This is a genomic window from Pedobacter chinensis (assembly GCF_003339865.1).
GTDB classification, from domain to species: Bacteria; Bacteroidota; Bacteroidia; order Sphingobacteriales; family Sphingobacteriaceae; genus Pedobacter; species Pedobacter chinensis.
The window spans coordinates 576,717-634,387 of the sequence record NZ_QPKV01000004.1 but is presented as its reverse complement, the minus strand read 5'-3'; the positions used below and the strand labels follow the sequence as shown (position 1 = coordinate 634,387).

The window sequence follows — 57,671 nt, the reverse complement described above, 5'->3', positions numbered from 1 at the left end:
GAAATCATTTGAATGGGTGTGGAACATGAATGGGCATCAAATTTTGAGAATATCCCAAATTTCTCCAATGTAACCGGTAATATATTTCCATGAGGATAAGTGACCAGATCATCTTATTTTAGTCACACTTCAAATTGCGCTATAATTGATAATAGGATTCTTTATCTGTAACTTTATTTTCCTTCGCAAACACCGAAGGATTGAGTCTATATCTTTTTTTAAATTCTTTGCTGAAATGTTTCCTGTTGTTAAATCCTATCATATAGGTTATCTCATTAATGTTAAAAGAGGTTTCTTTGAGTAACTGGGCTGCTCTTTTTAACCTTACTTCTTTTATCAAATCTGCCACTGCATAATTTGTAAGCTGCTGTACCTTTTTGTAAAGTACTGATCTGCTCATGCCAATTTCATCCACAAGATCTAGCACATCAAAAGAAGCATCGGCCATTCTTCTCTCTATAATCGCCATCAGCTTTGCTATAAACTTTTCTTCGGGAGTTACGGCGTTAATATCACTCGGGGAAATCAAAATATTTTTGCTGAACTTCGCCCTTACTACCTCTTGTGCCCTCAATAAATTCCTGATATTCAGCTGCAGCAACTGAAGGCTGAAAGGTTTTGAAAGATAGGCATCTGCTCCCATACCCAATCCTTCGAGTTGATGTTCAACAGAAGCTTTTGCAGTGAGTAAGATAAACGGAATATGATTTGTCGCTTCACTGGATTTTACCCTTTGGCACAATTCGATGCCATCGATGTTGGGCATCATGATATCGCTTACAATCAAATCTGGCATTTCTTTTTCAAGAAGATCTAAAGCAATCTGCCCATCTGAACAATCAATAGTATGATAACCCACCTTCAAGCTATCTATGATCAGCTCCCTTACCTCTACATTATCTTCAACAATCATTAGTGTGTACTTTTTGTTTCCAAAATAACCAGAAGTTGCGAACAATTGGTCTTCAGTGGATAGTGGAAGTGCAATGGACGGTGTACTTTGTGAAGTAATTGTTTGGGAAAGAATTTCAGATGGGGAAAAGTGATGATTTCCTTTTTGGAGCGACACTGTAAAACGTGTTTGATTTTTCTCCAACTGATGGCTCGTTGCTTTTATAGTTCCTTTATGCAATTCTACAATGTTCTTTGCCATGGCAAGACCAATACCCGTTCCAATATGCTGCGTGGCATTATCATCTGCCTGAGAAAAACTTTCAAACAACCTGTCTTTAAAATTTTCGGGGATACCCCTACCGTTATCAATTACCGTGATTTCAATCCAATGGTCATTTTCAGCAACCTGGTCAATAGCTAAAGAAATCTCGCCTCCATCATCTGTAAATTTAAATGCGTTCGACAACAGATTAAAGATTACTTTTTCAAGTTGGTTACTGTCAAAATAAATAAAGACAGGTTCGGGAGGCGCTGAAAAATTAAAAGCTATCTGCCTTGTAAGGGCTAAACTTTCGAAAGATTTGTAAATCTGGTGGCAGAAGGGTACAATGTTCTCGCACCTGCAATATATCTTCAGGTGTCCTTCTTCAGCTTTTCTAAAATCCAGCAATTCAGTAACCAGTTTCATCAAACGATCTGCATTACTCTTGATCAGCAATAATGTTTTTGAGAAATCTGCATTAGTGTGTTCATGAATCAGTTTTTCAAGCGGCCCAAGGATCAGGGTTAGCGGTGTTCTTATTTCATGTGATATATTGGTAAAGAAGTTCAATTTCATCGCATAGAGTTCATTGAGTTTCTCGTTATGGGCATGTTCAACATAAAGGTCGCGTTTTAATCTTTCCCTGTTTCTTATGAAAATGAAAATGGTGTACGCTGCAGCCGCCAATAATACAAGATAGATTAAGTAAGCCCACCAGGTAAGCCATAATGGTGGGCGAATATAAATGTTTAGCGATTTGATTTCATGGCTCCATACCCCATCATTGTTTGCAGCTTTTACGCTGAAAACATAACGGCCTGGCCTAAGATTGGTAAAATTAACTACTCTTTGATTGTCAATTACCAGCCAATTATCTGCCAAACCAGGGCCTTCGAGTTTGTAGGCATAACTGTTATTGTATGGATTGATATAATTTAATGCGGCAAACTTAATACCAAGGGTGGATTGATCGTAATCGAGTTCAAGATTCTGAATTTCTGCAGCAGGGCCCAACAAACACATACTATTGGTTCCTGCCTTTAAAGAGCTGTTGTTAACCAATAATTCGGTAATTACAATAGGTGGTGGAGTAGTATTCTTAGTAATTTTCTCTGGATGAAAAATAGTTAGGCCATTGATACCACCGAACACCATTTCTCCTCCTTTTAGCCTGATACCAGCTTGATTGGAGAATTGATTACTGATCAGGCCATCATTGGTGGTATAAGCCGTGATACTCAAATTTTCTTTTTTAAATGGCAGCTCGAACTTTTTGATCTTTATTTCGGATAAGCCAAGATCTGTACTGACCCATAGGTTGTTTTGTGCATCTTCAACAATAGCATGTATCACATTATCGTTTAAACCATGTTGTTTATCAATAACATAGAATTTTTGGTTTTGACTGTCGAAATAATTTAAGCCACCATCTTCTGTACCTATCCAAAATCTGTTTTTTGAATCCTTGAAGAGCGCCAAAACATTACTCTTACTGAGATGATATTTTTTATTACCTATTTTTTGATAGACTCCAAGAATTCTATTTGATTTGATGTGATAACGGTTTAATCCGTTTTGGGTGCCAATCCAGAGAATGTCTGCTCCATCCTTTAATAATGCTGTTATATAGTTATCCGATAAACCATTTTCATTATTTGATGTTAAGAAATGTTTGGTTTTATTTTGCTCTTTGTGATTGTCACTAACTACAGTCGTTCTTTCTTCAGAAGCCTTGGTAAGCAGTACAGGCGATTGTCCGTTGGGCAAAACATATCGTAAACCGCCGCCATTGGTTCCTATCCAAGCTCCCTCCCCATCAGACAGGATACAGGAAATGAGGTTTTCACTGAGCTTACTGTGTGACGAGTGGAGATCGATAAATTTAAGTTTCCTTAATTTTTTATTAAACAGACTTACACCGTTAAGTGTTCCGACCCAAAGGTTGCCCCTGCCATCATCACTTAAGGATTTTACACCATTAAATGGCTGTGTATTGTTTTTAATGTGAACGTTGTAACTAGCGCTGGTGTTGACATTGAGGTTGAAATGGTTCAGACCGCCTGCTGTTCCTATCCAAAGGGTATTATCATTATCTTGCACTACGGAGGTAACCAGCGCATGATTAAGCCCTATTGGTTTTCCTACCTTTTCTCCAATATTATGAAAATTTGAGTTCCCGTTATAATAAAAATTAAGACCTCCAGCAAACGTTCCAACCCAGATACAATTGTTCCTGTCCATAAGTAAGCTCCAGATCGAATTGTCGTTAAGGCTTTTTTCATCAAGTGGATCATGCCTGTAGTTTTTAAATTCCTGTGTTTCTTTATCCAGCACACTGAGTCCATTACGGGTTGCAAACCATACCTGATTATTTTTAAACAGAATATCCTTAACCCAATTTGATGCTATTGTGTTCTTTCTTTCCTGATAAAAATAATTTTTAAGCGTGCTGTTATTTTTGGAAAATCTAAATACGCCAGAAATTTCAGTACCAAAATAAAGATCTTGATTAAGGTCCTGCTTAATCACTAAAACCCTGTTGTCCAAAAACTTTTCGTACAGAGAAAAAGCATTCGGTAAAGGCATTGTTCGCTGGTTAATCGGATTGAACTTTACCAACCCTGCCTCTGTACCAGCCCATACGTTATTTTCATGATCAACAAAAAGGGAAAATACAGGGCTATTTATAAAGTTCAGGTTTTGATGATAAGCAGGTATATCTTCTAACTTATAAGTCTTTTTATTGAGTTTTTTTAACCCTCCAAATGTGCCTACCCATATATTTTTTTGATGGTCTTCTGTTATTGAGGAAATATAATTTCTACCGCCTTTAATATCCCAAACATCGATGCGCCTGAAAATCCCCATTGCAGCATTGTATAAATTAAGTCCGTTTGCGGTACCTATCCAAAGCTGGTCTTTGCTGTCCTGGAATATTGTATTTACTTTGTTATTGCTTAGTGTACAGCTATCATTTGCTATCGGATGGTAGGCATTGAATTCGTATCCATCGTATCTGATTAATCCTTTTTGGGTGGCCAGCCATATAAAGCCTGTCTTATCCTGAACGATACTGGAAATTGGACTCTGTACAAGACCATCCTTATTGGAAAAATGCTTGAAACCAGGTGTTTGTGCCTGTAAAAAATTACAAGCAAAAAACAGAAAAATGAAATAACAATACCTATTTATATACATGAGTGCTTAGTAATTTTCTAATCGAGAAATCTTGTATATTGTAGAATTAAAAGCGAATCTGCTATAAAATATGATCTTATGAAAATGATTTCCCTTTATAATGACCAATTTAATAATTTTTGAGTTTATAACCAGATTAATACAGAACCAAATGAATATTTTTAGCGCTTCTGCCTGGCTGTCACGTCATCTCAATCCGATAGCTGTCAGATTTATTTTATTAGCTGCCTTTGTATTTTTAAAGGTCTAACAGCTGCTTCGCGATCAGGATTTATATTGGCAGAAAATTTACTCCATAGCTTGACAAATGAAACTTAAAAGTCAATACTTCAAAATTATCGATGTGCCAGCCTTTGCCGAATTCGGGTAAGTGTTTGTCTTTCGATACCAAGATAGCTACATAAGTGAGACAGGGAAATCCTGTTAAACAGCCCTGGATGTTGTTTAATAAAATCAAGATATCGTTCTTCGGCACGTTGAAAGATGAAACTCTCTAAACGAAGCTGTTGCTTATCTAAAATCTCTTCTGCAATTAGACACCTGTAATTTTCTGAATTTGGCCAATGGCGATACTCCAGATTTAATTCATCAAAAGGGATACAGATAAACTTTGAAGGCTCTAAACATTGAATAATATAGCGGCTAGGCTGTTGTTTAATAAAAGTTGGGTAATCGGTTGCGTAGTCTCCCTCTGCAAAAAAACCAACAGTTATTTCATTTCCATCACTATCGATAAAGTAAGCCCGTGCCAATCCTTTGGCTACAAACCCTAAAACCTTTTGAACCTTACCCGCCAATAGAAAAAAATCCTTCTTCTTTAGTTCTATCACACTTGATGTGGAGGATGTTTGAGGAAGTTGATCATCAGACATATTTGGCACAAATGCACTTGCAAACCTCAAATATGCATCAGCTTCTGGTTGTATATCTTTCATAATCTTTCAATTTGTGTTGCTGTTAACAGCAACCTATTGTTTTCATTGATCTTAATTTACCCTCCCGTTTTTGCGCATTTAGGGTTTAAATCAGATCGAGTTGTTTAATTCTATTTCAGGCACATTTATTTTCTGTACATTGATAAGCTAGTTAGTACAATGTTTTAACAAAGTTCGTTCTGGCAGTTCGCCAACATTTTCTGATGGATAGCTCTGTGTTTTTCCTGTTAGGTAAATATCGTTACTTGATTATTTTTCAAGGGCTCGCTAATATCCTTTTTAGGGGGTTGTTTTGTCTCTTCGATGCTAAAGAATAACAATTCAGGATAAAGCATTCACAAAACGCACTACACAAAAAACTATAAATCAAATGTTTACATAAAAAATAATATCTGATGAATGATTACTGTCATGGAGTTTTTCATACTTTAAACTCAAACACCAGACGAGATATCTTCCCGCAATGCGGATAAACAAAAGCAGCCCTTTGGGAACTGCTTTATTAACGAGTTTTAGGTCTTAATCGTCATTACAGAGCACGGAGCTTCGATCTTTTTACGGACGCATAATTGCCATCCGATAAATAAAATAAAACTCTGTGGAAACCATCAAAAAATAAATTTATTAATCGGACGGTAAACGATTATATTCGTTAATGGTTTCGCAAATACACGAGGTAGCGGTTATTGTAGGACGACCACCGAGAAAAACGACTGACAAAAAAATAAAAAGTATGCTGACAAACATAAATCCAAAATTGCCAATGCGGAACAAGGCTGCAACAGACTTTTATGTAAACAAGTAGGTTTTCAAGATTTTGGAAGTGCTGACTTTGACGGCTATTTAATGGTTGAAAAGGACAACATTCAAATTCACTTTTTTGAGTTTAAGGAACTTGACCCAAAAGCAAACTATGGACAAGTTTATATCCGAACAAACGACATTGACAATTTGTATCAGTCATTATTGCATAGCAAAGTGAACATTTACCCAAACGGAACTTTGCAGACAAAACCTTAGGGACAAAAAGAATTTGCTTTGCTTGACCCCGACAATAACTTATTGACCTTTGGACAAAGTGAAAACTAAAAACGACAAGATATGAATTTTACAAAATTAGTACCCAGTGTATTTTATACCGACCTTTCAGACGGACTTAAATTATTTGTGGACTGTCTTCAATTCACAATCGTACACAAAGATTTGAATACTTCACAACCTTACTGTGTTTTAAAAAAAGATGAAATAGGCATTATGGTTTTTCAAGATGAACAATTAGCGAAAGAACATAATCCAGAACTAAGACTTGTAACGGATAATATTGAAGAAGTATATGCAAAGGTGTCGGCTTCTCATCCTCATCTACTGCACCCAAATCTTGACAAAGTTACAATCAGACCCTGGGGTGCAAAAGAATTTGCAATTGCGGACAATCAACTTGGTATTAGATTTCAACAATGGTAATAGAAAAACAACGAACCATTAACACGGGTTTACCTTCGGTGCTGCTTCGCGGTTGCGTCAGGCGGGCTGACGTGCAAACCTGGAGCTTAGTGCTGCTATTCAAGTTCAGTGTTGGCAGACAGTATAGTGCTCCGAAACCTGCCCGAATGCAAAGCCCCAAACCGTTGTGTGCAATGCCATGTGACAGTGTAAAACCAAGTTTTCTTGTATATAATAAGTTTAAACAATAAAATTATCGTTAATAATGAGCAATGATTTAAAAGACAACACAAACGTTAAGCAAGCTGTTCCGTTTTTTATGGTTGTAAATATGGATAAGTCACTTAATTTTTATATTAATGGATTAGGTTTTGAATTGAAAAACAAATGGGAACCAAGTGGCAAGATTGAATGGTGTTGGCTTCAACTTGACAATGCTTCAATTATGCTGCAAGAGTATAGACAAAGCCCTCCAAATGAAAAATTAGGTGAAGGTGTAAGTGTATGTTTTATGTGTGAGGATGCTTTAACAATCTATAACCAAATTACTTTACGTGGACTTTTGCCATCAGAACCGTTTGTGGGAAATAACTTATGGGTAGTTGGGCTAAAAGATCCTGACGGTTATAATATTTATTTTGAAAGCCCTACTGACGTACCAGAAGAAACATTGTATTCAGAATGGTTAAAGACAAATAAAATGAATTAACTTTTGACTTACTCTATGAATTTGAAAGCACTGCCACCAACAGCGGTTTGACTATATTTTTTGTTCGGGGGCGACAGTGCTTTATTCAACATTCGTGCAATAATGAACGAAAGTGCTTCTATTGAACTTTTGTGCTTTAAATCCCCTCACAAAAAACATCGCCAAGCCGCCGCCCGTTACCTGCTATTTTAGACCGAAACTCAAAACAATGACATTAACCTCATTTCAAAGTATGAAGAAAAAATTCTTGACACTCTTTCTTTTGTTCCTATCGTACTCAACATGCGCACAAATGAAAGCTATCCCAAATATTCCTACCATTAGTCCAGAGGATGCGGGTTTCAATAATGATTCCATTAATGCGCTTACCGATACAATTTCTAATTTCAAGCAAAGAGATTATCGAGGACTGATTGTAATTAAAGACAATAAAATTGTATTGGAAAATTACTACAACACATTTTGGCGTAATCACATACACGATATTCGGTCTGCTGGAAAGAGTATAACTGCGTTGCTTTTAGGCGTAGCCATCAAAGATGGTTTGGTAAAAAATTTAGAGCAAGACGTTTACTCTTTCTTTCCAAAGAAAAAATACCCTTCTATTCACGATGATTATAAAAAAGTCAAACTGATTCATCTACTGAATATGGTTTCTGGTTTAGATGCTGACTCGGACAACTCTAAAACTAAGGGTAGCGAAGGAAAATGGATAGCAAAGGACGAATGGTTAAGTTACTTGTTAAGTGTTTCTCTATCAAGCGAGCCAGGAAAAAAATGGGTCTATGCAGACATCAATGCTGTTTTGATTGGTGCTATTATTGAAGAAAAATCTGGTATGAGCCTAAAAGATTATGCTAAGCAAAAAATTTTTGACCCTTTGGAAATAAAAGAGTTTTATTGGTACACTAATACTGCAAACCAAACTGGTGCTGCTGGCAATCTTTATATATCCACGCTGGACTTTGCAAAATTGGGCTTATTAGTTGCCAACAAGGGAAAATGGGGGAATAAACAGTTAGCTGATAATGATTATATGAACAGGTTATTGAGTGAACATTCCTCTGCAATAGGCGACTATAATCCTTTGGCTGACGGATATGGTATGCTTTGGTACAGAACAAAAAGGAAGTTTGGTAACCGAGAAATAAACTATCTATGGGCATCAGGAAATGGTGGCAATCATTTGGTGGTTGTTCCCGAAGAAAATATGGTCATTGCTATGACCTCTGGTGCTTACGGAAATTGGTATCCCCATACAAGGGCATATTATATTCTTGGTAAAGTATTTCAAGCGTTGAAACAAAATGACTAAAAAAACAGCAGGCTCGTTGTCGGGATTTAGGAAGGACTCAACTTTTAAATTGACAAAGTTGGATGATTAACGTGATGCACACCCGATCGCCTAACAAGGGTTTTAAAAAATTGGCGGAAATTCATCCTCAACCTGTTATATTGCACAGAAATTTAACGTAACCACCAACTTGCGCCAAGCCCCGGAACGTTAGCGGTTATGGTAGGACCACCGTAAAATGAAAAGTTGAATATAAAACGACAAGACAATGACGAACGAAATTTTATTTACGGAAAGACAGAAATTCAAACAATGGTGGCTTTGGTTATTATTGTTAGGCATTAACGGGCTTTTTTTATTTGGCGTTTTCAAGCAAGTTATTGGTGGACAGCAATTTGGCAACAAACCAATGAGCAACGCAGGACTTTTAGCAACGACAGGTTTGATGATATTATTAACGCTGTTGTTTGTAAACTTTCGGCTTGACACAAACATAAAAAAGGACGGAGTTTATGTTCGTTTTTTTCCATTCCACTTAAAATTCAAACATTATTCTTGGGACACCTTGACAAAATCTTTTGTTAGACAATATTCTCCACTAATTGAATACGGTGGTTGGGGTTTAAGACTTGGATTATTTGGAAAAGGAACGGCTTTTAATGTTTCGGGCGACAAAGGTTTACAACTTGAATTTACAAATAAGAAGAAATTGCTCATCGGGACAAACAAACCAGACGAATTAACCGAAACGCTGAACAAAATTGGACAACTAAAACAATGACAAAAGAAAAACGCCCTATAACACGGGTTTTGCGTCAGGCGGGCTGACGTGCAAACTTGGAGCTTTGTGCTTCTATTCAAGTTCCGTACTGGTTGACAGTTTTGTGCTTCGAAACCCGCCCGAATGCCAAGCCGCGGCCCGTTAGCGGCAAGCAAACCAACGACACTGCCAAAACCAACAATGACACTTTTAAAGGACTTTAGACATATCATTTTATACGGACTGATTTTAGCGATTTTGGTTTTCGCCCTGAAATGGTTGCAATGGAAATTCTTAATCTTTGACAATTCCATTGACATTTACATCGGACTTGTTTCTGTGTTTTTTACTGTTTTGGGAATTTGGATTGCTACCCAAATTGTGAAACCCAAAGTAGAAACCGTAATTGTAGAAAAAGAAATTATAGTAACACAACCCGAAAAATTTATCATAAACGAGACCGAACTTAAAAAACTCAATTTAAACAGTCGGGAATATGAAATTTTGCAACTTTTGACAAAAGGACACAGCAATGCTGACATCGCACAAACCCTATTTCTTTCCTTGAGTACAATAAAAACACACGTTTCCAACCTTTATTTCAAATTGGACGTAAAAAGCAGGACACAAGCAATAGAAAAAGCCAAACGACTGAAAATCATTGAATAAACTTGCTCATACTTTAGTACCAAACGCATTGAAAATTAAATATCGGTACCAAAGTATGACGACAATTACAGCACCAGATTTTAGTTTTGTGGCGAATTTTAAATATCTAAACAAATGAAAAGAATAGTATTAGTTTTTGGCTTAATTATCGGTGCGGTGTTTTGTGCCAACATTGGTTTTATGATTTATTGGATGTACCACAATCCAAATTTAAAAAGCAATGACATTGTAGGTTATGCTGCAATGGTTCTTGTTTTTTCGCTCATATTCTTCGGAACAAGAAATTACAGGAACAAACATCTTGGCGGTTATATCACATTCGGAAAAGCATTTAAAACAGGAGCTTTAACTGCATTAGTCGGCTCAACAATATACGTTTTAGCTTGGCTGTTTTGTTATTATTTATTCGTTCCAGATTTTATGGACGTTTATTCCGATTATGTGTTGAAAAACTGTACGATTGATGACTTGCCAGCTAAAACAAAAGAAATGGCAAACTTCAAAGAAATGTACAAAAATCCACTTTTTGTAATTTTGATTACCTATTCCGAAGTGTTGCCAATCGGTTTAGTGGTTGCTCTTGTGAGTGCCTTGATTTTAAAAAGGAAAAATAAAAATTTATGACGACACATAATTCCGACATAAAACTTAGACCAACGGAAATAGCGGACTTGGACGCTTTATTTGAATTTCAACTTGACAAAGAAGGTGGATACTTAGCTGCTTTTATGCCAAAAGACCCGACAGACAAATCTGCTTATATAAACAAATACACAAAATTATTGAGCGACCCTACCGTAAACAATCAGACAATTATCGTTGACAACATTATCGTTGGAAGTGTTGCGAAGTTTGTAATGGAAGGCGATGCGGAAATTACTTATTGGTTGGATAGAAAATTTTGGGGACAGGGAATTACCACAAAAGCACTAAAAATATTTCTTGCCATTGAAACGACAAGACCAATTTTCGGAAGAGTTGCATTTGACAATTTTGGCTCACAGAAAGTTTTAGAAAAATGTGGTTTCGTTAAAGTCGGTACAGACAAAGGTTTTGCCAATGCAAGACAAACAGAAATCGAAGAATTTATTTACAAACTAAATTAGCAACAAAATGCACGATAAAAACAAAGAAAGAGTTTACAAAATGGCTTTTGCAGGAGTTTATCCGCATTACATTACAAAAGCCGAAAACAAAGGACGAACCAAAACCGAAGTGAACGAAATCATTTTTTGGCTGACAGGGTATGACGAGAAAACGTTACAAAAACATCTTGACAACAAGACCAATTTTGAAGATTTTTTCAATCAGGCAAACATCAACCCGAACGCATCAAAAATAACAGGTGTAATATGCGGTTATCGTGTAGAAGAAATAGAAGAAAAACTGACACGGGAAATCCGGTATTTAGACAAACTCATTGACGAATTAGCAAAAGGAAAAGCGATGGAAAAGATTTTACGAAAGTAACCCGACAAAACTGTAACAATTGACGAAACGACAACAAACAAATAAATCAGAATATGGACAAAACGAAAATTACCAGAGAAAATGTTGTTGAAGCGGAAAACAAACTTTTTTCGGCCCAACTTGTAAGCAATGTGGACATGCTTGACCAACTATTGCATGACGATTTAATTGCAGTTGCACCGACAGGACAAATTCTAACTAAAGAAATGGACTTGAACTCTCATAGAGCGAAAACAATGATTATTGAAGACGCTTCAACAGAAATTGACGACATTAAAATAATGGGCGACACAGCACTTTCAATCGTTACAATGACAGCGAAAGGAAAAATGGTGGGAACACCAATAGAAGGAAAATTTAGATATTTTAGAGTTTGGAAATGCTTTGACGACACATTGAAAGTTATTGGAGCAAGTTTTATGCAGCTACCTTGATTAAAAGTGAACAAAAAACACTGCCTGTAACAGCGGTTTTGCATCAGGCGGGCGGATGTGCAAACTTGGAGCTTTGGGCTTCTATTCAAGTTCAGTGCTGGCAGGCAGTTTTTGTGCTCCGAAACCCGCCCGAAAGCAAAGCTCAAGAACGTTAGCGGTTATTATAATGGACGACATTGAAAACAATGGACAACGAAAAGACATTTAAAACAAAGACAGGCTTTTGCCATATTTTGCCAGACAAAATTGTTCTGACACGTGAAGGAATTATCGGAAACGTTGCGACCGTGACAGTAGGAAATAACATTTCAAGAATTCTAATTATTTACGGTGGACTAGCAATCGGACTTTTTTATTTGGCATTTGACAGTTACACAGAAGGACAAATAGCACCATTGATATTATTCGGACTTTTCGGAATTTACTTAGTTTACGGAATAGTAAATAGTATCAATAACTCTGCAACACCAATCATAGACCGACAAAATATTAAAGAAGTTAAATTTAAAAAAGCTATTGTCGGTTTGACACGTTCACGATTTGAAGTGTTATTTGAAGACGAACAAGGCAAGCTTAAAAAACGGCTAATTTTGCTTCCCGGCTCATTGACAGACGGACAAAGTGAAACGGAGAAAGCTATTAAAATAATGACAGATGAAAAATTAATAACGAACCGCTAACATGGGCTTTTGCGTTAGCGGTAACCACTTACTGACTAACATAACGACAGATTGAGAAAAAACATGGAGAATTCAACATCAATAACAGATGCAATTTGGACACAATTTGGAGCAAGTCTCGATATGCTCGAAAATGCAATTAATATGTGTCCTGACGAACATTGGGAAACAGAATCAGACTTTTGGTATCTATCTTTCCATTGCATTTTTTGGACAGACTATTACTTATCGACAGAACCTCATAAATTTGAACCACCGAAACCTTTTACTTTTTCAGAATTTGACCCTGCAGGTAAGAAACCGGAAAGAACTTACACAAAGCCAGAAGTTCTTGACTACTTGGAACATTGCCGGCTAAAAGCAAATCGGCTTATTAGCGAACTAACACCAAACAGAATGAACGACCGCTGGATTAACGAATACAAAAACTATTCTTTACTTGAAATTCTGTTATATAATATGAGACATATTCAACATCATTCCGCACAGTTTAACTTGTTCCTTAGACAGACTATTGACAATGCACCAAATTGGGTAGGTCAAGCAAAGAAACTTGCCGATAAATAGACGGCCAAAAATTAAACTGACGAAATGTGGCTACAGCTAACAAAGGTTTTGCAATAGTGGGGCGAAACTGCAAAGTTCAACTGTTGTATTCTATTGAACTTTTGTGCAAAATTGAAGATTTGTGCTTCGATTCTCCCACCACCGCAAAGCCACAGAACGTTGGCAACAAAGCTAAACGACCACAGCCCGATACTTGTAAAGTCATCGGTAAGTTGTTCGAAGTCTAACTAAATCAGACCTTGTACAAAACATCAACGGCCATTCTTATCAACTTTTGGGATGGAACAGTCCTTCTGTGACTTTTAGAAAATTATCACGAACAGACAATCATTCAAACTTGTAGCCAACGGCTAAAAAGGTAACTTTTCAAGACTTTCAACCTTTTGCTGCTTGCTTAAAAAATTCAATTGACGCTTGTAATTCTTCTTCTGTTTCGGGCAATTGAGCTTTTAATCCTCGTGTAATTTGAGCTTGAATACTTTCAACAAAAGGTCTGTATGTTTCATTATATTTTGCAAAGGCCGCTTTGTAATCTCCTTTTGAAGAAAGAAGTGCATCTACCAATTTTTTTGCTCCAAGAATTGCCAACGTTGTTCCCATTCCTGTGAAAAAACTTGGTGCGTATGCAGCATCGCCAACTAACGCCACACGTCCTTTTGTCCAGGTAGGCATATGAATTTGGCACACTTCATCGAAAAACAAATTCTCCGAATGCAGCAATGCATCTAACATTTCAGGGATTTTCCAATTTGTATCATTGCCGAAAGCTTCTTTCAAAATTTGTTTATGCTGTTCTTGATTTCTGTAATCCCAATTCAGTTTGGGCGAAAGAAACATCAATAGGGCATTCACAGAATTTTGAAACTGATAAAGCACCGCTTGTTTGCCGACTTCCCGATAAATTATTCCAGTGTCTTTGGCTTTGCCTGTTTGTATGTGATTGGCTTCTGCAAACGCAAAATAAACATCAAAAAACTTCGAGAATTTTTTTTCATCGCCGAACACCAATTTCCGCACAACAGAGTGCGTGCCGTCTGCGCCAAACACGAAATCAAAATTTCTTTTCACACCATTTTCAAACATTACTTCAACGCTATCTTCGCGCTGTGTGAGCGTTTCAATGCTGTTTCCAAACAAGAATTCAACTTCGTTTTTTGGAACGATTTCATAAAGTATATCCACCAAATCGCCCCGATTGATCTCAATATCGCCACGATATTCGTCGAACTCATTGATTGAAAAGTTAACCAGCTTTTCGTTTTTTGCATTCACGATTTCGGTGTCGTGCACAAATTCCATCGCTTTGATTTTTTCATAGATCCCCATTTCTTTGACCACGTTCAAGGCCTCGCCACGCACATCAATGGGCGAACCGCCTCTGCGCAGTCCTTTGCCTACTTCAACAATGGTTATTTCTAATCTGTCCCCACCGAATCTTTTTAACCAATACGCCAAAGTCAAACCCGCAAAACTTGCACCCGATATTAAAACTTGCTTTTTCATAATCTTTACTTTTACAGCACAAAATTATATTTAACTTTACGAATAAAATACCCAAATAGCTAATAAAAATAGTCGCAAAAATTATGGAACATAAAATCGATAATGTTGCTCAATACGGAACACGTTTCGACCAGATCTTGGGAAGTGATATGCAAAACATTGAAATCAAGTTTTTGAAATCGTACGATTTCTTGCCCGAATTAATGCTGCATTTTGGTTCATTTATCGTGAAAAAAAGTTTTGTTCGGGAAACTGCAACCTGGAATGGAATTTGGGACGGAATTAGTTTTCATTTTTACAACACATTTGAATATAACAACCAAAATTCAAGCAAAAGGAAAATCAAAAAATCAGTTGAAAATCCCTATGTACGCGTGTTTCCGGTAGCGTTATCACAAAAAATTCCGATGACGAAAGACACTCAATCAACACATCTTTCGATTGCAATCAGTGCAGATTATTTGAAAACATTTTTGAGAGATGACGCGAAACATTTTGAGTTTTTATTTGATAGCAGTAACATTTTTTTGATTGAAGAAATTATGACTGATAACATTTTGAACACTGTGAATGACATTGCAAAACAAGATGAACAAAGTTCGTTGAAAAGTTATTATTACAAACTAAAAGCAATGGAATTGCTTTTTTATTTATTTGAGAGCTTGCGGAAGCGAGAAAAATCTGTTCATCAAAAACTCAACGACAGAGAAATAAAATCCATTTACAAAGTACGTGACAAAATCGTTTCGTCATTGAGCAAACCAAGTACCATAACAGACTTAACGAAGATTGCAGGAATGAACGAATTGAAAATGCGAAAAATCTTCACACAAGTTTTTGGTATGGGAATTTACGATTATTACCAGCACTTGCGAATGAAAGAAGCCGCAAGACTTTTACGTGATGAAAAACTATCGGTATCAGAAGCAGGTTATCAAATGGGCTTTGAAAATCTAAGCCATTTCACGAGAGTATTTGAAAAACATATCGGTAAAAAACCGAAAAAATACAGTAGTGAATTTATGTAAGAACCAAATAGAAAATTCAACTCTTTTTTACAGCTTCTCGATGTTTTTGCCCCCATTTAATCATTGGATCAATTACTTCTTTTAAGGTATCGGCACATTTACAGGGCAACAGCCCATATCGCATTATTGGAGGACATTAAAAACTTTGATGAGACAATCATTTATAGTTGCGGCACAGGATTACAATTATTGAAAACACACCCAGTAAAATTGACCTGAACGTCAGATAAAATCGGACATTTTGAGTATTGTAGAAAACGAGACTGAATGGTTCAAGAACAACCCTATATTTTTTGACTACAATAAATACCAATTCAGCTACCTTTCACAAGGCCACAATTAAGAACTTTGCAACAGAATTAAATCAGAAAGAATATGCAAAATCTTAGAGAAAAAATAGTGGCTGTTACAGGAGCAAGTGCAGGAATTGGTAAAGCAATAGCAATAAAATTGGCAGAAAATGGTGTAAAAGTTGTTTTAGGTGCAAGAAATACCGAACTATTAGAAAAGGTTGTTGAAGAAATTAAAAGCGCCGGTGGCGAAGCTGTATTTGCAAAAACCGATGTGAGCAATAAAGCTGATTTGGTTCAGTTGGTAAATGTGGCGATTACACATTACGGCAAACTGGATGTCATTGTAAATAACGCAGGCGTTGCCCGCCTTAGCCGCATTGACGAATTAGATACTGACGGTTGGGATGAAATGATTGACAGTAACCTAAAAGGTGTTTTGTATGGAATGGCGGCTGCAATTCCTGTTTTTAAGAAACAGGCATCAGGACATATTGTTAATATCATTTCTACTTCGGGCATAAAAATAGTACCGACTCAAGGCGTGTATGCAGGAACCAAAAACGCTGTTCGCACCATTGCAGAAGCGTTTCGGCAAGAGTCGGATGGAAGCATACGAATTACAGGAATTTCGCCAGGATATATAAAAACGGATTTTGCAGTTAAAAGCGTAAACAGAGAAGACATGAAAGCAGCAGCCTCAAAAGCTGTTGAAGAACTGGCCATAAGCCCCGAATCTATTGCCAATGCTGTAATTTATGCTATTAGTCAGCCCAAAGATGTTGAAGTAGGCGATATAGTTATTCGCCCGTCAAAGCAAAATTGATTACATTAGAACGATGAAAATGCGAAGTCAATCTAACATCAATCATATTGAAAGTATATCACAGCTGGTAAGGGAATTGGGACTTCCCGCACCATTGCACCCATTGATTACATTGGTTGATTACAATAATGTTTCAGCTGAAATGTTTCCGAAAGGGCAAAAAATCATTCTAGATTTTTACAAAATTTCCTTTAAGCATACCTTCAAAGGACAAACAAAATACGGACAAGGATATTACGATTTTGAAGAAGGCGGGTTGGCTTTTTTAAAACCCAAACAAGTTGTTTTTGCACCCGAAGAGGCAGACAGTTATGTAGGTTTTGCATTGTATTTTCATCAAGACCTTATCCGAAATTATCAGTTGGGAAATTCGATAACTCAATATGGATTTTTTTCTTACAATGTTAACGAAGCATTGTTTTTGTCGGCAAAAGAAAAAGAAATTATAACGAATTTGTTCAACTCAATAGCTAACGAATTGAATAACAACATTGACAGTTTCAGCCAAGATGTTTTGGTATCACAAATAGAATTACTGCTTAATTACAGTAATCGATTTTACAATCGCCAATTCGTCACAAGAAAAGCTGTTAATCACGACATAGTAACTTCTTTGGATAAACTGTTAAACAGCTATTTTGAAGAAGAGAACAGTCTGAAAAGTGGCTTGCCGTCTGTTAAATATATCAGTACACAATTAAAACTATCACAACGCTATTTAAGCGATATGCTGCGTTCATTGACAGGATTAAATACACAACAATATATTCAGAACACAATCATAGAAAAAGCCAAAGAAAAATTGTCCACGACAGATTTATCTGTTTCAGAAATTGCTTATGAATTAGGCTTTGAACATTCGCAATCGTTCAGCAAACTTTTCAAAGCCAAGACGCAATTTTCGCCATTGGAATATAGACAGTCGTTTAACTAAACACCAACGGACAAAGACGACCGAACGCCAGGACCACAACCGTTCGGAGTAAGGCTAACTGAAACGAGTTTATAACAGAACTTGATCCAAAGACTATCAAAAAAATATTTTACAACACAGACCTTGCTGAACAGACAAATGACCCGAAATTGTTCAAGAAACTACAAAATGACATTTGGGAACTTCGGACAAAATTCACTGGACTTCAAATCAGGTTGCTCGCATTTTGGGACAAGTCAGACAACCAAGAAACTTTGGTAGTTGCGACCCACGGTTTCATAAAAAAGGTTGACAAAGTGCCAGCAAATGAAATTGACTGTGCAGTAAGACTAAAAGATAAATATTTTAACAACAAATCTAAAAAGTAGAAATATGGCAACGAAAGAAATCAAGACCTATTCACTTACTGAAATGAAAGACAAGTATATCGGTAAAGTTGGGACAGCAGACCGTGACGAATATGAATACGAACTTCGCATGGACGTGTTAGGAAAAATGATTAAATCTGCAAGACAAGAACGCCACTTGACACAGGAAGAACTTGGCAAACTTGTAGGAGTGCAGAAAGCTCAAATTTCAAAACTCGAAAGCAGTGCTAACAGTGCGACCATTGATACTGTTTTAAAAGTTTTCAGAGCATTAAAAGCAGAAATAAATTTTAACGTAAAACTCGAAGACAACTTTATTAAACTCTCCTGACAGACAAAAGGCATAACCCATAACACGGGTTTTGCGTTATGCTGACGTGCTTAGTAGAAATATTTGTGCTAAATCCCGCCACATTGCCAAGCCTGAAAACGTTAGCTGTAATTTTTTTTGTGAACATATAATAGTCATCCGATGAACACTAACTTATTGTATATATTCATTCGGATGACTAAATCAATCCGAGCTTTGGCAAGATTCCAGCAAACTGTTTAGAATTTTGTCAAAGCTTGCGCCGATCAGAAATCCCATCCGCGTGCCAAAGGTGCTTTTGGGCTTCTTGCCCCGCTATAGGAGCGTAAATTCATTTACACAAATAGCTAAGCTAAGCGGGCCAGCTCTTCATTAATAAGGTTCAACTCTGCTTTGGTTAAGGTAACATCTACAGATTGGGCATTACTAATTGCCTGTTCTTTGTTTCTTGCACCTGCTAAAACAATTGTAATACCTGGTTGAAGCGTTGTCCATTTCAAAACCAATTGCGATAGGCTAATTCCTTTTTCTATTGCTATAGGTTCTATTTTCTCCAGGAATTGTTTTATGCCCGAAAGATCAAACTGTGCAAAATACCCATTTCGATGATCGCTGTATTTTAACGAGTCTCCTTTAAAGAATTTACCACTTAGCAAACCTCTTTCAAGTGGGCTATATGCAATGATCCCGATATTGTTTTCTAGCGCAGCAGGAATGATCGTTGCTTCTATCTGCCTCTGCAACATGCTGTAAGGCACTTGATTTGAAGCCAAATTGATACTTTTATTCGCTTCCAGCATTTGTAGTTCATTGTAATTGCTCACGCCTGCTGCCCGAATTTTCCCCTGATCGATCAATAGTTGCAGGGCTTCCATGGTTTCATCGATTGGCGTGGTAGAGTCAGCCCAGTGAAGTTGCAGGAGATCGATATAGTCGGTTTTCAAACGTTTTAAACTTTCTTCAGCTTCTTTAATTACATTGGCTTTTGAGGCGTATTTATAAACGGAGTAGTTTTTTCTCTGGTGTTCTACATCAAACATGTAATCGCCTTTACTGTTATTACTCCCATCCCATACCATCCCAAATTTAGTGAGTATTTGAATTTTAGAACGGTCCATTTGTTGGATGGCTCCCGCAATAAGTTCTTCACTTAATCCGAGCCCATAAAATGGGGCAGTATCTAGTGTTGTTACACCATAATCTATAGCTGCAATAATTGCCTCACGTGCTTCTTTTTTTTCAGTGCCGCCCCACATTGTTCCTCCGATGGCAAAGCTACCATATGTAATTGCCGATAACATTAAATCGGTATTCCCTAATTTCCTGTATTCCATGATTGCCTGATTTTATAATGACTATTTTTAATTCAGTTTCTGCGATTTTAAGACTATAGTAGAGAATCAATGGTGCCTCCAAGTTCTTCCTGAATCTTTGGACTCGACTGAATGATCAGTTTTATATTCCCTTCTTTATCAATAACCATACTGGTTGGCCATGAATTTATCGCATACTTCTTATCGGTGTCGCCAGAATCTGGCAACACTGTGTAACTGAAAGTACGTTTCTCCAGAAATGCTTTGACTTGTTCGGCGCTGTTAAAAGTCAGCGCCAGGAAAACGATGTCTTTGTTAGCGTATGCCTGAACTAACTTATTGAGCTCTGGCATTTCCTGGATACACGGGACGCAAGAGGTAAACCAAAAATTCAGGACGATTATTTTTCCCCGAAGCGCTTTTAATGACCAATGTTTTCCCTGCATATCTGGCAATTCAAAATCAGGGGCTGGTTTATTCAACATGGCAGCAAAAGAATCCTCTTTCTCCTTTTTTTGTTTGTCGATTTTTTGTTTCATCTCATCCGTTAAACGTACCAGATGTATAATTCCCTTTTTATCATCCTCTTCATTATGCATGAACATGATTCGTCCCTTTCCCCACGCTTGTTCGAGACTATCCCATTTTATAATGGGGAAAACCTTTCCGTCAGGAAGAAGATAAGTGGTAGGTTTTGATGATTGGGTTGTTTCTTTTGATGATTGCGCCATTACCTGCAAATAGGACAAGCATATTAATTGGCTGAAAAAATAAATTTTAATGAATTTTTTCAAGAATAGATATTCCATGATCATTTTTTATGTTAATGTATTTTATCAAGAACTAAATCAACTCCGTAGAAGGATCAGATCGTATTTTCCCAAGATTTAAGTTGAACGCCCTTTAACATGTCTTCAACCAACTGTGGCACTGCATTGCGGAACTTACCTGTGTCGGAAGGAATAATTTTGATCATGGCATCGATCATTTCAGCGGGATCAAGCTTACTATACGATGAACTAAAGAATGCATCGAAACCTGCTTTCAGATCAGCACGTTTGGTAATATTCTTTTTGTCGTCTAACCAGCGAAACGCAGTCTCTGCCATGGTTTCGTTAAAGCCAGTAAAATAGGCACCAGGATTGATGGTTTGTATCTTAATGTTATACGGTTTCAGTTCTTCGGCCAATGATTCGGCAATTGCTTCCAGAGCATGCTTGGATGATGCATAGGCGCCTAAACCTACCTGCGTAAACAACCCTACTACTGATGAGGTAAATATAACTTTACCTTGTTTTTTTGCCGTGATCCACCTGGCAACAAACTGCTGGGTTAGTTCCAGCGGAGCGAAAACATTTGTTTCGAAATTATCGCGAACAATATCAAGTGGCATCTCGAATACAGGGCCGCTTTCGCCAATACCAGCATTGTTAAATAAAATATCGATGTCATATTTCAGAGCGACTTTCACATCATATTTGTCAAGTATATTAAGCTTGATAACTTCAATATTATTTTCCAGACCCAGTTCAGCAACTTTTTTTCGCAATGCAGTTACCTGAGGCAATATTTGTACGCCTGCTATTACTTTATAATTTAACTGCGCCAAACCAATGGCGGTACCTTCTCCCAAACCTGAGCCTGCCCCAGTAATGAGTATTGTTTTTGAGTTGGACATGATTTTATGTTTTATCTTTACGCAAATTATTTTTTAACCAACCAGTTTTCTACGGCTCTTGAAAAATCGGCAACATCAATAGGATGTCTACTTGTAATCAGGTTTCCATCAATCACTACTGGTTGCTCCAATACGGTGCCACCAGCATTTTTCAGATCAACCTGAATGTTCCAGTAACCAGTTAATTTTCTTCCTTTCAAAATGTCTGCAGAAGCAAGCACTACAGGGGCATGACAAATGGCTGCGATCAATTTTCCAGATTGATTAAAATCCTGTACAAATTTGATCACATCTTTGTCATAGCGTAAATTATCTGGGTTCCACGCCCCACCAGGTATAAATACCGCATCATAATCGCTCACTTTGACCTGATCTGCTGTACGATCTACTTTGATCCAACCCACAGGTTGCAAGTATTGAATGGCCATAATATGTGTCTTGGCCATTTCAGGTTGGCTAAGTCCATATCTTGCTGGAGCTGGATTGTATTTGGGAGAAACAATATCTACCTGTGCGCCCAATTGTTTGAAGTACCATACTGGCCCAGTCAATTCTATTTCTTCAAAACCATCTGCTGCTATTACAGCGATTTTTTTGCCTTTCAATAGCGTTTTATCTTTTACAGGAGTGAAAAAGAATGCCCTAAGCGCTTCGTTTCCAGGTGCATTTAATAATTGTGATACAGGCATGTTTACAACTGCCGATGGCGAAGTAAGCTGATTTAGTACTTCCATTTCATTTGTTTTCATTTGAGCGTTTGCATTAAGTATAGCAAGTATACTGATGATACCTATCCATACAATTTGATTGAACTTTTTCATGTTTTTTAGTTTTAATAAGGGTTAAATTGTAATGCTTATTTTTTAGTTTGAGAAGGAAATGCCACAAGTCTGTGCAAGCCAGCTTGAAAGGGCTGCTTTTTAATACTTGTATTTAAGTATTCGAGCACGGGTAGTATTGGTGGAAATTTGAGATGGTACTGAAAAGCATTTTCATCCCTGAATTTTTCGTAAGTAACAAACTTTGTGCTGTCATCTTCAAATTCAGAAAGCTGATAGTTGATTACACCTGGTTCGCTGCGGAACTGGGGCATCACTGCATGATACACCTCTTTAAAATTATTTTCCGTTCCAGGTTTACTCTCTACAAACAACATAATTGTGATGGGCCGATCATTTGTATTGGCTTTTCTATGCCATTCTTCTTTAGATAGCGGTTCAAGGTCTTTTACATAGATTTTTTTTGCTGGCTGCTTCAGGTGTTTTTTCGCAAATAGTGTTAGCTTTTTAAATTCGTCTCCTTTTCCAATCTTATCAAACTCTGTTTTACTGGTCCATCTTTCAATGGTCCATAATACAGTTGGATTTTCTTCTTCAAAGTAAGCTTCTGCCATAATGTTACTTTTTTGGACATTTGCATACTTCACATAATTGCTCAACACATTTCGAAACAATTGCTGATTGTTCTTTTCCACATCATACCTTGTCAATACCGAAACAGTTTCCTGATATTTCAACTGTGTTGCAACGGCTTCTCCAACAGCTTTTGCCGATTGTGGATTCTGGCCAGTTACCAGCCGTTGATCAACAGCTACATGCGACTGCCACAATTCAGATTTTTCGAATTTGGCACCACGTTCTATCAACTTAGATTCCAAAAGGAATGGCACTACCTGATCCAGCTTTACAGCAATTTCTTCTTCATTGGTAAAGGCATTCACTTTTTTACCATCAACCAGGTACTTTCCATTAGAAAGTTTAATGTTGACTAATCCTGCAGGGCCGTGGCACACCGCACTTACCACACCTCCACTCTCATAAATTTTAGCAGCTATTGAAGATAGTGCGCTATTATCTGCAAAATCCCACATGGCACCGTGTCCACCAGCGTAATGGATGGCAATATAATTGCCTGTACTTACTTCCGCTGGCATTAAGGTGTTTTCTATTTTATGCCGATAGCTTCCATTTTCCCAGAATTTCTTGTTGATGGGATCATTAAGATCAAAACCATCTATTGGTGCTTTTCCACCTTTCGGACTTACAAAATCAATGTCATAACCAGCATCGACCAATATATCCCATGGATGGGCTACCTCGGACAAATAAAATCCAGTTTCCTGACCAGTATTCCCTTTTTGATTGTGGCTGGTTACCACGAATAAAATTTTCTTTTTCATGTGATCTCGTTTTTGTGCCTTAACGGATAGGTTACTTAACAAAATGCCCACGATTATAATAACCATTGATAATTGAGCTAGAAGTGCTTTTGGTTTCATTACTTTGTTATTTAGGTTTATCATTACATTTTTTTATAGGTTTTACGAATTCGTTTCCCAACAATTCTTTTCCTGTATGTTTGATCAAAATAGAATTGGCCATGGCGAATGAGATAAACAACTTATTGTAAGCCAAGTCAACTTTTTCGTAGAACTGTTGATACAAAGCTGAAAAGAATAAAAATGTTGTACCTGACGCAAATGTGTCAAAATGCATTTTTCATCATTTCTGCTACACCAGCCCACTTAAAATAAAATATTTTCCTGGGCCTGAATTACCTTTGGGATATGCTGTTCGCCAATCATTTCCAGTAGGTCTATTTCAATATTTCGACAGATTGATAACATGGGAACATCATTACTTAGTCCTTCAAATGGGTTTTCCGAGTAGTCGCCTATCAGTTCCATCATCACGTATACAAATCCTATGATAGAACCAACAGGAACACTCAACCAAACCATGGCACCACCTAGCTTCGCAAATTCGCCCACTATTCCAAACGGGAGCAGGAACACAAAAATGCCGACGAAAACAAAACTTAAACTTGCATATTGCCTGGGAAAGGGAGAATTTTTAATACGTTCGGCCCTACCCTGTTCTTCATAAAAACTATTGATCGCCGTTTGCAGGTCTATCTGCTGCAAAGCATTAATAGCGTGCTGGTTTAAAAGCAACTGCACGGCTTGTGTTTGTTTATCCAAAAGTTGAGTTGCTTTGTTGTGAACGCGGTCAAGAGCTTGTTTATCTTCGGGCGATAAATAAGCCATCCCTTCCAATTGATCAAGATCTTTTTTGAAGTTGCGAAATACTTTTTCGCGCCTGCGTTGGTTATAGCTCCCATATATCCATCTCAATTTAACATGCTCCCAGGGTACTGGCTTGAGTAATTGTTCACGAAGTTGATAGAGATAGGCAATATGTCTAAAGATTATTTCTTTGCGAACCTCATGATGAACCTGTACATCCACACTTTTAGTAGAGCTGTAATTTTTAACCATAGTACAGAACTTTCTGCTGTTATTAACTAAGGCACCCCATATCTTTCGTGCCTCCCAAAGCCTGTCGTAAGATTGATTATTTTTAAATCCTACATAAAAAGCTACTGCAGTACCAATTAAAGAAAGCGGTAGCCAGGGGATGCTGATGAAACGCCAGCCAGTAAAATAATATAGTGAAGTCACTAAAAGCATCCACGGAACAAGCCATGTTAAATGCTGACCAGCAAACTTTAAGATATCCCTAAGCGAAAGGTGTTTTTTAATAATCATGGCTAAGCATTTGATTTTCTTCCATTTTAAGAACCACTGATCAGGAACCTGATCGTTCTTATAACTTTATTGAAATAAGTGAACTATTCTCCAATCTTTAGCAATAGCGCCGAAAGTTCATTCGGTTTAGCCAAAAAAGGCGAATGGCTCGTGTTTATTTCATATACTGTTTTGATACCAGCATCATCAATCATCCTATCCTGAAGTTTCGGCGAAATTACAATGTCCTGAAGTGTTTTGATGTAGATCTTTTCTACCGCGCCAAAGTTTTCACTGGTAAGTGTAACCTTACTGGTAAAAGGAATTGCGGGTTCTGGTCGGTAATTAGTAAGCACTCGTTCTTTATCTGCTGGTGTACCATCAGCTATAAACAGATTGGTTAAATTTTCACGCACTACATCAAGCGTTAACTGATCAGGCGATGGTGCCAATAATGGCCCAAGTTTAGAATCTGGATCTGAAAAAGCCAAATCGGTAAGTGCCTGCCCTGTAGTTGGTAAAAAGGCACCGATATAAACCAACTTACTGATTTTAGCAGGTACTTTTTCGGCTACATGTGTAATGACCATTCCGCCCATGCTATGCCCTGCAAGAATTATTTTACCTTCAACCTTAGCAATTGCTTCAATTACCTTATCACGGTAAACATCTAAACTAAGCGTATGGGTAGGTGTGTTATCTGTACCATGCGCTGGAAGCTCGACAACGATTACTTTGTTGCCCTTTTTGGTCAGCGCCGAATTTACCGCATCCCATACATAAGGAGCCTGCCATGCACCATGAACCAAAACATAGGTTTGTGGTTTTAATGGCGTTTTTTCTCCTTCTTCTGCACTTAATGCCGTCTGGGAATTTGAAATAACTGCAGATAGCAGTATTAAAATTGATTTTTTCATTTCTATTTATTTATGTAAAACTTTTATTGAAGCGCACCGCTATCTTATATGTTGCTCATTTCCAAGCAATCATCTGCTATTCCCGTTGTTGTCTGGTGCTGGCATATCAAATCCATTTAAGATAACAGCAATCAAGCTGTAGCCACCAACCAGGAAGAAAAGTTCGGCAAGGCCCTCTTTTCCAAGTACTGCTAAAGCATAATGATATGTTGATGTTGGAATAATACGACCATTAACCAGGCAATGGGCAATGTGATGGGCAATGGCTTCCTGCTGTTTTAACCCATTTGGGCAGCCGCCAGCTGCAAGAACTGCGATGACATCAGCAGAGATACCAAAAGCAGCGGCCATAATTTCATGAACATAGAGTTCAAACTTTGCACCGTAAAAGCCACCTACGGTAAGTATTGCTACTTCACGAACTTTCTTATCAAGCGTAGCCTGGGTATCAAGCGTTCGCAAGAAAGTAAGTGCGGCGATGCCAAATTGCGGAAAATGCAACATCGGTGCAAAAGGGCCAAGCAATGCGCCTTGAGCATCAATCATGGTTGCAGGGCTTTGGCTACGGTTAATTAGGTTAGCAATCTCATCATGAACGTAACGCAGCTCTGCACTAAGGCCATCTGGAGGTAACGGAGTGATACGCATATTACTTTTATTTTAGGGTTAAAGAATTTCACTTGTAAATTCGCCATCAATTAAAATGAAGGCCATACGGCAGATTTTGTCTGATCGGTTTGCCCAGGCATGGTTTGTACCATTCTGAACAATCACATCTCCAGCATGAACAGTTACCTCTCCACGATCAAGTATCATCGTGATTTCGCCTTCAAGTACAATTCCATAATCTACAGTTTTTGTTCTGTGCATCAGCGGATGTGGTGCACCGTTTGCAGATGTAGAAGCGTGTGCATCGCCCATAGATTTAAATTTTTCTGCGGCATCCAATCCTGTCAATTTTCGAATTTCATCGCCTTCTGGAGGAAACTCAATCACACGTAATCGTGTTCCATTTTTCGGTGGCCCTAATAATAAATTACTTTCATCCATCTCATCTGGCTGCGCATGGATCAAAGCTGGGCTTTCTAGCGTATGCCATACTTCGAAAAATGTTGGGCCACCAGGGCCACCAACCAAGTGTATATTAACAGGCACTGCATCAGAGATGATGGTTGCCTTACCAGTGGTATCATGACCTGTCACAATACGTCTGAATGTTTTTTGTTGCTGATCCATAACTATTTTAATTGTTTTTAGATTTGTTGAAAACAAAAGCCCCTAAATAATGGAACAGTACGCCAATTGCCCACGCTGGAGTAGACCATAATGGCCATGGATAGGTTGTGTCAGTTAGATACCATACCAACCAGATAATGGGTGTAACCAGGATGAATATTAGAAAATGAATTCTAAATCCTTTTTTTGCATTTACTGTTGCAGTTGAGCCGTGTTTAGTGAAGTTTGTCATAACGTTTAATTTTTAATGTTTTTGATGATTTAATTTCTTGACTAACACTTACTGATCGATTTCTAAATCGTACCTATAATGCTTCGCCTTATTTGGTTATTTTCAATTTGTTAATACAAATCTGCTAAGGAAACGAGAGATTTACCTGACACAAATGCGTCAAAAACCAGCTGTTTTGAAACAGGATTTCTCATCAATGAGATGCCTGTTTTAACTGAAAAACAACATATAGCAAGGGTAACATGGCTATTGCCAACTGTTTACTAAAGAAACATTTTTTGGAAACTAATCGATATGATTTTGAGTGTTCCGTGCAGACTATCAGTCGTTTAGTTGCTAAATCATATACTATCGTCATTGCAAGGCACGAAGCAATCTTAAAGCGATAGTTGTAGGATTTTTCATCGTTAGTTTATATTGCCAAAGGTATTCAAGCTTGCTTCGCAGGCACTTCGTGTCTCGCATGACGGATTAAGCCGCAAAACTCACGTTAACTGAATTAGTGTAAACAGAAAAAGCCACTTCATCGAAGTAGCTTTTAAAAAAGAAATTTGCTTACTGGGTTTGAGGGAGAGTTAGTATCCGCAGCGATATAGTTTATAATCTCTATGCAGTGCTAGAAAGAGAAAATTTTTTCAAGCTCGATTATATGCGTTCCCGATTTAAGCACTTTAGTTGCTTTTACCATTTTTGATGCAAGGGTTGCCGTAGGCATTGCGCTGAACTTCTTGAATAAGCCCAATTTATTTAAAATCTTAATTGCGCCAATAGTAAGATGTTCGCCCATACGATCGCTGTTTTCTCTTAATAACACCCCAGGTTTGAAGATGATATAACGATCAAACATCAATGTGCCGATGGCTTCTTCCAGCTTTCCTTTCAGTTTAGAATAAAACAGGTTACTTGAAGGAGATGCCCCATAGGCAGATAACAAAACAGCACTTGGTACTCCATTTCTTTTTGCAATCTTGGCAAACTGCAATGGTATTTCATAATCGATGTGCCACTGCTTATCTTTAGAGCCAGCGGCTTTCAGGGTTGTTCCCAGGCACGAAAACCAAACATCCCCTTTGATATCCGTTGAAACCTCTTCCAACTGATCAAAATCAGTAAGAATTTCGGTTAACTTCGGATGTGATTTTCCACTGTTTCGTCGCACAAATGTAACTACTTCTGTGTAAGCTGAATCTGCTAATAGCAGATCTAAAAGGTTTGTTCCTGTTGCGCCAGAAGCGCCGATGATTAATGCTTTCATATTAAACTGTAGTGAATTTACAAAATTGATTAACGTTAAACAAAACAAAGAATGCTTCCAGTAGGTACATTCTTTGTTTTAATAAATCAGTTATTTATTGTACTGATTCTCCGACATCGGCCTTTTCCTTATTTGCCGATTTTTAGCAAAAGATCTGATACGGCAAGAGGTTGAGCTAAAAATGGAGAGTGACTGGTATTTACACTATAAACCGTTTTAATGCCTGCATCGGCAATCATTCGATCTTGGAAACCAGGTGTAATTACAACATCCTGCAAAGTTTTAATATACACTTTTTCTACTGATCCGAAATTACCACTGGTTAAGTTTACTTTAGTGGTAAACGGAATAGCTGGTTCTGGGCGATAATTGTCCAGCACAAGTTGCTTGCTAGCCGCAGATCCATCAGCAATAAAAAGATTGGTTAAATCTTCACGTTTCACATCTAATGTTAACTGATCTGCTGAAGGAACCAATGACGGACCTAGTTTTGAAGTTGGATCTAAAGGAGAAAGATCTACAAGTGCCTGGCCTGATTTAGGAACAAAAGCACCAATATAAACCAACTTACTGATTTTAGCGGGTACTTTTTCTGCTACATGGGTAATTACCATTCCGCCCATGCTGTGGCCTACCAGGATTACCTTACCCTCAACTTTTGATAATGCTTCGACTACTTTATCACGATAAACATCTAAGCTCAATTGGTATGCAGGTGTTTGATCGGCACCATGCCCTGGAAGTTCAACTACGATTACTTTATGTCCGTTGTTAACAAGCGTAGTACGTACAGCATCCCAAACATAAGGAGCCTGCCAGGCGCCATGCACCAAAACATAAGTTTGTGGTTTTGCTACGGGAGTTTCATCATTACCATTTTTGCTACAAGAAGCGAAAACGATGCCCGTAAAAACTGCTAATAGCAGTGAAAAAATTGTTCTTTTCATTTTATTTATATTTAAATTGTGTGTGCCTACTTTGTATACGGTGTTCGGCATGTCCGATTATTTTAAATTATTTTAGCTTTTTACCGAGATTTTCTACTTTATTAAGCCATTTGATACGCTGCGTTGGTGTAGATTTTCTGATGAAACCGAAAGTGGAAAATTTTATGGGATCAAAACCGACGTACCCAAATACAATGTCTTTCAGAATTTGGTATTGCGATGCACGATAAACCAGATAGAACCACCAGGTCGGTGTATCCATTGTTACCAGTAAACGGATACTTTTACCTTTTAATAACTTCTCTGGGAATAATTTGCCCGAATGATTTTTAAAAGCAAAACCTGGAAGAAATATCCTGTCGATAAAACCTTTGGTAACCGCAGGCATGAAGCCCCACCAATTTGGATAAACCATCACAATGTGATCGGCCCATTGAATCAAAGCCTGGGCATCAGTAAGATCTTGTTCAAGTTCCATTACCTCGCCAGTTTTATAACCATCGGCAAGATTTACATCAAAATCGAGTTTGCTAATGACAAGGATTTTGCAGACAGCACCAACACTTTCTGCACCAGCCTGATAGGCATCGAGAAGTGCTTTGCAAAACGACTGTTCAGAAGGGTGGCCCAATATCAGTAAGATGTTCTTTTTCATTGTAGTTTCTGATTGACTTGACACTACAAAGTTGAGAACTAAAGGAGAGCTGCGCCTGACACAAATGTGTCAAAAGCTATTTATGGGCTATTTTTTGGCGAATGCGTGTGAGGCTTTGCCTTTCGATACCGAGAAAGCTGCACAAGTGTGATAGGGAAATGCGGTTAAATAAAGCAGATTTCACTTTAATGAAATCGAGATAACGCTCTTCAGCTGTTTGAAAAATGAAACTTTCTATTCGAGCCTGCTGTCTCATTAAAATGTCTTCGGCAATTAAACGGCCGTATCGTTCAAAGACTGGGCTTCGCTGATAAATCCATTGCAGATCATCAAGCGTTAGGCAAACAAAAGTTGTAGGCTCCAGGCATTGGATAAAGTATTGGCTTGGCCGTTTGGTAATGAAAGCTGCATAGTGGGTAGCATAATCGTTTTCAGGGTAGAAACCAACGGTTTTCTCATCTCCATCGTCATCTACAAAATAGGACCGAACGAGGCCATTCACAATAAAACCCAAGTCTTTTTGAACCTTGCCTGCCTCTAAGAAAAAGTCTTTTTTCCTGTATTCTTTAACTTTAAGCCTGGCTGCCATTTGAGAAAGATCTTCTTCTCCAATATTACCACAAACTGATTTCAGGGACTCTAGATAGGTTTGTATTGCTGCTTCCATGTTGATGAATAGAAACTCCTTATTTTTGCGATAAATGAGGAGCCTGGCTTTATCAATTGTTCTGACTAATTATTACTCGATTAAAAGTAACTAAAAATTATGGGAAGTATTAATCAAATACATTGATCTAATTTATTCCATAATTTTCAATTTGGATATATGTTGAACTCACTATCCTATAGAATCTTTTTTGTATGTCCTTTGGCTTTGGTGTCCTCCGGCATTGGATGAATTGATTCTCTCTGTATCACTCAATTCATTCTTATCCCAAATAAACCAATAAAATCAATATATTTAATATTGGATAAATACGATATGCCATGATTTTAAAACGACTTTTTTGTTTAATAGGATTTTCATTGATGCTAAACGGTGTGATTGCCCAAACACAAACAGAAGTAAGATTGGAGAAAATAGCAAGAGAAGATGTAAAAAAGTTTAAATTAAGCAAGACTGATCTCAAACTGTACAGAAAAGGAAGCAGCGGCAGAACTTCAGATTACTTTAAGCCCAAAGCAGAGAATGTGAGCGATACCAGTTTACTCAGGGATTCTACTTACATTAAAATGTACAGGCATAAGGCTTACGAAAAAAATTCACTCAGAAAAAGTGCAGGTGAATATCTTATCCTATCAGGCATTGCACTTGTGGCGGCAGCAGTTATTGTAGTAACCGCACTCTAGTCCTTTACTTTAATGTAAATTCAGGGTTTTCAATCAGCCCGATAACATTCCCGAATGGATCAAAAATACTTCCTACCCAAATAGGGCCGCCAACGTTCTTAGGTGCTTCATGTATTTCAACTTCTAATTCCTCAAAATGGGCGAAAGTTTTTTGAATATCATTGATGCCCCAGTATGTGATGGAATGATTGCCATTACTATAACCATCATCATTAGGATTTAAGCCTAATTCATAACCACCAACGTTGTATCCAACATAATATGGCTCATCGAAATAAGGTTCGATATTGAAAACTTTTTTATACCATTCTTTGGCAGCTTCTAAATCGCCAACGTAGTAAACTATTGTTCTTAATCCTTGTATCATATTAGTTTAATTGTTTAAATTGATTAATCGGTTAATTGAACAGCGTAACGGTAAACTATTGTCCTTAATCCTTGTATCATCTCGTTTAGAGTTAATTTTAATTTCCTATATTTATAATAACGACCAAAACATATTCTTTAGATCATGGCTAAGATAACGATAATTAATATTCTCATTTGTCTTGTTATATCCAACAACTGTCTGGCTCAAAACCTGCAAGTAGACTCAATTAAAGCAATTGCCATTTCAGATGCGAAACTTTTTAGACTAGATCAGGCTACGCTTAAAAAATTTAAGAAAAACAAAAATTCAAATTCCGATTATTTTAAACCAAATATTTATACAACAAGAAACATAACGCTACTTTCTGATTCTACTTATGTTAAGCAGTTTAGGGAAATTGCTTATAACCAAAGTTTAAAAAGAAAAACAACCGGTCATTATGTTCTTATTGGTGGGGTTGCACTTGTTGGTTCGTTGTTAATCATCTCTCTTGTTGCATTAAACAACATCCATATTAAGTAATTTAAGCCTAACCTATTAATGCACTATTTTAAAAACCAGCTCTTTTAAAAGCTCGCCATCATCTACATTTCCAGTGCTATCCAAACCTTTACTTTTCAAATCATATTCGCGTAATAATCCAATTACCTGAAAAACTTTCCCGGTATTATAGTTCCTGGCAGCAATTTCATAATCTTTTACAAAAAATGGAGGAACACCCAATGCCGACGCTGCATCAGCTTTATTGGGGATATAATGATATTTGAGAAGCTTGGTAAAGTATCCGCCTAAATTTGCCAATACCATTACCGTCGGATTAGCTTTCGGATTGCTTGCAAAATAATTGATAATTTTATTGCACTTCAAAACATCGCGGATAGCTAAGGCTTTTTGTAATTCAAAAACATTGTATTCTTTACTTATTCCAATATTTTTCTGAACCAAATCTGCATTAATCGTAATATCTTTGGGTACATTAAGCATCAGCTTCTCGATTTCATTCGCAATTTTAGAAAGATCAGTGCCTAAATATTCTGCCATTAATGCCGATGCTTGCTGATCGATCTTATAACCTTTATCTCTAATAAATTCTTCAATCCATGGCACTAATTTATAATCACGAACGGGATCTGACTGAAAAATCAAGCCACTTTTACTAATTGCTTTATAGATTTTTTTTCGCTTATCGAAATTGGCATACTTGTAAGCCAAAACCAAAATAGTACTCGGTAAAGGTTTTTCGAAATAATTTAATACAAATTCGGCCTCTTTACTTCCGGCATCCTCTTTTCCCCATTTCAAATCTTGTGCCTCTTTAACAATTACTACCTGATAATCAGACATCATCGGATAGCGTTTGGCAGCACCTAAAACAGTTGCCATGTCAGTATCTTTACCATACAAAACGGTTTGATTGAAGCCCTTCTCCGCATCATTCAGCAATTTATCTTCAATGTAATCTGTTACTTGATCGATATAGTAAGATTCTTCTCCATGTAACAGATACACGGGTTTGAATTTTCGGGCTTTTATATCCTTAATAATTTCAGCAGCAGTCATTGCCGTAAAATTACAATTTAGCTTTTAGGATTTAGGCAAATGTTTATAAACAATATTAACTTTGATTTTTGCTAAATCATACCAGTTATCACTATAATGATTCAAGAGGTTAAAATTTCGAATATTCAAATGGTAGAAATACCTGCCGGAGCAATCATGATGAGAGATGACCGGATTAAAAGTAGCTGGACAGTACAGATTTTCCCATTTTTACTTTCAAAGCATTTAGTTACCCAGGAACTTTTTTATCGAATAACAAATACTAATCCGAGTACTTTTAAGGGCACCAATTTACCTGTTGAAACTGTTTCGTGGAGAGATGCTGTTTTGTTTTGCAATACGTTATCTACCAATTTAAAATTGAAACCTTGTTATTCTTTCGATTTGAAAACTGATGATTTAATATTTGATTACTCCGCTAACGGCTATAGATTACCAACTGAAGCTGAATGGGAATACGCTTGCCGTGCAGGTTCAACAGGGATAAGATATGGGAAAATTGAGGATATTGCCTGGTATAAAACAAACTCAAACAACACAACACAACCCATTGGTTTAAAAACACCAAATGCCTGGGGACTTTATGATATGCTAGGCAATGTTTGGGAGTGGTGTTCTGATATTTATGATGAGTCTGTTTATGGATCTTACAGGATTATTAGAGGAGGAGGCTGGTGCGATGAAGAAAGAAGCTGTATGGTAACCAATAGAAGGCGTAGTCATCCAAAATCTTTTAAAATTGATGATCTGGGATTTAGAATTGCCAGAAATTTATAATTTGATAACTTCCAACCAATAAAATGTTCAACCCTACTCCATTAAATCTTCCTCCATATCCTTTTAAAATCACTAAAAAAGATGATATGATTTTTATTTTCGATGAGTTGAGGAAAAAGCATTTGGTTTTAACACCTGAAGAGTGGGTTCGTCAGCATTTTATTCAAGACTTAATTACTAATAAGAAATTTCCTAAAACTTTAATCCAGATTGAGGGAGGTTTGGTTTTAAATCAATTACAAAAACGCAGTGATATTTTGGTTTACAACACTGCCGGAGAAAAACTGGTATTGATTGAATGTAAAGCACCAAAAGTTAAAATCACACCATCGGTTTTTGAGCAGGCTTCGAGGTATAATTCAATCCATCAGGCCAGGTGGATTGTTTTAACCAATGGTTTGCAACATGTTTATGCCAAAATGGATTTAGAAAAAGGCAGTTTTATTTTCGTAGAGGAAATGCCTGATTATCTGGAATTGTAATTTAAATATTTAACCTGAGTTTTGGATGTATTCAATGAATTTTAATCTAAAAATTATTATTCATTGCTTTAAAAAGAACTTTTTTTGTCTTGGCCAGAGGCGTTCTTGAACACCATTAAAAAACTATATACAATAGTGAAAAATACCGATGGAAAACAATAAACAACATTAATAAACACCGGCTGAAATTTTTCTTCGGAAGCCAGTAGCAAGGCCTGGTCTGTGGAATCCTAAAAATTTGTTAGGCCGGATTAGAGTAGAACGAAGATTTTGTACTTTGGCCTTGCTGGATGCAAATACAAATTGCAGACCAAAAAGACCCAAAATTCGTTATTTAAGTCGTACCACCACATTCGTGCCGTCAGTCTCCCGTGTCCACCATTGACTTTTTTTTTCAACACAGTTATAATCAATAATTTAACTTAATTTTTAAAGAAAGAATATCCCGCAGATTTAAGAAAATTACGCAGATAAAAATAAAATCTGCGTAATCAGCGGCATCTACGGAAATATCTTGAGAATCTCCATGTCATTTATATTGATGGTTATGAAATGAATTATCCCTCAGAAAAGCACAATAGTCTACAAACTATACTCTGGTTTCCAAACCTGCTTGTTGCCAGAATATATGGCTTCATTGCACATGGCCACACAAATTGATGCCTGGGTACCTGTGTTTATATTTGAAACCGGCATAACACTATTCATTATTGATTTATAAAACTCATCCAGCGCATAGTTCGTTCCATCTTTGGTTGGCTGATCTAAAATAGGTATTCCCCCATCCTGGTTCACAACAATTTTAGTTGCTCCGGTAACTCCATCAACAATACCCAAATCTTTTTTTGTGCTTTGCTCCGGATAAAATATTCCAGTGCTGGTTAACAATGAAACAGATCCTTTTGTACCTTTGATTTTGAATAAATACCCGTCATGCGCATTTCCACAAGTGGCTCCGAAATTTCCGATCATACCTTTTTCTTCGTAGCGTAGAATGGCTTGAATGTTATCATAAGTTTCGCGGCCATCTTTAAAAATATCAATCCCTCCTGATCCCATTATTTCATCGGGTTGTGTTTCAAAAGCCCAGTTAATGAAATCAATTTGATGCGATAAAAGTTCAGCCGCCAATCCGCCTGAATACGCTTTGTACATTCGCCAGTTAATTTGCTTTTCCAAACCTGCATTGGGAACCGTCCTTCGCCAATTGCCGTTACGATCCCAGCGACAATCAATTTGAGAAACCTTACCCAAATAACCGCTTTGAATCATCTCTTTAACCTTGAAATAGAGTGGCGAATACCGATATTGATAACCTACTTGAAAAATTTGCTTTGGATGTTGTTTAACAAGTTTGCGAAGTTCTAATGCCTGCGCAATGTTATAAGTCATTGTTTTTTCAACATACACATGTTTTCCGGCAAGAACAGCATCTTTAGCAATTTTGAAATGTTCGCTTAAGGGTGTGGCGATAAAAACGACTTCGATTGTTTTATCATCTAAAATTTTGCGATAATCCTTAATTGCTTTTGCATCAGCCGGAACATACTTTTCCGTTTCCTTAAGCCGAAAATCAAGCACATCGCAATAAGCAATCGTTTTGTATTTTGAAGGCATGGATTGAATAATCGATAAAATGCCTTTACCCCGATCTCCGCAGCCAATCATAGCGATATTGATTACCCGATCTGCATATAACGCCGCAAAAACCTGGTTGCCCACCAATAAACCTGAACCCAACAAAGCTGATTTTTTAACAAAAGAACGGCGATGCATTATAAAGTTTTGATTTTAATGGTTCTGAAATCCACTTTATTGCCATGATCCTGAATTAAAATATGGCCTTTAGGCGCTTCGCCAAAGTTTGTCCAATCTTTGTATTTACTGATGGCAACCAGCTTTCTAAATTCTTCCGAACCCCGAACGTATTCTAAAACCTTGACCCCATTTAAGTAATGTTCTACTTTGTTATTTGGATAAACCACTAAACGGGCATTGTTCCAGCTTCCGATTGGACGAAGGTAACGGGCTTCTTTTTTGGCTGTGATTAAATCATATAATGATGCCAGCGTTCTGTTGCCATCTCTACCCAATTTTGCATCGGGATGAAGTTCATCATCTAAAACCTGGTACTCCAAACCAATAGCAGAACCTGTGTTTTTCTCACTTAAAGTAACAAAGTATTTTACACCACTATTTGCGCCCGGAGTTAATTTAAACTCAAACGACAGATCAAAAGCAGTAAATTCTTCCTTGCTTACGATATCGCCACCGTTAGTAGATTCTGCACCTCCGGATGGTTCCACGCTTATCACTCCATCTGCTATTTTCCAACCCTTAGCAGGGAATTCAATTTTGTAAGCTCCAATCCATCCGTTATTTGTTTTACCATCAAAAAGCAATTTGTATCCTTCTGATTTTTCATAAGCAGACAGTGCATTTGGAGTTAAGTTAACCGTATAAATTCCCTTTGGAAAAGCTTTAGATTTTAAGGCATCAGTTTGAATATTGATGTTTTTGAAATAAACTTTTTTACCTTCATTTTCCACGTTTGAGCCAATTCCATGAACTTGTAAACCAATAAAACCGGTTTTATCCAGCGTATCTATTACATAAGAAACAGGCGTTCCGTTTACCCAGGTTTTAAGTTCATTGCCTATACACTCGATCCGGTAATGGTTAAATTCATTCTTTTTGTACAAAGATTTTGCTGATGGGTTTAATTCCAAAGGATAAAGCCAAAGTCTCCTGGCCTCGTCATATATACCACCCGTCCAGGCTCTTGCTGTAGGATCGATTTCAACTTGTCTTCCAAAAACCAAACCTCTGCCGTTGTTACCCTCTGGGTTGATGTGGCTGCGGGTTTGAATACCAGAATTAGTGGTTTCTCCTTCTAGTTTTACATCCACTTCGAGGATGAAATCACCATATTCTTTTTCAGTGATCAAAAAAGAATTTGGTGTGCCTTTTACCATTGTACCCACAATCATTCCATCTTCCACTTTGTAAGGTGCTGTGCCTGCTACGGCTTTCCAGCCAGTAAGCGTTTTACCATCGAAAAGCTGTTTTGATTTTTGTGCAAAGGCTGATAAACTGATTAAGGAAAGAGCCAGAATACTGTATTTTTTGATGTTTAACATGATTTGATTTTTCTTATCGTCATTGCGAGGCGAAACAATCTTAATAGATTGCTTCGTGTCTCACGATGCCGAGTGCTTTATAATATTTAAAAACTTTTTTTGTTCAATTTACCACCCGAGACATCCAAGCGTATCTTAGCATCAACTTTTTAACTTAGATGTCCTAAGGTGTCTTAGGTGGTGGTAGATTTTAAAAACTTGTCTGTTTAATTTTTAACACCTAAGACATCTAAGCGCTTCTTAGCATCAATATTTGAACTTAAGAGTCTTGGGCGGTAGCAGATTTTAAAAACTTGTCTGTTTAATCTTTACCACCTAAGACATCTAAGCGCTTCTTAACAACGATGCTGCTAAACCTAAGTCAACTAAAGTGCCTAAGTTGGTAAGAATAAATCAATATTTAAAAACTTTTCCGTTCGCTATTACTTCTTGCCTATTTTCATCAAAAACGGCCTTGGCTCCGGTACGAACCGCAGCATTTGTCATGATGTTGGCAATAGAATGAGAATAACCAGCTTCTACTGGTGCATTTGGCGTTTTACGACTACGAACGCATTCCATCCAGTTTCTCATGTGGCCAGATGTTAATTCATCGCCTCCGGTATTTGCACCCGTAGCTGTCTTAATTTCTTTTTTACTTAAATCAAATTCTGGCAGCAGATTAGCTTTCATGCCCATTGCTGATGCTTCTTGTTGTCTCAACCCTCCTTTTGGAGAAACTTTGTTGGTAATCAGATTTAATTCTCCTCCATTTGAATAATAAACCTCACCTACATCGCCAACGCTGTTTTGCATTCTCGAAGTAAAAGTAACCTGAAAACCATCTTGAGAATTTGCCTGACCATAATCAAAAACGGCTACCATTGAATCCCAGTTTCTGCGGCCATCTTTCCAGGTATAAATTCCTCCGTTTGCCACTACGCTTCGGGGATGTTTTAAATTCGTAAACCAATGTACAGTATCAATTTGGTGTGACATCCATTGTCCGGGCATTCCTGATGAATAAGGCCAGAATAACCTGTATTCCAAATATTTTCTCGGATCGAATGCTTCAGATGGGCGATTTAACAGAAATCTTTTCCAATCAATATCTTCTTCTTTAAGTTTTGCGACTAAATCTGGCCTGCGCCAACGCCCAGGTTGATTAACATTCCAAACCAAATCTACTGCAGTAATTGGCCCGAATTTTCCTTCCTGAATAAACTTAGCGGCATTGGCATAATTTTCTCCGCTTCTACGCTGTGAACCAATCTGAACAATCTTATCTGTAGCTTTAACCGCTTTTAAAGCCGCTTTTGCATCATCCATGGTTTCAGCAAAAGGTTTCTCTACATAAGCATCACAATTTGCTTTAACGGCTTCAATGGTATGCAAAGCATGTTGAAAATCTGCCGTACTGATGATTACTGCATCTAAATCTTTTGTAGCATAAAGTTCATCATTATTTCTGCACGCTTTAATGTCATGCCCGAACTTCTCTTTTAAATGCGCAATTCCTAAATCCCTGCGGTAGTTCCATAAATCGGAAAGACCGACAATATCAAAATTTAACTCTTTGTTATGATTTAAAAAGCAAGGCAAAAGTGTGTCTTTGAAGCGATCAGAAAATCCAACAACACCAACGCGTACCCTATCGTTTGCACCGATTATTCGACCATAGCTTTTAGCGCTCCAACCCATTGTGCCAGCATAAGTGGCCGCAGCAAATATGGCAGATTGTTTAATGAATTTCCTTCTGGAATTTTCCATAGAATAAACTGTTTAGATTTAGTTAGAATGGTTATTTGTAAGAATGACATTTCATTTTTACAGATTCCAAAATAGGTTTTTTAATTGAGAGATCAGGGTTTGTTTGGTAACATTTTAGAAACCATATTTTTAATGCACTCGTCATGCTGAATTTATTTCAGCATCTCTTTTCTTACATATTAAAACCTATTCTTTTGAAAGCAAGAAGTATTTTTCAATACAGTGACATCCTTCTCTTTGAAGAGAGGGAAACAAAAAATTGTGGTTTTACTGTGGTTAATTGGGTTTCAACAACTGACTATGACATCATATTGCAAACAGCCCCTGAAAAAATTCAGGGTAAAGACCGCATTATGTTTACGTCCAACAGGAACTGTAATTAAATCCTCTCTTCAAAAAGATATTTGCCTAACTACTAACGTTAACAGTTAGAAGTTAAACAAAAAGCCCTTTAGAAATTCAATTCCAAAGGGCTTCAAAAAATTTATTACTGAAGAATTAACCCAGCATCGCTAAGCTTTCCTCAATGATCTTGATTTTAGCTTCGGCATCTGCTTTTTTATTACGTTCATTCGCGATAATTTCAGGTTTTGCATTCTGGACGAAACGTTCATTACTAAGTTTAGCATCAACAGATCTCAAGAAACCTTGCAGGTAAACCAAATCAGCATTTAAACGGGTACGTTCTGCGTCTACATCAATATTTTCAGTTAGTGGAATAAAAAATTCATCTTTTCCCGCCATAAAAGCTGCAGCACCTGCTATTTTATCATTTACAATTTCAGCCTCAGAAACATTAGCTAATTTGAAAACAATGTTCAGCCATTTTTCATAATCGATGGCAGAATTCACTTTCAAACTTAAAGGCAGGGCTTCTTTCGGCGAAATTTGTTTCTGGTTACGCACATTTCTGATTTCAGCAATAACGGTTTTAATAACCTCAGCATCTTTTAATAACTGCTCATCAATTGCACCACCTTTCGGAAATTCGGCAACGATACAGCAATCCATTTCATCACGCGTGCCGAATAAATCATCATGCCATAATTCTTCTGTGATAAAAGGCATGTTCGGATGCAATAACTTGATGATATTTTCAAAAAAACCAATGGTAGCCTGATAACTTTCTGCATCAATAGGTTGTTGATAAGCAGGCTTTACCATTTCCAGGTACCATGCACAGAAATCATCCCAAACCAGTTTATAGGTGGTCATTAAAGCTTCAGATAAACGATATTGCTTAAAGTTATCTTCTATTTCTACTAAAGCTTCATTAAAACGGTTTTCAAACCAGGAAATCGCTTGTTTGTTCGGATTTTCAAGATTTTCATCAACTTCCCATCCTTTTACCAAACGGAAAGCATTCCATATTTTTGACGCGAAATTACGTCCTTGCTCGCAGTAGCTTTCATCGAACATTAAATCATTACCGGCAGGCGATGACATTAACATCCCCACACGAACCGCATCAGCACCATATTTTTCAATCAATCCGATTGGATCGGGCGAGTTACCTAAGGATTTCGACATTTTACGACCTAATTTATCGCGAACAATGCCTGTTAAGTAAACATTGGTAAATGGTTTTTTACCCATAAATTCATGTCCAGCCATGATCATACGAGCCACCCAGAAAAATAAAATCTCTGGTGCCGTAACCAGATCATTTGTTGGATAGTAATAATTAATGTCTTTATTATCAGGATTTTTAAATCCATCGAAAACCGAAATAGGCCATAACCATGAGGAGAACCAGGTATCCATCACATCTTCATCTTGCCTTAAAAAAGGCTCTAATTGATGCTTAAATCCAATTTTCTCTGTATCCGAACAGCTTTCATCCAAATGTTTTTTCTTCCAGAATTCTTCTAAAGCTTCATCTTTGGTTTTAGCCACCACCCAGTTTCCTCTATCATCGTACCAGGCCGGGATTCGTTGCCCCCACCAAAGCTGGCGGGAAATGTTCCAATCGCGAACATTTTCCATCCAGTGGCGATAAGTGTTTTCAAATTTATTCGGAATCAGGTTTACATCTCCGTTCAAAACATCATCCAAAGCCGGCTGCGCCATTTCTTTCATCTTTACAAACCATTGCATAGAAAGTTTTGGTTCAATAGCCGCATCGGTACGTTCAGAAAAACCAACCTGCGATTTATAATCTTCAACCTTATCCAAATGACCAGCCTCGTCCAACATTTTGGCAATCTTTTTACGGGCAACAAATCTATCTTCGCCCACTAAAATAACCGCCAGCTCATTTAAAGTTCCATCATCATTTAAGATATCGGTAACAGGTAAATTATATTTAACACCAAGCTCATAATCATTCAAATCATGTGCAGGTGTAACTTTTAAGCAACCAGTACCAAATTCAATATCTACATATTCATCTTCAATAACCGGAATTTCATGATTAACCAAAGGCACAAAAACTTTCTTGCCTTTTAAATGTGTAAAACGCTCATCATTTGGGTTGATACAGATTGCTGCATCGGCCATAATTGTTTCCGGCCTTGTTGTAGCAATTGTAAGATAGGTAGAAGGTGGAAGGTTAAAGGTTGAAGGCTGACCATCTTGCACCTTATGCCTTTCGCCTTTTATCTCATACCTTATGTAATACAATTTCTGGTTTACTTCCTTACGAATCACTTCTTCGTCAGAAACAGCCGTTTTACCAGCCGGGTCCCAGTTTACCATGCGAATGCCACGGTAAATCCAGCCCTTTTTGTATAAATGAATGAACGAATCGATCACCGCCTCAGAGAGATCTTCCTCCATCGTGAAACGCGTACGGTCCCAATCACAACTCGCACCTAATTTCTTTAATTGTTCTAAAATAATGCCACCATATTTCTCTTTCCATTCCCACGCATATTTCAAAAATTCTTCCCGTGAAAGATCTTTTTTATTAATGCCCTGTTCTTTTAACATCGCCACAACCTTTGCTTCAGTAGCAATAGAAGCGTGGTCAGTTCCGGGAACCCAGCAAGCATTTTTACCTTGCATACGGGCTTTACGAATCAAAACATCCTGAATCGTATTGTTTAGCATATGCCCCATATGCAGTACACCGGTTACGTTTGGCGGTGGAATGACGATGGTGTAAGGCTCACGTTCATCTGGTTCTGAATGAAAAAACTTTTTCGATAGCCAGTAGCTATACCATTTATCTTCTGTTTCTGCAGGATTGTACTTGGTGGATATGCTCATGAAAAATTATTCAATATCAATTTGAGTGGCAAAAATACGCTTTTAAGGGCAAAATTTAAAGTAGAAATCATTTGAAAAGCAAGGGCAGTATTTCATTTTAAAGTTCGTTCTGCTTTTTGTTCCAATCTTTTAAATTAAGTCTTTAACACTTGAGGTAAGAAGAATCTTTTTTATCGAGTTGATTGGTACAGATGCTTCGTATCTACCATTGATATATTTTTGTAATTTATTATTTAATCATGTTTAGCATATTTCAAAGAATATCCCGCAGATTTAAGAAGATTTACGCAAATTTTTATTTTATTCTGCGTAAATCAGCGGCATCTGTGGGAAATACCTGAAGCATCTTGGTTACAGAAACGAAAAGACCTTAAAAAAGCAGTTAAGGAGTTTAAGAGATGGTGCAGACACAAGCTTTTGGCTTTAGTCTTTCCCCTTTAAGCTTTCTAATCTAAATCTCCAAAAACGTCGTCCAAAACCAACTCAAACCCGGGCAAAACAGATGAAGTGACTTTTTCACTTAAAGTAAATAGTTTGGATGGTTGAAATTTCCCCAAATCATTTAAGGTATAAATTAAGATGCTTTGGTCGCTCTGGCTTACCACCCAATATTCTTTAACCCCAAATTCTTCATAAACCTGATATTTATGCAATAATTCCATTTTGGTATTCCCCGGAGACAGGATCTCAACAATCAGATCTGGCGCACCTATACAACCGCGATAATCGAGTTTACTTTTATCGCAAATGACACAAATATCAGGCTGTAAAACAGTGTAAACATCTTTGTCTATTTTGCTGTCCTTTGGAAAACGAACATCAAAAGGAGCATTATAAACCTCGCAAGGTTTACCTTTTAAAAAATTAACTAATGAATTTGCAATTCTAATCGAAATTTTTTGATGCAGCCTTGATGGCGCAGGACTCATTTTAAAGATTTTACCTTTAATCAGCTCTACCCTGTCATCGAAAAGCCAATTCAGATAATTTGCATAACTGTAAGTTAATGATGCATCTATATCGTTGAATTCCCGTACAGGTTCATCATGTAATTCCGGATATGGTTTTATTTTACTCATAACGGCATTAATCTAAATCCTCAAAAACATCATCCAAAACCAACTCGAATCCCAGTAAAACAGATGAAGTGACTTTTTCACTCAAAGTAAATAATTTGGATGGTTGAAATTTCCCTGAATCGTTTAGCGTATAAATCAAGATGCTCTGGTCACTTTGGCTTACCACCCAATATTCTTTAACCCCAAATTCTTCATAAACCTGATATTTATGCAATAATTCCATTTTGGTATTTCCAGGCGACAGGATTTCGACAACCAGATCTGGCGCTCCTATACAGCCGCGATAATCGAGTTTACTTTTATCGCAAATGACACAAATATCTGGTTGTAATACAGTGTAAACATCTTTATCTGCCTTGCTTTCTTTTGGAAAACGCACGTCAAAAGGGGCAGAATAAACTTTGCAAGTTTGCTTTTTAAGAAAATTAATCAGCGGATTAAAGATATTTCTGGAAATTTCCTGATGCACTCTTGATGGCGCAGGGCTCATTTTAAAGATTTTACCTTTAATCAGCTCTACCCTATCATCGAAAAGCCAGTTCAGATAATTTGCATAACTGTATGTTAACGATGCATCAATATCATTGAATTCCCTTACTGGCTCATCATGTAACTCTGGATATGGTTTTATTTTACTCATGACAGCATTATTCCAAATCTTCAAAAACATCATCCAAAACCAACTCGAAACCTGGCAAAACAGATGAAGTTACTTTTTCACTTAAAGTAAATAATTTGGATGGTTGAAATTTCCCTGAATCGTTTAGCGTATAAATCAAGATGCTCTGGTCACTTTGGCTTACCACCCAATATTCTTTAACCCCAAATTCTTCATAAACCTGATATTTATGCAATAACTCTATTTTGGTATTTCCTGGAGATAAGACCTCTACAACCAGATCAGGTGCCCCAATACAACCACGGGCATCAATTTTGTTTCTATCGCAAATCACACAGATATCTGGCTGTAGAACCGTAAAAATAGCCTTATCACTATTGCTTTCTTTTGGAAAACGAACATCGAAAGGGGATATATAAACTTTACAAGGCTGTTTTTTCAAAAAATTCGCCAATTTAACAAATATGTTGCCAGTTATTTCCTGATGAACACTTGATGGCGCAGGACTCATCTTAAAGATTTTACCTTTAATCAGCTCTACCCGCTCAGGGAAAAGCCAGTTTAAATAATTTGCATAGCTATATGTTAATGATACATCAATCTCATTGAATTGCCTTACAGGCTCATCATCGTTTAAAATTGGATATAGAACAGGTTTAGACATAAATTAAATATACTAAATTTTATAGCAATCTGTTCTTTTAATTTTCAACATATCTTACTTATCGTTAAGACTTTAAGGTTTCATGTAATTTCTGAATAGCAATAGCATTTTATCATTAAGATTTTAAGAAATTTAAGCTTTAGGCAATCTTTTAAGGCATTAGAACTTCATTTTCTGAATCCTGACAGCATTCAAAATCGCCAGTAGCGCAACCCCTACATCAGCAAAAACAGCTTCCCACATCGTAGCTAAACCTCCGGCTCCTAAAATTAGAACCAATGCTTTTACTGCGAAAGCCAAAACGATATTCTGAATCACAACATTCTTCGTAGCTTTGCCAATTTTAATCGCTGTTGCAATTTTTGAGGGTTGATCGGTTTGGATAACCACATCGGCAGTTTCTATGGCTGCATCGCTTCCCATCGCCCCCATGGCTATCCCAATATCACTAATGGCCAAAACGGGCGTGTCATTTATACCATCACCAACAAAAGCAACAACTTTGGTTTTATCCTTTTTAATATCTTCCAGTTTGCTTACTTTATCTTCGGGCAGCAAATCGCCAAAGTAAGAATCGATTCTTAATTTGCCGGCAACCTGTTTCACGATGGAAGTTTTATCGCCACTTAACATGACCACTTGCTTCACTCCATTTTCATGAAGCTGCTGAATTGCATCTCCAGCGTCTTCTTTAATTTCGTCGGCGATTAGAACATAACCCACATATTTTTGATCAACAGCTAAAACGACAATGCTTTCTTCAATATCCTTTATTTTTGAATCAAAACCGATGTTAAATTTCTCTAAAAGTTTAATATTTCCTGCCAGAACCTCTTTGCCATTGATTGTTGCTTTCAAACCCATTCCTGCAACTTCCAATATATTCTCCACCGGATAAACATCCATATGATCTACATAGCTTACGATGGCTTTAGCAATAGGATGTGTGGATTTGGCTTCAACAGAAGTCAATAATTTTAAGAAATCATTTTCATCGATATTACTTTTTACTTTCTGAACTTTGAAAACACCTTTTGTAAGTGTTCCTGTTTTGTCCATTACAACTGTATTCAGTTTGGTAATTAAATCTAAAAAGTTTGACCCTTTAAATAGAATTCCATTTGCAGATGCTGCACCAATTCCACCAAAATAACCTAAAGGGATAGAAATAACCAACGCACACGGACAAGAGATTACCAGAAAAACCAATGAACGATATAGCCAGGTTTGAAAATGATAATCCTTTCCCAAAACCAAAAATGGAATGATGACTAAAGCTAAAGCCAAAAAGAATACGATTGGTGTATAAATTTTGGCAAATTTACGAATGAACAATTCGGTTTTAGCCTTACGGGTTGTGGCATTTTGTACCATTTCCAAAATACGGGATAAAGCACTATCAGCAAAAATTTTAGTTACTTTTATCTCAATTACCCTGTCCAAATTCAACATCCCAGCTAAAACATTCTCTCCTTTATTGATGGTTTTTGGCTTGCTTTCGCCCGTTAAAGCTGCAGTGTTGAAACTGCTTTTTTCAGATAACATTTCTCCATCTAAAGGTATTTTTTCGCCTGCTTTAATCTGAATGTTTTCGCCAACGGCTACTTTTTCAGGATTGATGGTTTCAAACCTCCCATTACGGAAAACATGAGCTACATTGGCCCTGATATCAAGCAAAGCTGAAATGTTCCTTTTAGCTCTGTTTACCGCAGCCATTTGAAAAAGTTCTCCAATGGTATAAAAAAGCATCACTGTTACGCCTTCAGGATATTCTCCAATAGCAAAGGCACCAATAGTGGCAATAGACATTAAAGAAAATTCGGTAAAAAAATCTTTGGCTTTAAAGGTTTCCCAAACTTCCTGCAAAACGGGAATCCCAACTGGCAAATAAGCCAATATATACCAATACGGCCTGATTATTTTAAATGCCTCCACCTTAAAAACATTATCGAAAGCAATGCCTGTTAACAGCATAACCAATGTAACTAATGCAGGTAAATAAGTCTTAAGAGATGATGGGTCGCCACCGTGATCATGGTCATGTTCATCTCCATCTTCGTGGGTATGTTTATGCTCTTGGGTATGCTGTTGCGCTTTACTACTGCAACAGCTATCTTCGATGTTGTGGGAATTGCTCATTATTTATTATTCTATACAACGTTATTCTAAGGCTTTGCGTTTAAGTTCAGTATATAAAAAAAGCTAAACTTTTTAATTAAACCCGACAGGAGCGAAAATACTTTTTATTTGCAGCAACCTTGAATATTCTGTGGTTAAAAAAGATGCAGCGTATGGCAGGATTTCAAAATCGGATGAAATACCAAACATTCATTTTTCAAATTCTTAAAACAAACCTAAATCAAATTTATGGAAAAAATACAGCTTTATTCTGAATCATTCTTAATAGTAAAAATTTTTACAACCACACAATAAATAATGTTAAAAAATGTTAATAGTGTATAAAGATTTAAAAATTATGAAATCTATCAAAACCCTATTTTCACCTGCAGAATTTATCAGACGATTAGGCCTGGCAAAAATCTACTACTGGTTCAACAAGTAATATTTCTAATATATTGTTTCAATATTAATTAGTATTTCATAAATTTCGCTGTAAAAACTAACTTATATAAGCGAATGAAATACCAAAATTTGAAAAGATATTTTGCGGCACTGGGTATAGTCGCTGCTGGCTTTTCTGCAAATGCGCAAACCACAAAAAAATTCATCGATCCTGCTAACATGGATTTATCTGTTAAGCCAGGAGATGATTTTTACACCTACGCAAGTGGTACCTGGGTAAAAAACAATCCTGTTCCTGCAAAAGAAACACGTTGGGGTTCATTTAATGAACTACGCGATTTTAACATTAATGCGGTAAAATTCCTTGTTGAAGATGCTGCCGCTGATAAATCTGCACCTGCGGGCTCCGTAAAACGTAGAGTTGGCGATTTTTTTGCCGCTGCAATGGATACTGTGACTATCGAAAAATTAGGCTATACTCCTATTAAAGCAGACTTAGAAAAGATTAAACAAATCAAAAACATTCAAGGTGTTTTAGATCATGTTGCATATATGCGGGTAAATGGCTTAGGGAGCGGTATGTTTGGCGTGGGCGTAGGCCAGGATCGTAAAAACGTTAATAAGTACATGGTAAACATTGGCCAGGGTGGCACAACTTTACCAGATCGTGATTATTATTTAAAAGATGATACGCGTAGTGTGAAAATTCGTGAGGCTTATAACACCTACATGACCACACTTTTTTCTTTAACCGGAAGTAGTGCCGAAGAAGCAAAACAAAAGGCTGCAACAGTTTTCAAAATAGAAAAACAATTTGCCGAGGCGCAAATGAGCCGTTTGGAAATGCGTGATCCTTATGCAACTTATAACAAACTTACCGTTGCAGAACTCAATGGCAAAACACCAGGAATTGACTGGACAACCTACTTACCAAAGTTTAAAATTAATAATCAGGATACTGTTTTAGTTTCTTCGCCGAAATTTATGACGAGTTTAGATGGCATGCTAAAATCAATTCCTGTTGCAGATTGGAAAACTTATTTAGAATGGAATATTTTAAAAAATTCGGCATCTAGCTTGAGTTCGCCATTTGTTAAAGCAAGTTTCGCTTTTACACAAGCACAAACAGGTCAAAAAGTTCAAACTCCTCGCTGGCAACGCATGTCATCATTAACTGATGGTACAATTGGAGAATTATTGGGTCAATTATATGTGGCAAAATACTTCAAACCTGAAGCAAAAGCGCGTATGGATACAATGATCATGAACCTGCGTAAAGCATTTGAAATCAGAATTAAAGGTTTGGAATGGATGAGTGATGAAACCAAGAAAAAAGCATTGGAAAAACTGGCGGCCTTTAAACCAAAAGTGGGTTATACCACCAAATGGGAAACATATACTGGTTTAGATATTAACAGAAATACTTATTTCCAAAATCTGCGTAACGCCAGTGTTTGGGGATACAATGAAAATATCAATAGATTAGGAAAACCTGTGGATCGCAATCGTTTTGGCATGACACCGCCAACGGTTAATGCATCTTACAGCCCTACCATGAACGAAATCACTTTCCCTGCAGGAATTCTGCAATTCCCTTTCTTTGATCCAAATGCTGATGATGCTGTAAATTATGGCGGTATAGGTGCCGTTATTGGTCACGAAATGAGCCATGGTTTTGATGACAGCGGTAGTCAGTATGATGCATCTGGTAACTTAAAAAACTGGTGGACAGCTGAAGATCGCAAAAAATTTGAGGAAAAGACTAAAGCCTTAGGCGAACAATTTGATGCTTATACCGTGTTGGATACTATCCATGTAATAGGAAAGCTAACCATGGGCGAAAACATTGGCGACCTTGGTGGTTTAAATGCAGCTTATACAGCTTTCAAAATGACAAAACAAGGCCAAAGTAACGAGAAAATTGACGGTTTTACACCAGATCAACGTTTCTTCCTGGCCTGGGCACAGGTTTGGAGGGGTAACATTTTACCAGAAAGTGCTGCTCAGTTAATTAAAACAGATCCACATTCTCCTGGTCCGTACCGTACAATTGGTGCACCAGTAAACATGGATGCCTGGTACGATGCATTTGATGTAAAACCTGGTGATAAATTATACAAAAAACCTGAAGACAGGATTAGAATGTGGTAATTTTAAGATAGATGGTTTTAAAAATTGAAGAGGAAAGGCTTTTCACTTAAAACCACATTTTTTATCTCTGGAGGAGTACCATACCAATTATATAAGCGCCCCGATTTTTAGGGGCGCTTTATTTTTGAACAAGCAATCCGAGAGGTTATCAAAAATAAAATCGTTAATTTAAAAATTCTTAATTATCATTCTATCTTTGAAAAACATAAGCTTCTTTTTCATGAAACGCATAATCAGATTATTCCTAATTTTAAGTTTAACGCTAACATCCTTTGCCGGTGTTGCGCAAAACAAATTAATAAGCCTTGATACGTTAATTAATAAAACAGATCCTGCCTGGCCTTTAGTTAAAAAATGGATTGATTCTGCAAAAAACAAGGTTGAAATTTTACCTGTTGATTCTGCAAAAGCTAAAGAAACTTTATTTAATGCACAGGTTTCTACTTATGCAACACTTGGTTCAGTAATTTATAATACTGGCGGAATTATGGTTGATAACGGATGGATTAGAATTTTAGGCTCCGGAAGTGAAAAATTGAATAGAAATGTTGCTGGTTGGAACAAGGGCAAAACCATTGAAAATTATGGAGATAAAGTCCCCTATCTTTTAATTGCCGATGATGCTGTCGGAGGTTTTTTTGCTATAAATTATGGCGGTTTGGGAGAAGATATCAAAAATGTTTACTACCTGGAGCCAAATAGTTTAACATGGCAACCACTCGGAGCAGGTTACGGGGAATTTTTAATTTTTTGTTTTGATAGCGACCTTTCCAAATTTTACAAAGGCCTACGCTGGAGTACATGGAATCAGTTTATCGCTGGTTTAGATGGCACCAAAACTTATAGCTTCCGCCCCTATTTATGGGAGGAGGGAACCAATATCGAAAAATGTAGTAGAAAGCTTGTAGGAATTGAAGAAATGTACAAGTTCAATATCATGAAATCAAAAGAGTTAAGTGTTGCTGCCGAGGCAAAAAAGGAAAAGCCTAAACAATAGCAGTCGTCACTGGTTAAGAACCACTTTATTATAAATAATCTGATTTGCGGCAAACCTAAGCATACTTCGCCTGGATTTTCTTTGGTAATTTAGCTAAAACCATTGCCCTTGAATCTGCCACTCTGCTTTTTAATTCTTTATCATTTAAAACATCAAGGCTAGCAATCTGAATCCACTGGCGCTTTGCCATGTGATATGCTTGTGCAATCCCATCTCTTGCTGTTAGTGCGTCAAAATCATCGGGGTTACATTTTATTGAGAAACTGCTTCCTTCATCAATGGCGATGATTACATAGATTTTTTCTTCTATCATAAAACATAAGTGATCCCATTTCATGCCCTCCGTTGTTCCCGGCAGGCTTAAACAATATTCTCTGAATGATTCAATATCCATAATAATGAGCCGAAATGTTAAAGCTGAAGAACCAAAGGTAATAACTGAAAGACTAAAGAACAAGATAAAAGACTAACGTTACGGCCGTAAAGCCCTTAATTATTATATCTACAAAAGATGATCGCTTAAAATGATACTGAAATATGATCTCACAGATTCTGGTTTATGTTTGCTTTATCCTGGAAATCCAACAATCTTATTAATCCTATATCTATCTTCGCACCTTTATCGTGAAAATCCTTTAATCCTATAATCTTGGCTTATCTTTGCACCTTTATCGTGAAAATCCTTTAACCTTGGTTTATGAATATTATTACCCAAACTGCTGATGGCTCCAATACACTTTATAATGAAACCATTGGAGAACATTATCATAGCAAACACGGCGCATTACAGGAAAGTAAACATGTTTTTATTGATGCGGGATTAAAATTTGCAACAGCTGGGAAATCTGAAATATCAGTATTGGAAGTTGGTTTTGGAACAGGATTAAATTTTATTCTGAGTTTTGAATATTGTGTTGCGAACAATATCAAATTAAATTATACCAGTATTGAAGCTTTCCCATTAACTACAGACGTGATTAATCAAACAGGTTATTCAGCTTATGTTTCATCAGAAATTTGGAATGATTTCACAAAAAACTATGAAAATGCTTTAAAATCGAAACAAACTTTATCCCCTTTTTGCAAACTCGAAATTCCGCATACTACTTTAATTGATTTCGATACAGAAGAAAGATTCGATATTATTTATTATGATGCTTTTTCTGTTCAACATCAACCTGAAATGTGGAGCGATGAAATGATTGCGCATGCCTGCAATTTTTTAAGCCCTGAAGGAATTTTTGTTACCTACGCCATTACAGGAAAACTAAAACGTGCTTTAAAAGCAAATGGATTTGTTATCGAAAAGTTGCCAGGCGCGCCAGGAAAAAGAGAGATGTTGAGGGCAGTTAAAGCAAAGGGTTAAATGGTAAAAGCCAGTTTTTTACAAAGACTTCCAAATGATTTTAACTGCCACCTTTTACATTCATAGGCATGACTGCAAATTCACAAGAAAATTTTGACACAATTTAGACTGCCCGTAAAAACCTCAGCAGTACATTTTTGTTTGAATAACATTAACATTCATATCATGGAGAAAAGAATCTTAGGAAAAACAGACTTAAATATTGCGCCCATTGTATTTGGAGGAAATGTTTTTGGTTGGACAATTGATGAACAAAAATCATTTGAAATATTAAATCAGTTTGTAGAAAGTGGTTTCAATTTTATTGACACTGCTGATGTTTATTCGCGTTGGGTTCCCGGAAATAAAGGAGGCGAATCGGAAACGATCATTGGCAACTGGCTGAAAAAGAATAACAAGCGTCAGGAGGTTATTATTGCAACTAAAGTTGGTTCTGACATGGGGCAAGGAAAATCGCTGAGAAAAGATTATATCATTAACGAAGTTGAACATTCACTTTCCCGTTTACAAACTGATTATATCGATTTATATTTTTCTCATTACGATGACGAGAATACTCCGGTTGAAGAAACATTAAATGCCTATGAAACCTTAATTAAAGCGGGGAAAATACGCTGGATTGGTGCTTCAAATTTTTCTGCTGATAGACTAAAAGAATCATTGGTCTTCGCTAACGAACACAATTTGCCTCGTTATGAAGTGTATCAGCCTGGTTATAATCTTTATGACCGCGAACAATTCGAACAAGAGTATGAGAAAATTTGCCTGGATTATGGTTTGGGCGTAGTGACCTATTATTCGCTGGCCAGCGGGTTTTTAACAGGAAAATACCGTAGCGAAGATGATCTAAATAAAAGTCAACGTGGAGGCGGAGTTAAAAAATATTTAAATGAACGTGGTTTCAGGATTTTAGATGCACTTGATAGTGTTGCCGACAAGTATGGCGTTGAGCAGGCGTCAGTGGCATTGGCCTGGTTAATTTATCATCCATCAATTACGGCCCCAATCGCTAGTGTTACCGATTTAAGCCAGTTGAAATCATTTACCGATGCAGCTCATTTGAAATTAACACCAGAAGATATTTCACTTTTAGATAAAGCGAGCATCTATTAGAAAATAATCTGCTATATTTAAATGCCCGATTAATATAACAATTACTCGGGCATTTTCTATTAAACAGATTTAAATACCATGAAAGAAAAACTTACTTTCCTCCCTAAGCTGGCACTTGTACTTTTCTGTTTAATTAGCTTAACCTACATTGCCATTTTAGGGCAATCGCTATTGGCTCCTCTGCTCTTTTCTTTTTTAATGGGAATTTTATTATTGCCCGTTGCTAATTTTTTAGAGCGACGATTAAAATTTAAAAGAAGCTTATCTACCATTGTTTCAGTGATACTCATGATTTCGGTAATTGGTGGCATTATATATTTCTTCGGAAACCAGTTGAGTGCACTATGGGCAGACTGGCCCCTATTGAAAGAGAAAGCGGATGTGTCTTATCACGAATTACAGCACTGGATTTCGAAAACCTTTCACGTGAATACAGAAAAACAATTGGCTTACCTGAACGACAGTACAGAAAAAGCCTTAGCCACTAGTGCAGCCATTGTAGCTACCACCCTTGCAACCTTATCTTCTACCCTTTTATTTCTGGGTTTCACACTATTATTTACGTTCTTTATTTTAAATTATAGAAGAATCTTATTTACCTTTTTAACTTCAGTTTTTAAAGAAGAACATAAAGAAAAAGTAACTGAAATTGTTAGTCAGATTCAATACATTATTAAAAAATACATTATTGGCCTGTTTTTGCAGATGTTTATCGTTACCGTTTTAATGATCACGGTGCTCAGTTTACTTGGTGTTAAATATGCTGTTTTATTAGGCTTGGTAGCGGGTATATTTAATGTTGTTCCCTATTTAGGGATATTCTTTGCCCTATTAATCAGCTGTTTAATTACTTTCGCTACGGCTGGAGCGGGCAAAGTGCTTTTGGTATTGATAGCATTTGTTGCTGTACATGCTGTAGACGGAAATATTTTAATGCCTTTGGTGGTCGGTTCGAAAGTAAAAATCAATGCTTTATTCGCATTTATTGGTATAGTAGTTGGCGAAATGATTTGGGGCATATCGGGCATGTTTTTATGTATTCCTTATCTGGCTATGCTGAAAATCATTTTCGATCGGATTGATTATCTTAAGCCCTGGGGCATTTTAATGGGCGAAGAACATAAACCCCTGAAAAAGAAACGGGTTTACCACATTACAAAAAAGATTAAATTAGAGGAAAAAGATTAGCATATACTTCATCCAAATCATGAAACCCTTATTTGTGTTATTAATAACTTTTGTTTTGCTGGTTGCCTTTAACAAATACACCGATGCAGATAAAAGTCATATTTTTGCTGGAAACATAGCCATGAGCGTAATGCTGCTTTTTACAGCCATTGGCCACTTTAAATTTAAAACCTCTATGGCGGCGATGGTTCCGCTTTTTATTCCTAAAAAAGTTGAGATTATATTATTAACAGGGATATTAGAAATTCTCTTTGCGATTGGGTTGGGCGTTGAACATACCCGTTATTATACTGGTATAACTTTAATTGTTTTCTTTATTGCCATCTTGCCCGCAAATATTTATGCCGCAAAACATCGCATTAATTATGAAGATCTTCACAAACCAGGCCCAGGACTAAAATATTTGTGGTTCAGGGTTCCCTTTCAATTTTTTTTAATAGCGTGGGTTTGGTATTTTAGCATCCGATAAGCAGCTTCACTGCAAAAAAGAGAAAAACATAAAACGACCAACAGCAAAAAATCTAAATTAAGATCTTTGTGACTTATTTTTAAAATTGACCATCCATGCCAAACAATCCGATTCCAGTGAGTGCCAACAATCCTGCTGATGCTTTTACTCGTTTATTAACGGTTTTAGATACCTTACGCACACAATGTCCCTGGGATAAAAAACAAACCATGGAAACGTTGCGCCATTTAACTATTGAAGAAACTTATGAGTTAAGCGATGCCATTTTAGAAGGCGATTTAAAAGAAATTAAAAAAGAATTGGGCGATGTGATGATGCACCTTGTTTTCTATGCAAGAATTGCATCAGAAACAAATGATTTTGACATTGTTGATGTTTTAAACGGCGTTTGCGATAAACTGGTTAACCGCCATCCACATATTTACGGAGATACTGAAGTACAAAATGAGGAAGATGTAAAACGAAACTGGGAGCAGATAAAATTAAAAGAGGGAAATAAATCGGTTTTAGCTGGTGTTCCATCCTCCTTGCCTGCTTTGGTTAAAGCATCCAGAATACAGGAAAAAGCCAGAGGAGTGGGTTTTGATTGGGAAGATAAAAATCAGGTTTGGGAAAAGGTTGAGGAAGAGTTACAGGAATTTAAAACTGAGTTTAATGTGAGTGATAACACTACTATTGATATTGAGAAAGCCGAATCTGAGTTTGGGGATGTTCTTTTTTCACTGATTAATTATGCTCGTTTCATCAATATTAATCCTGAAAATGCGCTGGAAAAAACCAATAAAAAATTCATTAAACGTTTCCAGTATTTAGAGAATAAAGCTAAAGAAAATGGTAGGGCTTTGGCTGAAATGACACTGGCAGAAATGGATATTTACTGGAACGAGGCTAAGAAATTGTAGAACATGGATTCAGAAAACAATTACAATCAACAACCTAAAAACCTAATAAACATTATCACTTTCAATGTTAGGGCAGCGCAAGCAATTGATGCCGGCATTGTTCCATGGGTAAATATTGGCAAAGCAAACGAAGAAATTTTAAACCTCATTGATGCCGACGAAATCGTAATTTCTGAACATGAGATTACCGTTTCCATAGATTATCCGTTAACCAATGCAACATCTTTTCATCTGTTCTCATCCATCGGGTTTTCTAGAAAATTGCTGTTAATCGAAATCAGAGAGAAGTTTTTAGAAATCTCCAGAATAGAATCGGTCGATATATTATCATTAGATTTAGTTGCATTAGATGTTTACAAAACCAATTCTGGTAAAATAGAAATCACTTTAGATATAGATTTTTAGTAGAACTTCCCATCAACATAATACCATTTGCCATTTTCGAACCTGAAATTAGATTTTTCATGCAAAACCTCAACCTGGAATTTCTGATTCAGATAAAAAGCCTTAAACTCTACCACATCGTAACCAGCGGAAACAATTTCCAGTTTAACCCATTTGGTATTTTTAGCACTTTTCAAATAAGCATCTTTCGAATTGCCCTTTCGCTTGCTTAAATGAGTGGTTTCATAAAGGTAATCTGCATCAGCCACTACAAAAGCCGAAAATCTCGAACGCATCAGCGCTTCAGCAGTTGGCGCAGTTTTTATATTTAGATGGTATGGCTGACAACAATTTAAGTATAATAAACCGCTTCCGCAGGGGCAATTGATCGTATTCATTTCTTTATTTAAAAAGCAAAATTATGATTTAATATTCCTGATGTTAAAATTTCCGTAAAATTGTACTTGAAAAACATGAGATATTTCTTCCACATCGCCTACCAGGGGCAACATTATAACGGATGGCAAAAGCAACCCGGTGCAATAAGCGTACAAGAAGTAATTGAAAAAGCACTTTTACAAATTTTTAAATTGCAAATTCCCATTATTGGTTGTGGGCGAACTGATGCTTACGTACATGCCAGCCAGTTTTTCTTCCATGCAGATATTGAACAAGATTTTAATTTTGATCTTCTGTATAGATTAAACAAAGCCTTACCTCAAAATATAGCAGTTTTCGATATGATTAAAATGGAGGGATTACCGCATGCTCGTTTTGATGCGGTTCAACGTCAATATGATTATTTTATTCACACTTACAAAGATCCTTTTTTAGCCAACCAGAGTTCGTTTTATTTAGAACCTAATCTCAATCTGGTCAATATGAAAAAGGCTGTAAATCTATTGCCAAAATATAAAGACTATCGTGCTTTTTGTACTCAGCCCAATAAATATGAACATACAATTTGCAATGTGATGGAGGCTGATTTATTGGTTAACTCCAAAGGCGATAGAATTCGTTTTCACATTGCCAGTAATCGCTTTTTAAGCAAAATGATCAGGATTTTGATGGGGAAAATCATCAAGGTTGGTAAAGGTAATTTAAGTGTGAATGAATTTGAAAATCTCCTCATCAGTTTGGAAACCCCAAACACATTGAATCCTGCACACCCAACAGGATTGTATCTTTCTAAAGTTACCTATCCTTATTTAAATCTCGAACCCAGAACGGAATTCCTTACTGCAA

At 37.0% G+C, this 57,671-nt stretch carries 58 protein-coding genes (1 of these 58 only partly in view); 29 read left to right on the top strand and 29 right to left on the bottom strand.

Features of this window, described 5'->3' with window-relative positions:
* Positions 1-139 precede the first annotated feature (139 nt).
* Positions 140-4,354 (bottom strand): hybrid sensor histidine kinase/response regulator transcription factor, encoded by a 4,215-nt coding sequence (locus DU508_RS13190; protein WP_115403252.1) that lies wholly within the window; start codon positions 4,352-4,354, stop codon positions 140-142.
* 335 nt (positions 4,355-4,689) lie between these two features.
* Positions 4,690-5,289 carry a Crp/Fnr family transcriptional regulator gene (locus DU508_RS13185; protein WP_115403251.1) on the bottom strand — a complete coding sequence of 200 codons (600 nt, stop codon included), beginning with the start codon at positions 5,287-5,289 and terminating at the stop codon, positions 4,690-4,692.
* Between the two features lie 1,101 nt (positions 5,290-6,390).
* On the opposite strand from DU508_RS13185, the gene DU508_RS13175 reads away from it, so the two are divergent.
* The 11 genes from DU508_RS13175 (at position 6,391) to DU508_RS13120 (ending at position 13,315) form a co-directional block, all read left to right on the top strand.
* Positions 6,391-6,753, top strand: a complete 363-nt coding sequence (locus DU508_RS13175) for a VOC family protein (RefSeq protein WP_115403250.1) — start codon at positions 6,391-6,393, stop codon at positions 6,751-6,753.
* Positions 6,754-6,997: 244 nt separating this feature from the next.
* Positions 6,998-7,441, top strand: coding sequence for a VOC family protein (locus DU508_RS13165; protein ID WP_115403248.1), 444 nt, complete (start codon positions 6,998-7,000; stop codon positions 7,439-7,441).
* Positions 7,442-7,733: 292 nt separating this feature from the next.
* On the top strand, positions 7,734-8,756 hold the full coding sequence (locus DU508_RS13160) for a serine hydrolase domain-containing protein (protein WP_158542170.1): 1,023 nt from the start codon (positions 7,734-7,736) through the stop codon (positions 8,754-8,756).
* Between the two features lie 247 nt (positions 8,757-9,003).
* Complete coding sequence (locus DU508_RS13155) at positions 9,004-9,516, top strand: hypothetical protein (protein ID WP_115403246.1); 513 nt, start codon at positions 9,004-9,006, stop codon at positions 9,514-9,516.
* Positions 9,517-9,696: 180 nt separating this feature from the next.
* On the top strand, positions 9,697-10,164 hold the full coding sequence (locus DU508_RS13150; RefSeq protein WP_115403357.1) for a LuxR C-terminal-related transcriptional regulator: 468 nt from the start codon (positions 9,697-9,699) through the stop codon (positions 10,162-10,164).
* A 114-nt stretch (positions 10,165-10,278) separates the two neighbouring features.
* Positions 10,279-10,788 carry a DUF4199 domain-containing protein gene (locus DU508_RS13145; RefSeq protein WP_115403245.1) on the top strand — a complete coding sequence of 170 codons (510 nt, stop codon included), beginning with the start codon at positions 10,279-10,281 and terminating at the stop codon, positions 10,786-10,788.
* Positions 10,785-11,270 carry a GNAT family N-acetyltransferase gene (locus tag DU508_RS13140; RefSeq protein ID WP_115403244.1) on the top strand — a complete coding sequence of 162 codons (486 nt, stop codon included), beginning with the start codon at positions 10,785-10,787 and terminating at the stop codon, positions 11,268-11,270. The genes DU508_RS13145 and DU508_RS13140 overlap by 4 nt, the downstream gene beginning before the upstream one ends.
* A gap of 7 nt (positions 11,271-11,277) precedes the next feature.
* The gene (locus DU508_RS13135; RefSeq protein WP_115403243.1) at positions 11,278-11,634 is read left to right on the top strand and encodes a DUF2200 domain-containing protein; all 357 of its coding nucleotides are present in this window, start codon (positions 11,278-11,280) and stop codon (positions 11,632-11,634) included.
* Positions 11,635-11,687: 53 nt separating this feature from the next.
* Positions 11,688-12,068, top strand: a complete 381-nt coding sequence (locus DU508_RS13130; protein WP_115403242.1) for a nuclear transport factor 2 family protein — start codon at positions 11,688-11,690, stop codon at positions 12,066-12,068.
* A 185-nt stretch (positions 12,069-12,253) separates the two neighbouring features.
* Positions 12,254-12,748: a phosphoribosylaminoimidazolesuccinocarboxamide synthase gene (locus tag DU508_RS13125; RefSeq protein ID WP_115403241.1), complete on the top strand. Its 495-nt coding sequence runs from the start codon at positions 12,254-12,256 to the stop codon at positions 12,746-12,748.
* Between the two features lie 63 nt (positions 12,749-12,811).
* Positions 12,812-13,315 carry a DinB family protein gene (locus tag DU508_RS13120; RefSeq protein ID WP_115403240.1) on the top strand — a complete coding sequence of 168 codons (504 nt, stop codon included), beginning with the start codon at positions 12,812-12,814 and terminating at the stop codon, positions 13,313-13,315.
* Positions 13,316-13,690: 375 nt separating this feature from the next.
* On the opposite strand, the gene DU508_RS13115 is transcribed toward DU508_RS13120, so the two are convergent.
* The gene (locus DU508_RS13115; protein WP_115403239.1) at positions 13,691-14,818 is read right to left on the bottom strand and encodes an FAD-dependent monooxygenase; all 1,128 of its coding nucleotides are present in this window, start codon (positions 14,816-14,818) and stop codon (positions 13,691-13,693) included.
* A gap of 83 nt (positions 14,819-14,901) precedes the next feature.
* Here DU508_RS13115 and DU508_RS13110 point away from each other — a divergent pair, with 83 nt between their 5' ends.
* The 5 genes from DU508_RS13110 (at position 14,902) to DU508_RS13090 (ending at position 18,595) form a co-directional block, all read left to right on the top strand.
* Positions 14,902-15,846: a helix-turn-helix domain-containing protein gene (locus DU508_RS13110; RefSeq protein ID WP_115403238.1), complete on the top strand. Its 945-nt coding sequence runs from the start codon at positions 14,902-14,904 to the stop codon at positions 15,844-15,846.
* Positions 15,847-16,221: 375 nt separating this feature from the next.
* Positions 16,222-16,962 carry an SDR family oxidoreductase gene (locus tag DU508_RS13105; protein WP_115403237.1) on the top strand — a complete coding sequence of 247 codons (741 nt, stop codon included), beginning with the start codon at positions 16,222-16,224 and terminating at the stop codon, positions 16,960-16,962.
* 19 nt (positions 16,963-16,981) lie between these two features.
* Positions 16,982-17,896 carry a helix-turn-helix domain-containing protein gene (locus DU508_RS13100; RefSeq protein ID WP_115403356.1) on the top strand — a complete coding sequence of 305 codons (915 nt, stop codon included), beginning with the start codon at positions 16,982-16,984 and terminating at the stop codon, positions 17,894-17,896.
* Positions 17,897-17,967: 71 nt separating this feature from the next.
* On the top strand, positions 17,968-18,264 hold the full coding sequence (locus tag DU508_RS24325; protein ID WP_115403236.1) for a type II toxin-antitoxin system RelE/ParE family toxin: 297 nt from the start codon (positions 17,968-17,970) through the stop codon (positions 18,262-18,264).
* A 4-nt stretch (positions 18,265-18,268) separates the two neighbouring features.
* Positions 18,269-18,595 (top strand): helix-turn-helix domain-containing protein, encoded by a 327-nt coding sequence (locus tag DU508_RS13090; RefSeq protein WP_115403235.1) that lies wholly within the window; start codon positions 18,269-18,271, stop codon positions 18,593-18,595.
* 326 nt (positions 18,596-18,921) lie between these two features.
* On the opposite strand, the gene DU508_RS13085 is transcribed toward DU508_RS13090, so the two are convergent.
* From DU508_RS13085 to DU508_RS13015, 14 genes are all read right to left on the bottom strand, one after another.
* On the bottom strand, positions 18,922-19,908 hold the full coding sequence (locus DU508_RS13085) for an aldo/keto reductase (RefSeq protein WP_115403234.1): 987 nt from the start codon (positions 19,906-19,908) through the stop codon (positions 18,922-18,924).
* A 53-nt stretch (positions 19,909-19,961) separates the two neighbouring features.
* Positions 19,962-20,696 (bottom strand): peroxiredoxin family protein, encoded by a 735-nt coding sequence (locus tag DU508_RS13080; protein ID WP_158542169.1) that lies wholly within the window; start codon positions 20,694-20,696, stop codon positions 19,962-19,964.
* A gap of 56 nt (positions 20,697-20,752) precedes the next feature.
* A complete protein-coding gene (locus DU508_RS13075) occupies positions 20,753-21,565 on the bottom strand; it encodes an SDR family oxidoreductase (protein WP_115403232.1) in 813 nt (270 codons plus the stop codon).
* 26 nt (positions 21,566-21,591) lie between these two features.
* Complete coding sequence (locus tag DU508_RS13070) at positions 21,592-22,386, bottom strand: DJ-1/PfpI/YhbO family deglycase/protease (protein WP_115403231.1); 795 nt, start codon at positions 22,384-22,386, stop codon at positions 21,592-21,594.
* Positions 22,387-22,421: 35 nt separating this feature from the next.
* Positions 22,422-23,744 (bottom strand): antibiotic biosynthesis monooxygenase, encoded by a 1,323-nt coding sequence (locus DU508_RS13065; RefSeq protein WP_147273630.1) that lies wholly within the window; start codon positions 23,742-23,744, stop codon positions 22,422-22,424.
* 345 nt (positions 23,745-24,089) lie between these two features.
* A complete protein-coding gene (locus DU508_RS13055; protein ID WP_115403228.1) occupies positions 24,090-25,112 on the bottom strand; it encodes a bestrophin family protein in 1,023 nt (340 codons plus the stop codon).
* 83 nt (positions 25,113-25,195) lie between these two features.
* On the bottom strand, positions 25,196-26,008 hold the full coding sequence (locus tag DU508_RS13050) for an alpha/beta fold hydrolase (protein WP_115403227.1): 813 nt from the start codon (positions 26,006-26,008) through the stop codon (positions 25,196-25,198).
* 69 nt (positions 26,009-26,077) lie between these two features.
* On the bottom strand, positions 26,078-26,656 hold the full coding sequence (locus DU508_RS13045; protein ID WP_115403226.1) for a carboxymuconolactone decarboxylase family protein: 579 nt from the start codon (positions 26,654-26,656) through the stop codon (positions 26,078-26,080).
* Between the two features lie 18 nt (positions 26,657-26,674).
* Complete coding sequence (locus DU508_RS13040; protein ID WP_115403225.1) at positions 26,675-27,244, bottom strand: cupin domain-containing protein; 570 nt, start codon at positions 27,242-27,244, stop codon at positions 26,675-26,677.
* A gap of 7 nt (positions 27,245-27,251) precedes the next feature.
* Positions 27,252-27,476 (bottom strand): 2TM domain-containing protein, encoded by a 225-nt coding sequence (locus DU508_RS13035; protein WP_115403224.1) that lies wholly within the window; start codon positions 27,474-27,476, stop codon positions 27,252-27,254.
* Between the two features lie 616 nt (positions 27,477-28,092).
* Complete coding sequence (locus DU508_RS13030; protein ID WP_115403223.1) at positions 28,093-28,731, bottom strand: NAD(P)H-binding protein; 639 nt, start codon at positions 28,729-28,731, stop codon at positions 28,093-28,095.
* A 128-nt stretch (positions 28,732-28,859) separates the two neighbouring features.
* Entirely contained in the window at positions 28,860-29,678 is an 819-nt protein-coding gene (locus DU508_RS13025; protein WP_115403355.1) for an alpha/beta fold hydrolase, read from the bottom strand.
* Positions 29,679-29,745: 67 nt separating this feature from the next.
* Positions 29,746-30,333 carry an NAD(P)H-dependent oxidoreductase gene (locus DU508_RS13020; protein WP_115403222.1) on the bottom strand — a complete coding sequence of 196 codons (588 nt, stop codon included), beginning with the start codon at positions 30,331-30,333 and terminating at the stop codon, positions 29,746-29,748.
* Between the two features lie 76 nt (positions 30,334-30,409).
* A complete protein-coding gene (locus DU508_RS13015; RefSeq protein WP_115403221.1) occupies positions 30,410-31,000 on the bottom strand; it encodes a Crp/Fnr family transcriptional regulator in 591 nt (196 codons plus the stop codon).
* Between the two features lie 320 nt (positions 31,001-31,320).
* On the opposite strand from DU508_RS13015, the gene DU508_RS13010 reads away from it, so the two are divergent.
* Entirely contained in the window at positions 31,321-31,683 is a 363-nt protein-coding gene (locus tag DU508_RS13010; protein WP_147273629.1) for a hypothetical protein, read from the top strand.
* Positions 31,684-31,687: 4 nt separating this feature from the next.
* On the opposite strand, the gene DU508_RS13005 is transcribed toward DU508_RS13010, so the two are convergent.
* Positions 31,688-32,050: a VOC family protein gene (locus DU508_RS13005; RefSeq protein ID WP_115403219.1), complete on the bottom strand. Its 363-nt coding sequence runs from the start codon at positions 32,048-32,050 to the stop codon at positions 31,688-31,690.
* A 144-nt stretch (positions 32,051-32,194) separates the two neighbouring features.
* On the opposite strand from DU508_RS13005, the gene DU508_RS13000 reads away from it, so the two are divergent.
* Positions 32,195-32,575, top strand: a complete 381-nt coding sequence (locus DU508_RS13000) for a hypothetical protein (RefSeq protein WP_115403218.1) — start codon at positions 32,195-32,197, stop codon at positions 32,573-32,575.
* A gap of 15 nt (positions 32,576-32,590) precedes the next feature.
* On the opposite strand, the gene holA is transcribed toward DU508_RS13000, so the two are convergent.
* Complete coding sequence (gene holA, locus DU508_RS12995; RefSeq protein WP_115403217.1) at positions 32,591-33,613, bottom strand: DNA polymerase III subunit delta; 1,023 nt, start codon at positions 33,611-33,613, stop codon at positions 32,591-32,593.
* A gap of 129 nt (positions 33,614-33,742) precedes the next feature.
* Here holA and DU508_RS12990 point away from each other — a divergent pair, with 129 nt between their 5' ends.
* Positions 33,743-34,390: a formylglycine-generating enzyme family protein gene (locus DU508_RS12990; protein WP_233509514.1), complete on the top strand. Its 648-nt coding sequence runs from the start codon at positions 33,743-33,745 to the stop codon at positions 34,388-34,390.
* Positions 34,391-34,413: 23 nt separating this feature from the next.
* The gene (locus DU508_RS12985; RefSeq protein WP_115403215.1) at positions 34,414-34,872 is read left to right on the top strand and encodes a type I restriction enzyme HsdR N-terminal domain-containing protein; all 459 of its coding nucleotides are present in this window, start codon (positions 34,414-34,416) and stop codon (positions 34,870-34,872) included.
* A 582-nt stretch (positions 34,873-35,454) separates the two neighbouring features.
* Here DU508_RS12985 and DU508_RS12980 read toward each other — a convergent pair.
* From DU508_RS12980 to DU508_RS12940, 8 genes are all read right to left on the bottom strand, one after another.
* Complete coding sequence (locus DU508_RS12980) at positions 35,455-36,648, bottom strand: Gfo/Idh/MocA family protein (protein WP_115403214.1); 1,194 nt, start codon at positions 36,646-36,648, stop codon at positions 35,455-35,457.
* On the bottom strand, positions 36,648-38,012 hold the full coding sequence (locus DU508_RS12975) for a 3-keto-disaccharide hydrolase (protein ID WP_115403213.1): 1,365 nt from the start codon (positions 38,010-38,012) through the stop codon (positions 36,648-36,650). The genes DU508_RS12980 and DU508_RS12975 overlap by 1 nt, the downstream gene beginning before the upstream one ends.
* A gap of 393 nt (positions 38,013-38,405) precedes the next feature.
* Positions 38,406-39,761, bottom strand: a complete 1,356-nt coding sequence (locus DU508_RS12970) for a Gfo/Idh/MocA family protein (RefSeq protein WP_115403212.1) — start codon at positions 39,759-39,761, stop codon at positions 38,406-38,408.
* A gap of 498 nt (positions 39,762-40,259) precedes the next feature.
* Entirely contained in the window at positions 40,260-42,971 is a 2,712-nt protein-coding gene (locus DU508_RS12960) for a valine--tRNA ligase (protein WP_115403210.1), read from the bottom strand.
* A 446-nt stretch (positions 42,972-43,417) separates the two neighbouring features.
* Positions 43,418-44,050, bottom strand: coding sequence for a Uma2 family endonuclease (locus DU508_RS12955; RefSeq protein ID WP_115403209.1), 633 nt, complete (start codon positions 44,048-44,050; stop codon positions 43,418-43,420).
* Between the two features lie 7 nt (positions 44,051-44,057).
* Entirely contained in the window at positions 44,058-44,690 is a 633-nt protein-coding gene (locus tag DU508_RS12950; RefSeq protein WP_115403354.1) for a Uma2 family endonuclease, read from the bottom strand.
* A 7-nt stretch (positions 44,691-44,697) separates the two neighbouring features.
* Positions 44,698-45,333 carry a Uma2 family endonuclease gene (locus DU508_RS12945; protein WP_115403208.1) on the bottom strand — a complete coding sequence of 212 codons (636 nt, stop codon included), beginning with the start codon at positions 45,331-45,333 and terminating at the stop codon, positions 44,698-44,700.
* A 159-nt stretch (positions 45,334-45,492) separates the two neighbouring features.
* Positions 45,493-47,472 (bottom strand): heavy metal translocating P-type ATPase, encoded by a 1,980-nt coding sequence (locus tag DU508_RS12940; protein WP_199562704.1) that lies wholly within the window; start codon positions 47,470-47,472, stop codon positions 45,493-45,495.
* Between the two features lie 498 nt (positions 47,473-47,970).
* Between DU508_RS12940 and DU508_RS12935 the strand changes: the two genes are divergently transcribed.
* Both DU508_RS12935 and DU508_RS12930 read left to right on the top strand, forming a co-directional pair.
* Positions 47,971-50,007: a M13 family metallopeptidase gene (locus tag DU508_RS12935; RefSeq protein ID WP_115403207.1), complete on the top strand. Its 2,037-nt coding sequence runs from the start codon at positions 47,971-47,973 to the stop codon at positions 50,005-50,007.
* A gap of 220 nt (positions 50,008-50,227) precedes the next feature.
* Positions 50,228-51,004, top strand: a complete 777-nt coding sequence (locus DU508_RS12930; RefSeq protein WP_115403206.1) for a DUF2625 family protein — start codon at positions 50,228-50,230, stop codon at positions 51,002-51,004.
* 55 nt (positions 51,005-51,059) lie between these two features.
* Here the strand turns inward: DU508_RS12930 and DU508_RS12925 are convergent, their stop codons facing one another.
* Positions 51,060-51,398, bottom strand: a complete 339-nt coding sequence (locus tag DU508_RS12925) for an MmcQ/YjbR family DNA-binding protein (RefSeq protein ID WP_115403205.1) — start codon at positions 51,396-51,398, stop codon at positions 51,060-51,062.
* Positions 51,399-51,701: 303 nt separating this feature from the next.
* On the opposite strand from DU508_RS12925, the gene mnmD reads away from it, so the two are divergent.
* The 6 genes from mnmD to DU508_RS12895 all read left to right on the top strand — a co-directional run bounded on the left by mnmD (position 51,702) and on the right by DU508_RS12895 (position 56,447).
* Positions 51,702-52,370 carry a tRNA (5-methylaminomethyl-2-thiouridine)(34)-methyltransferase MnmD gene (mnmD, locus tag DU508_RS12920; RefSeq protein ID WP_115403204.1) on the top strand — a complete coding sequence of 223 codons (669 nt, stop codon included), beginning with the start codon at positions 51,702-51,704 and terminating at the stop codon, positions 52,368-52,370.
* Between the two features lie 165 nt (positions 52,371-52,535).
* Entirely contained in the window at positions 52,536-53,483 is a 948-nt protein-coding gene (locus DU508_RS12915; RefSeq protein ID WP_115403203.1) for an aldo/keto reductase, read from the top strand.
* Positions 53,484-53,561: 78 nt separating this feature from the next.
* Positions 53,562-54,671 carry an AI-2E family transporter gene (locus DU508_RS12910; protein ID WP_115403202.1) on the top strand — a complete coding sequence of 370 codons (1,110 nt, stop codon included), beginning with the start codon at positions 53,562-53,564 and terminating at the stop codon, positions 54,669-54,671.
* Positions 54,672-54,690: 19 nt separating this feature from the next.
* Entirely contained in the window at positions 54,691-55,140 is a 450-nt protein-coding gene (locus DU508_RS12905; RefSeq protein ID WP_115403201.1) for a DoxX family protein, read from the top strand.
* A gap of 95 nt (positions 55,141-55,235) precedes the next feature.
* Positions 55,236-56,042: a nucleoside triphosphate pyrophosphohydrolase gene (mazG, locus tag DU508_RS12900; RefSeq protein ID WP_115403200.1), complete on the top strand. Its 807-nt coding sequence runs from the start codon at positions 55,236-55,238 to the stop codon at positions 56,040-56,042.
* Between the two features lie 3 nt (positions 56,043-56,045).
* Entirely contained in the window at positions 56,046-56,447 is a 402-nt protein-coding gene (locus DU508_RS12895) for a hypothetical protein (RefSeq protein WP_115403199.1), read from the top strand.
* On the opposite strand, the gene DU508_RS12890 is transcribed toward DU508_RS12895, so the two are convergent.
* The gene (locus DU508_RS12890) at positions 56,444-56,824 is read right to left on the bottom strand and encodes a YchJ family protein (protein ID WP_233509508.1); all 381 of its coding nucleotides are present in this window, start codon (positions 56,822-56,824) and stop codon (positions 56,444-56,446) included. The two genes, DU508_RS12895 and DU508_RS12890, sit on opposite strands and share 4 nt — an antisense overlap.
* A gap of 75 nt (positions 56,825-56,899) precedes the next feature.
* On the opposite strand from DU508_RS12890, the gene DU508_RS12885 reads away from it, so the two are divergent.
* Positions 56,900-57,671 carry the 5' portion of a tRNA pseudouridine synthase A gene (locus DU508_RS12885; protein ID WP_115403198.1) on the top strand. The gene runs 29 nt beyond the window's last position, so 772 of the gene's 801 nt are visible here — the first part of the coding sequence; its start codon is at positions 56,900-56,902; its stop codon lies beyond the right edge, outside the window.

What these genes read in the sequence shown, in the direction of transcription:
- DU508_RS13190 (WP_115403252.1), bottom strand. Translation starts at nt 4,354, where the DNA reads ATGTATATAAATAGGTATTGTTATTTCATTTTTCTGTTTTTTGCTTGT.
- DU508_RS13185 (WP_115403251.1), bottom strand. Translation starts at nt 5,289, where the DNA reads ATGAAAGATATACAACCAGAAGCTGATGCATATTTGAGGTTTGCAAGT.
- DU508_RS13175 (WP_115403250.1), top strand. Translation starts at nt 6,391, where the DNA reads ATGAATTTTACAAAATTAGTACCCAGTGTATTTTATACCGACCTTTCA.
- DU508_RS13165 (WP_115403248.1), top strand. Translation starts at nt 6,998, where the DNA reads ATGAGCAATGATTTAAAAGACAACACAAACGTTAAGCAAGCTGTTCCG.
- DU508_RS13160 (WP_158542170.1), top strand. Translation starts at nt 7,734, where the DNA reads ATGAAAGCTATCCCAAATATTCCTACCATTAGTCCAGAGGATGCGGGT.
- DU508_RS13155 (WP_115403246.1), top strand. Translation starts at nt 9,004, where the DNA reads ATGACGAACGAAATTTTATTTACGGAAAGACAGAAATTCAAACAATGG.
- DU508_RS13150 (WP_115403357.1), top strand. Translation starts at nt 9,697, where the DNA reads ATGACACTTTTAAAGGACTTTAGACATATCATTTTATACGGACTGATT.
- DU508_RS13145 (WP_115403245.1), top strand. Translation starts at nt 10,279, where the DNA reads ATGAAAAGAATAGTATTAGTTTTTGGCTTAATTATCGGTGCGGTGTTT.
- DU508_RS13140 (WP_115403244.1), top strand. Translation starts at nt 10,785, where the DNA reads ATGACGACACATAATTCCGACATAAAACTTAGACCAACGGAAATAGCG.
- DU508_RS13135 (WP_115403243.1), top strand. Translation starts at nt 11,278, where the DNA reads ATGCACGATAAAAACAAAGAAAGAGTTTACAAAATGGCTTTTGCAGGA.
- DU508_RS13130 (WP_115403242.1), top strand. Translation starts at nt 11,688, where the DNA reads ATGGACAAAACGAAAATTACCAGAGAAAATGTTGTTGAAGCGGAAAAC.
- DU508_RS13125 (WP_115403241.1), top strand. Translation starts at nt 12,254, where the DNA reads ATGGACAACGAAAAGACATTTAAAACAAAGACAGGCTTTTGCCATATT.
- DU508_RS13120 (WP_115403240.1), top strand. Translation starts at nt 12,812, where the DNA reads ATGGAGAATTCAACATCAATAACAGATGCAATTTGGACACAATTTGGA.
- DU508_RS13115 (WP_115403239.1), bottom strand. Translation starts at nt 14,818, where the DNA reads ATGAAAAAGCAAGTTTTAATATCGGGTGCAAGTTTTGCGGGTTTGACT.
- DU508_RS13110 (WP_115403238.1), top strand. Translation starts at nt 14,902, where the DNA reads ATGGAACATAAAATCGATAATGTTGCTCAATACGGAACACGTTTCGAC.
- DU508_RS13105 (WP_115403237.1), top strand. Translation starts at nt 16,222, where the DNA reads ATGCAAAATCTTAGAGAAAAAATAGTGGCTGTTACAGGAGCAAGTGCA.
- DU508_RS13100 (WP_115403356.1), top strand. Translation starts at nt 16,982, where the DNA reads ATGCGAAGTCAATCTAACATCAATCATATTGAAAGTATATCACAGCTG.
- DU508_RS13090 (WP_115403235.1), top strand. Translation starts at nt 18,269, where the DNA reads ATGGCAACGAAAGAAATCAAGACCTATTCACTTACTGAAATGAAAGAC.
- DU508_RS13085 (WP_115403234.1), bottom strand. Translation starts at nt 19,908, where the DNA reads ATGGAATACAGGAAATTAGGGAATACCGATTTAATGTTATCGGCAATT.
- DU508_RS13080 (WP_158542169.1), bottom strand. Translation starts at nt 20,696, where the DNA reads ATGGAATATCTATTCTTGAAAAAATTCATTAAAATTTATTTTTTCAGC.
- DU508_RS13075 (WP_115403232.1), bottom strand. Translation starts at nt 21,565, where the DNA reads ATGTCCAACTCAAAAACAATACTCATTACTGGGGCAGGCTCAGGTTTG.
- DU508_RS13070 (WP_115403231.1), bottom strand. Translation starts at nt 22,386, where the DNA reads ATGAAAAAGTTCAATCAAATTGTATGGATAGGTATCATCAGTATACTT.
- DU508_RS13065 (WP_147273630.1), bottom strand. Translation starts at nt 23,744, where the DNA reads ATGAAAAAGAAAATTTTATTCGTGGTAACCAGCCACAATCAAAAAGGG.
- DU508_RS13055 (WP_115403228.1), bottom strand. Translation starts at nt 25,112, where the DNA reads ATGATTATTAAAAAACACCTTTCGCTTAGGGATATCTTAAAGTTTGCT.
- DU508_RS13050 (WP_115403227.1), bottom strand. Translation starts at nt 26,008, where the DNA reads ATGAAAAAATCAATTTTAATACTGCTATCTGCAGTTATTTCAAATTCC.
- DU508_RS13045 (WP_115403226.1), bottom strand. Translation starts at nt 26,656, where the DNA reads ATGCGTATCACTCCGTTACCTCCAGATGGCCTTAGTGCAGAGCTGCGT.
- DU508_RS13040 (WP_115403225.1), bottom strand. Translation starts at nt 27,244, where the DNA reads ATGGATCAGCAACAAAAAACATTCAGACGTATTGTGACAGGTCATGAT.
- DU508_RS13035 (WP_115403224.1), bottom strand. Translation starts at nt 27,476, where the DNA reads ATGACAAACTTCACTAAACACGGCTCAACTGCAACAGTAAATGCAAAA.
- DU508_RS13030 (WP_115403223.1), bottom strand. Translation starts at nt 28,731, where the DNA reads ATGAAAGCATTAATCATCGGCGCTTCTGGCGCAACAGGAACAAACCTT.
- DU508_RS13025 (WP_115403355.1), bottom strand. Translation starts at nt 29,678, where the DNA reads ATGAAAAGAACAATTTTTTCACTGCTATTAGCAGTTTTTACGGGCATC.
- DU508_RS13020 (WP_115403222.1), bottom strand. Translation starts at nt 30,333, where the DNA reads ATGAAAAAGAACATCTTACTGATATTGGGCCACCCTTCTGAACAGTCG.
- DU508_RS13015 (WP_115403221.1), bottom strand. Translation starts at nt 31,000, where the DNA reads ATGGAAGCAGCAATACAAACCTATCTAGAGTCCCTGAAATCAGTTTGT.
- DU508_RS13010 (WP_147273629.1), top strand. Translation starts at nt 31,321, where the DNA reads ATGATTTTAAAACGACTTTTTTGTTTAATAGGATTTTCATTGATGCTA.
- DU508_RS13005 (WP_115403219.1), bottom strand. Translation starts at nt 32,050, where the DNA reads ATGATACAAGGATTAAGAACAATAGTTTACTACGTTGGCGATTTAGAA.
- DU508_RS13000 (WP_115403218.1), top strand. Translation starts at nt 32,195, where the DNA reads ATGGCTAAGATAACGATAATTAATATTCTCATTTGTCTTGTTATATCC.
- holA (WP_115403217.1), bottom strand. Translation starts at nt 33,613, where the DNA reads ATGACTGCTGCTGAAATTATTAAGGATATAAAAGCCCGAAAATTCAAA.
- DU508_RS12990 (WP_233509514.1), top strand. Translation starts at nt 33,743, where the DNA reads ATGGTAGAAATACCTGCCGGAGCAATCATGATGAGAGATGACCGGATT.
- DU508_RS12985 (WP_115403215.1), top strand. Translation starts at nt 34,414, where the DNA reads ATGTTCAACCCTACTCCATTAAATCTTCCTCCATATCCTTTTAAAATC.
- DU508_RS12980 (WP_115403214.1), bottom strand. Translation starts at nt 36,648, where the DNA reads ATGCATCGCCGTTCTTTTGTTAAAAAATCAGCTTTGTTGGGTTCAGGT.
- DU508_RS12975 (WP_115403213.1), bottom strand. Translation starts at nt 38,012, where the DNA reads ATGTTAAACATCAAAAAATACAGTATTCTGGCTCTTTCCTTAATCAGT.
- DU508_RS12970 (WP_115403212.1), bottom strand. Translation starts at nt 39,761, where the DNA reads ATGGAAAATTCCAGAAGGAAATTCATTAAACAATCTGCCATATTTGCT.
- DU508_RS12960 (WP_115403210.1), bottom strand. Translation starts at nt 42,971, where the DNA reads ATGAGCATATCCACCAAGTACAATCCTGCAGAAACAGAAGATAAATGG.
- DU508_RS12955 (WP_115403209.1), bottom strand. Translation starts at nt 44,050, where the DNA reads ATGAGTAAAATAAAACCATATCCGGAATTACATGATGAACCTGTACGG.
- DU508_RS12950 (WP_115403354.1), bottom strand. Translation starts at nt 44,690, where the DNA reads ATGAGTAAAATAAAACCATATCCAGAGTTACATGATGAGCCAGTAAGG.
- DU508_RS12945 (WP_115403208.1), bottom strand. Translation starts at nt 45,333, where the DNA reads ATGTCTAAACCTGTTCTATATCCAATTTTAAACGATGATGAGCCTGTA.
- DU508_RS12940 (WP_199562704.1), bottom strand. Translation starts at nt 47,472, where the DNA reads ATGAGCAATTCCCACAACATCGAAGATAGCTGTTGCAGTAGTAAAGCG.
- DU508_RS12935 (WP_115403207.1), top strand. Translation starts at nt 47,971, where the DNA reads ATGAAATACCAAAATTTGAAAAGATATTTTGCGGCACTGGGTATAGTC.
- DU508_RS12930 (WP_115403206.1), top strand. Translation starts at nt 50,228, where the DNA reads ATGAAACGCATAATCAGATTATTCCTAATTTTAAGTTTAACGCTAACA.
- DU508_RS12925 (WP_115403205.1), bottom strand. Translation starts at nt 51,398, where the DNA reads ATGGATATTGAATCATTCAGAGAATATTGTTTAAGCCTGCCGGGAACA.
- mnmD (WP_115403204.1), top strand. Translation starts at nt 51,702, where the DNA reads ATGAATATTATTACCCAAACTGCTGATGGCTCCAATACACTTTATAAT.
- DU508_RS12915 (WP_115403203.1), top strand. Translation starts at nt 52,536, where the DNA reads ATGGAGAAAAGAATCTTAGGAAAAACAGACTTAAATATTGCGCCCATT.
- DU508_RS12910 (WP_115403202.1), top strand. Translation starts at nt 53,562, where the DNA reads ATGAAAGAAAAACTTACTTTCCTCCCTAAGCTGGCACTTGTACTTTTC.
- DU508_RS12905 (WP_115403201.1), top strand. Translation starts at nt 54,691, where the DNA reads ATGAAACCCTTATTTGTGTTATTAATAACTTTTGTTTTGCTGGTTGCC.
- mazG (WP_115403200.1), top strand. Translation starts at nt 55,236, where the DNA reads ATGCCAAACAATCCGATTCCAGTGAGTGCCAACAATCCTGCTGATGCT.
- DU508_RS12895 (WP_115403199.1), top strand. Translation starts at nt 56,046, where the DNA reads ATGGATTCAGAAAACAATTACAATCAACAACCTAAAAACCTAATAAAC.
- DU508_RS12890 (WP_233509508.1), bottom strand. Translation starts at nt 56,824, where the DNA reads ATGAATACGATCAATTGCCCCTGCGGAAGCGGTTTATTATACTTAAAT.